The organism is Neorhizobium sp. PAMB6630, from assembly GCF_058242775.1.
The window spans coordinates 2,755,400-2,808,590 of the sequence record NZ_CM177836.1 but is presented as its reverse complement, the minus strand read 5'-3'; the positions used below and the strand labels follow the sequence as shown (position 1 = coordinate 2,808,590).

The following is a 53,191-nucleotide window of genomic DNA, read 5'->3' as shown; positions in this document are numbered from 1 at the left end:
GCGCTTGGCACCGACAATTGCGGCACGGACGGCTGCTCGATCCCGACCTATGCCGTGCCGCTCAAATGTCTTGCCCACGGCTTTGCAAAAATGCTGACCGGGGAGGGAATTTCCGCTTCGCGCGCCAATGCCTCGCGCCGGCTGATGGACGCCTGCATGGCTGAACCGTTTTATGTCGCCGGCACCAAACGCGCCTGCACGCGGCTGATGGAGGTGGCGCCTGGAAAAATTTTTGCCAAGACCGGCGCCGAGGGCGTTTTCGTGGCAGCCCTTCCGGACCAGGGCGTGGCGATTGCCGTCAAATGCGAGGACGGCACGACACGGGCCGCCGAAGCCATGATCTATGCGCTCATCGCCCGCCAGTTCGAGCCGGGCAGCGAGATCCGCGACACATTGATGGGCATGGCAAACCGTTCGATGAAGAACTGGAACGGCATTCACGTGGGGGATATCCGGGTGACGGACGCGCTGTTTGCGTGAGGGTTTTTGCGGGGGGCGGCTGTTGCGCCGTGCGGCCCCCTCATCCGGCTGCCGCCACCTTCTCCCCGAGGGGAGAAGGGATGTGCCGGACTGTTTTACTTAGAAACACGGTGCTCAAAAGGCATCACGGATGCCGTTCAGGAGGTCGAGAGCGCCGACCATCTTGATGTTTGGCAGAGGCGTAAGCCCCATCCACCTTCTCCCCCGCGGGGAGAAGGTGCCGGCAGGCGGATGAGGGGGCGACTTGCGCCGGGGACTAAAAACTCAGATCGTCTCCCCGATCCTTGCCGTCCCGGTCTGGCCGTTGTCGCGGATCCACTTCAGCGTGGTGGCGCCGGTTTTGTAGAGTTCAAAACACATCGGCGCGCCCTTGTACCAGGTGGTGAACTGCTGGCAGAGACGGTCCCCGCGGATCCACCATTTGCCCGTATCGTTGGGCTTTGCCAGCCGCCCGAGGCCGACGGCCTCGCCGGAGCCATCCACCGTGCCGGAGCGGCGATAGTTGAGCGGAAACTCGCCGCCCAGCGGGGCTGCCAGATAGATGCGCTTGCCAACGATCAGCCGCCGGATGTCATGATCGGAAAAACGCTCGCCTTCGGCACGCGCCGGCAGGGCAAGGGCAGCGAAAAATGCCAGGGCCAGCGCCAGCGCCAGGGGAAGTGCCCCGGCCATGATCCGGTCTCTGGTCATCGCGGTCGTATCGAGCGCCAGCGGGGTGGCATTTGCAGCGGCATGGTGTCGGTCGGGGATCATCCTCTCCTCCTGTGGTCCGTTCATCGTCCGGTTGAAGCCTTTACGCCGCAATGGCGTTGCCGGATCACGTTCGACACTTTGGACCTCCCCCCGCCACGTCCATGGCGCGGACATGAGCACAAAGGGCATTCGTGCGGCCGTCCGTGACACCCCCGTCAAGGCGCGCTGCGCATGCTTGATCGATGACGCCCGTGTCTGCTGCGGGTGTTCAGGGCGCCAAAGCGCTTGCCTCCACCCGCCGACCTTTTTATCATCGCCGTCCCGAAGCCTTTCCGCAGGGCTGACCTCAAGGAACCCGTCATGATCACGCTTTTCTTTTCGCCCGGCGCCTGTTCGCTGGCCACCCATATCGCCCTGATCGAAGCAGGGCTCGAGTATCGGCTGTCGCGGGTGAACCTTGCCGAGAACCAGCAGAATTCGCCGGAGTTCAAGAGGCTCAATCCCAAGGGGCGGGTGCCGGCACTTGCCGTTGCCGAGGGCACGCTCAGCGAAAACCCGGCTATCCTTCTTTATATCGCGCAGATGGCGCCGGAGACGAAGCTGGCGCCGCTCGATGATCCGTTCAAGCTGGCGCAGATGCAGGCCTTCAACAGCTTCATCGCCTCCACCGTACATGTCGCCCATGCCCATGGCCGCCGCGCCAGCCGCTGGGCCGACGAGCCGACCTCGATCGAGGACATGAAGCGCAAGGTGCCCGCCACCATGCGCGACTGTTTTCGCCTGATCGAGGATGGCATGCTGGCCGGCCCCTTCGTGCTGGGCGAAGAATTTTCCGTCGCAGACATCTACCTCTTCGTCATGGAAAGCTGGCTGAAGGGTGATGGCGTCGATATCGCCGAATTCCCGCGCGTCGCCGATCATTATGCCCGCATGTCGGCCCGCCCGGCGGTTATCAAGGCGCTGGCCGACGAAGCGGCTGCCTGATCAGGCAGGGCTTCGGGTGTGCAGCGGGCGGCGGGCCAGAAAAACCTGCCGCCGGCTGTTGCGGCTGATGGAGCGGATCGGCCAAGGGCAGGTCCGCCAGCATGCGTGCATCCATGGCGGAAAGGGCAGGGTGCAAGAGCGGGTCATGTCCGCAAAGAGCAAGGTCCGGTTGTCGCGCCCAGTCGAGCGCCTGCGTCAGCGCCCGGCGAGTGGCGCTCCAGAAAAACTTGAAGATGATCATGGGATGCCTCAAGGGTCGGTGAGACTGAAAGCCATCCTATCAGGGATATGCGTCCTTGCGTCCATTGATTGTTTCTGCAGTCGCCTATAGAAAATCTTCATGCAGAACCTCAACCGTGTTCATCTGAATGGCCTGCGGGCGCTGGAAAGCGTTGCCCGCCTCGGCTCGATGCAGGCGGCCGCCGGCGAACTTGGGGTCTCAGTCGGTGCCATCAGCCAGCAGGTGATCAAGGCCGAAGCGCAGCTTGGCCGGCAGGTCTTTGTTCGCACCTCCCGCGGGCTGGTACTTGCGCCGGGGGCCGAACCGCTGATCGCGCGGCTGCGGGATGGTTTTTCCGCCCTTTCGGAGGCTGTCGCCATCGGGCGCGAAACGGATGACACGCTGCTGACCGTGACGGTGGCGCCGGTCTTCGCCTCCCGCTTCATCCTGCCGCGGCTTGACCGGTTTGCGTCGCTTTACCCGGATATTCGCCTGCGGCTCGACGCGACGTCGAAGTTGGCCGATTTTTCCCGCGACGATGTCGATGTCGGGGTGCGCATCGGGCGGGGCGACTGGCCGGGTGTCACGGCCGATCTTCTGCTGCCGCAGATGGTGTTTCCCGTCTGCGCGCCAGCCCTCGCCAAAGGCCTGAAAGAGCCGGCAGACCTCCTGAAACTGCCGATCCTGATGGACGGGCAGGCGATGTTCTCCTGGGATCTGTGGCTTGGTGAAGCAGGCCTTGCCCATTGCCGGGTGACGCCACGCCATGTGTTCAGCGAGGCCTCGCTCTGCCTTGAAGCGGCCATTGCCGGACAGGGCGTCATGCTCGCCTGGCATCTGCTGGCGCTGGCGGCGGTGCGGCAGAACTGCCTTGTCGTGCCCTTCCGGCAGCGCGCCTCGACGGGAATGGGCCATTACCTCGTCACACGCGCCGGCGCGCGACGGCCGCACAAGGTGCGCGTCTTCGAAGGCTGGTTGCGCCAGGAACTGTCGGAGGCCATGGCCGACTGGGCCGTGATTGACGCAGAGGCCGCCGCCTTGTAAAACAGCCGCGCCAAGGGTCGGCAGTTCACCCAGGCGTCACCGCTTGCCGCAGAGTCAAGTGCTAAACCTGCCGCGATATGTTTTCCCAGAACGCATGAGGTTTATCCCCGCGTGCCGGGTCGGAAAGACGGTGACCACCGACAGTTTGATCGGCACGATATCGAGGATGAAACGATGTCGAAGACTACGCTTTCCATCACCGTGCCGGATGTTTCGGCGCTGGCGAAAACCATTCGGCGTGCGCTTGATGACGGTGAAGACCGCAAGCCCGGCCATGTGGAACTCTTGAACATTCTGGCGCGCGGCGCCGGCTTTCGCAATTTCCAGCACCTGAAAGCATCGCAAGGGGCCGAGATGCGCCTTGCCGCACCCGCGCCACAGCCTCTGGCCGAGGCCGAGCCCGTCGATCACCGCCGCATCGAGCAGGTGCTGCGGTGTTTCGATGCAGACGGCGTGCTTGTTCGCTGGCCGAGAAAGACGCAGCAGCAGAAACTGGCGCTCTGGTGGTGCTGGTCGTTGATGCCGGCCCGCCGCGAGATGCCGGAACCCGAGGTGAACGAGATTCTGAAGCGGCAAAACGGCTTTGGCGATCATGTGCTGATGCGCCGCGAAATGGTCGACTGGGGCATGATGAGCCGCTCGACCGATTGCAGGCTCTACCGGCGAACGGAGTGCCGTCCGCCGGCCGATGCCCTTGTCCTCATCCACCAGCTGCAAGTGCGGATAAGGGCAAAGGCCACGCCCCGGATCTCGAACCGGCCGGCGTTCAGACCGGCCCCGAAGCCGGCTCCGCCAGCCGCTTCTCCCACATCGACTTGAAGGCGGGGCGGGCCTGCGCCCGCTCCAGCCAGCTTTTCAGCGCCGGGCGTGTTTCAAACAAGGGCGCGTGCGCCTGCGCATAACGCACGATTTCGGCAAGGTTGATGTCGGCGACGGTAAAGCGGTCGCCGACAACAAAATCCTTGTCCGCAAGGTGTTTTTCGAGAACGGTGAACGACCGCTCAAGATTTGCCGCCGACTGGTCGATGACGGCGCGCGTCTCGTCCGTGGCCTCGGCCAGCGAAGCAAACGAGATCTTCAGCGCCGTCGCCTCGATTTCGGTTGCCGCAAACAGCGACCATTGCAGCATCGCCGCTTCTTCCACCAGATCCTTCGGCCCGAGGTCGCCGCCGTATTTGCGGGCGAGATAGAGGTTGATGGCAAGCGATTCGTGGACGATCACGCCATCATCGTCGATCGAGGGAATGGTGCCCATCGGGTTGATGGCAAGGAATGCCGGCGACTGCGTGTTGATGGGCGCATCGGGGTTTTTCGGATCGGCAAGCCGCTTGGCCTGCAGCACCGGAACATGGTCGAAGGCAAGCCCGATCTCGTCGGCAAGCCAGAGCGTGCGGGTGGCGCGTGAGCGATAGGCGCCATAGATCTTCAGCATGGAAAGGTCCTCATTGCAGTGGCCGCCAGCCGACGAGGGTCTGCGGCGAAAGCCGGGACCGGATCTCGCACGCGACGGCGGATGGGATGGTTAGAGAACCTTCTGGCCCCGGCCGCAAGACGAAAAGGGGCGCGATGCCGCCTGCCGTGCGGCAGAAAATTTTCGTGACTTCCGATGGCTGCGCGGGCGAATCACCGGTGCGGTTTACCAGTCGGTTTTCAGGTCGCGGCAGTGGCTGCGGCAGGTGCCGGGGCCACGCGTCGCAACGGCCTGTCCTGATCCGGCACGGGAACCGGCGCCCTTGTCGCGGCCTGCGGGCTCGCGGGGGTCTTTGCGCAAACACGTTAAGAGAGCGTAAGCCATGCCTCCCCATTCTTTGGCAAAACCGGGAGCCTAAGACTTATTTGGGACTTCTCATGTAAACCTTTGCCGACGTGATGGCAGGTGGTTTCGGGGACCAGAGCAGGCATGCGGATCAAGGAGAATGACCGATGAACGAACCCATGGCGCAACGGGCAGCGCAGGCCATGCCTGTCGCTCCGCTCGATCCGCTGAGCCGGTATCTTGTTCAGGTCGCCACATCCGCGGATATCGATGGTCTCGACAGTACCTCTCTTTTCCAGTCGCTTGATAACAAGACCCTGTTTGACCAGTTCCCGGAATTCTTCTGCCTGAAGGATCGCCGCAGCCGCTTTGTGTTTGCCAATGCCGCAGAGCTTAAATTTGCAGGCTTCGACAACCTGTCGACGCTGCTCGGGCGCACCGAATTCGATTTCCTCGATGACGAGGCCGCCGGAGAGCGGTTCGCCTTAGAACAGCAACTGATGTCGGACGGCGAAAACAGCGAGCGCGAGGAATTGCTGCGGCTGCCGGACGGGCGGGAATTCTGGCTGTCGACCACCCGCACCTGCCTGCGCGACAGCAACGGGGCGGTTGCCGGCCTGATGGTGATGTCACGCGATATTACCGAGGCACGCCGCCACGCAGACCTGCAGCGCGGCCATGCCAGCGTTCTGGAAATGGTGGCGCGCGGAAAACCGCTGCCATTGGTGCTCGAAACGCTCTGCCAGGTGATGGAAGGCCAGCTTGAGGGCATTTCCGCCTCGGTGCTGCTGCTCGACGAGACCGGCGAGTTTTTGCGCCATGGCGCCGCTCCCAGCCTGCCGATCGCCTATACCAAGCTGGTCGATGGTGTGGCGATCGGCCCGCGCGTCGGCTCCTGCGGCACCTGCGCCTGGCGCCGCGCCGCCGTCGTCGTCGAGGATATCGATACCGACCCGCTGTGGTCGGATTTCCGTGATCTCGCCGCCGTGTTTCGCCTGCGCTCCTGCTGGTCGAGCCCGATCATGAGCGCCGACGGGCGGTTGCTCGGCACGTTTGCGCTTTATTCCAGCGAAATCCGCGCGCCGTCGCAGCGCGAGATCGATATCACCGCCGTGGCGGTGGATCTCGGCGGCATCGCCATTGAGCGATCGCAGAACGAAGAGCGCATCCAGCACATGGCCTATCATGATCCGCTGACCGGCCTTCCCAACCGCACGCTGTTCTGGGCACAGTTCAGCCGCGCGCTGAACGATGCGGAGCGCGAAAGCCGCAAGATTACGGTTGCTTATGTCGATCTGGACAATTTCAAGGGGATCAATGACAGTTTTGGCCATGCCATGGGCGACGAGGTGCTGAAACAGCTGGCCGGGCGTGTGACCCAGCTGGTGCGGGCGGCCGATCTGGTGGTGCGGCTTGGCGGGGACGAGTTTGCCATCGTGTTCAGCAATGCCTACCAGAACGAGGCAAGTGTGCTGAGGCGCCTGCGCGAGATCCGCTCCATCCTGTCGCAGCCGGTGACGGTGGAGGCAACGGAAATCCCCATCACCTGCAGCATGGGCGTTGCCTTTTACCCGCAGGATGGCGATACGCCCGAAGGGCTGCTCGCCACCGCCGACCGCGCCATGTATGCCGCAAAGGCCATGGGTCGCGATGCCCTGCAGGTGAGCCGCCATACGGATGTCGTCTTCGGCTGAGGACGTCAGGCGTCAAGACGCCTGATGGTCAGGATGCCGCGGCCTGCGTGTCGTCGCAGTCGGCGGGCGCGGTTCCAAGCGCCGCCTGGTAGAACCCGGTGATGAAGCGCTCGAACAGGTCGCCGAAGACGGCGCGTTCGTCCGCCGACCAGTCGGCCGTGGCCGTCTCGATGATGGCATGTTTGATGGCGCGGATTTCGCCCAGCACGGCCTCGCCTGAAGGCGTCAGCAGGATCAACGAGCGGCGCCCGTCCTCCTGCGAGGCATCGCGTTTCAGGAGACCGCGTGTCACCAGTTCCGCCACCAGCCGGCTGCCGCGCGAGGGATCTATGCGCATGGCGTCGGCAATCGCGCCGACCGTCGGCTCGCCGTCGTCCTTGCTGATGCGCTGAACCACATCGAGAATATCGAGCTGCGACAGGTCGATGCCGGGGGCGGCGCGGGCAATGGCCATGCGGCCGATCACGCGCCGGCCCATCATCACCCGCATCATCGACATGCTTTGCCCGATGCGGACAAGGTCCTCGGGGGGCTCTGGTGAGGCTTTAGGGGCGTGATCCTGTGTCATGGTGTTGTCGTATAGCAGATGCCTGCTTTCATTCAAGCACATGCGGTTCACAAAAATCTGCCGTTGACAATTATATGCTAAAGGCACATGAATTTGCGAAACATCAGGATCGCCCCATGGATATGCCGCTGCACGCCCCGCAACCGCTCGTTACCGACAAGCGCCTGCGGTTGACCCTCTTCCTTTTTCTCATGACGGCCATGTTCATGGCGACGCTGGACAACCAGATCGTCTCGACGGCGCTGCCCACCATTGTCGGTGAATTCGGCGCCTTTGAGCGTTTCGGCTGGGTGGGCTCTGCCTTCCTGCTCGCCACCAGTGCGGTCATGCCCGTCTATGGCAAGCTCGGCGACCTTTTTGGCCGCAAATATGTGATGATTGCCGCCGTCACCATCTTCACCATCGGGTCTGCGCTTTGCGGTTTTGCCTGGTCGATGAACTCGCTGATTGCCGCGCGCGTATTTCAGGGGCTTGGTGGAGGTGGCATCATGGTGTCGATCTTTGCCGTCAATGCCGATCTCTTCGAGCCGCGCGAACGGGCCCGCTACCAGAGTTATTCGAGCCTCGTCATCATGGCCTCGGGCAGTGTCGGGCCGCTGATCGGCGGCACCATGAGTGATCTCTTCGGCTGGCGCTCGATCTTTCTCATCAATCTGCCGATCGGGCTTTTTGTGCTCGCCGGTCTCATCTTCCTGTTGCCCAACCGCCGGCCGGCCCGCCAGCCGAAGATCGATTACCTCGGCGCCGTGCTTCTGGCGCTTGCCAGCACCACGGTCGTCCTGCTGACCGACGGTATCTCGTTGTTCGGCTCGCTTGTCTCCTGGCAGAGCCTGACGGTGCTGGTGATCGGCGTCGCCTCGGTCATCGCCTGGATTGCCGTCGAACGCCGCGCGCCCGAACCGATCATTCCGCTGCGCCTGTTCAGGGACAGCACGTTTTCGCTCTTCCTCATCGTGTCGCTGACCACAGGCGGCGTGGCGATCGGCATGGTCAACTATTTTGCGCTGTTCCTGCAGACCACGGGCGGCCTGTCGCCGACCCATGCCGGCCTGTTCTTCATTGCCGTCACCGGCGGCATCGTCATCGGCTCGCTCTCGGCTGGCCGCCTGATTTCCAGAACCGGACGTTACAAGCCGTTCTGCGTCGCGGGTCTGGTGCTGAATGTTCTGGCGCTGGTCATCTTTTCCCAGCTGTCCGGCACGACGCCGCTCTGGGTGGTGGCCGTGGTCATGCTGTTGCAGGGGCTGGCTGTCGGTCTTGGCCAGCAGGCACCTGTCATCGGCGTACAGAATTCCGCGCCGCGCGCCGATATCGGCTCTGCGACGGGTGCCGTGACGCTGACGCGTATGGGGGGAGCCGCGATTGCGATTTCCGTTTATGGCGCCGTCATCTCCGCCTTCATGGCAGGCGTCACGGTGCCCGGCATCGAGGATGTCAGCCGGCTGACGCCGGACCAGCTTTCCGGCCTGCCGGAAGCGGCCCGCCTGGCGATTGCCACCGCCTATGGCCATGCCTTCGAGCCGATGTTCCTGACGGCGGCAGGTTTTGCAACCGTCGGCCTCATCGCCGCCATTATGCTGAAGCCGGTGCGGCTGCCGACCGCCGAGGTGAAACGCGCCTGATCACACGCCGGGTGTCTTTTCCTCGCGCAATTCCTGCCTATCTTTGAGGGCATGAAACCCGAGGCGCTTCTTCACCCCACACCGGCCGGGCTTTTTTGCCCGCCCGGCCAGTTTTATGTCGATCCGGTGCGCCCGGTGGAACGGGCGCTCGTCACCCACGGCCATTCCGACCATGCCCGCTCAGGCCACGGCCATGTGCTTGCCACGCGCCAGACGCTCGATATCATGGCGCTCCGTTACGGCGTCGATTTTGCCGGTGCCGAGCAGGCGGCAGAATTTGGCGAAGCAATCACCGTCAACGGCGTCACCGTCACCTTTCATCCGGCCGGCCACGTGCTGGGCTCGGCGCAGATCGCCATCGAAAAGGATGGCCTGCGCATCGTCGTCTCCGGTGATTACAAGCGCGGCATAGACCCAACCTGCGCGCCGTTTGCGCCTGTCGCCTGCGATGTTTTCATCACCGAGGCAACCTTCGGCCTGCCGGTGTTTCATCACCCGGACCCGAAGGCGGAAACAAAAAAGCTGCTGGCCTCGCTCCTGCAGTTTCCCGAGCGCACGCATCTGGTCGGTGCCTATGCGCTGGGCAAGGCGCAACGGGTGATCCGGCTCATTCGCGATTGCGGTTACGACCAGCCGATCTACATCCACGGCGCGCTGCAGAAACTCTGCGATTATTATGCCGGGCAGGGGATCGAGCTTGGCGAGCTTCGCCCGGCAACGCTTGAAAAGAGCAATCCCGCCGCCTTCCACGGCGCCATCGTCGTCGGCCCGCCGTCTGCTTTTCAGGATCGCTGGGCGCGGCGTTTCAACGAACCGCTGATTTCGTTTGCCTCCGGCTGGATGATGGTGCGGCAAAGGGCAAAACAGGGCGGCGTGGAACTGCCGCTGGTCATTTCCGACCATTGCGACTGGCCGGAACTGCTGGATACCATCACCGAAATCGCCCCTTCCGAAGTCTGGGTCACGCATGGGCGCGAAGAAGCGCTGGTGCGCTGGTGCGAAATGCAGGGCATCCCGGCCAAACCGCTGCATCTGGTGGGCTATGAGGACGAGGGGGATTGATGATGGTAACATCATATGAAGAAAGCCCCCTCCCAAACCCTCCCCACAAGGGGGAGGGCTTAACCCGGTCGCTCCGTCTGATGCAGGAGCAGGGCGCTTGTCACGTCCGTTCTCCCCCCTTGTGGAGCAGGGCAATTGCGTATCAAGAAAGCCCCCTCCCAAACCCTCCCCACAAGGGGGAGGGCTTAACCCGGCCGCGCCGTCTGATGCAGGAATGGGGCGGTTGCTGCGTCTTATCTCCCCCCTTTGGGGGGTCCGAAGGACGGGGCGAGACCTGTGGCTCGACCCCGGTCAGCCCGGCAGGGCAGAGAGGGTCTTATTTCAAGTATAAAAGCCCTGCCCTTGTGGGGGATATGGCCGGCAGGGCAGAAGGAAAATATTGTCCCGCGAGGGTCGCATCATGAAACCCTTCGCAACCCTCCTCGATCGCCTCGTCCTCACCCCCTCGCGCAACGGCAAGCTGACGCTGCTTTCCGATTATTTTCGCGATACGCCGGATCCCGACCGGGGTTATGGCCTGGCGGCGCTGGCGGGAACGCTTGATCTGAAGGGCGTCAAGCCGGCGCTCTTGAAGGAACTGGCGCTGGAACGGCTCGATGCGGTTCTGTTCCAGTATTCCTATGATTATGTCGGCGATCTCGCCGAAACCATCGCGCTCGTCTGGGGTGGCGGGGGCAAGGAGAGGGTGGCGGAAGGCGGGCAGCCGCGGCTTGGCGAGGTCGTCGCGCGCATGAATGCGCTGGGACGCACCGAGGTTCGCGGTGCCGTGCGCGATCTGCTCGATCACCTCGATCATTCCAGCCGTTTTGCCTTCCTGAAGCTTGCAACTGGCGGGCTTCGCATCGGCGTATCGGCGCGGCTGGCCAAGCAGGCGCTGGCGCAGATGAGCGGGCGCGACGTGACCGAGATCGAAACCCTCTGGCACGGGCTTGAGCCGCCTTATGTCTCGCTGTTTTCCTGGCTGGAAGGCAAGGCGGAGAAACCGGTGCTGGCAAGCCCCGCCATCTTCCATTCCGTCATGCTCGCAAATCCCGTGGAGGAGGGCGATCTGGAAAAGCTCGATCCTGCCGATTACGCCGCCGAGTGGAAATGGGATGGTATTCGCGTGCAGATGTCGAGCCATGGCGGGACGAAAAAGCTCTATTCCCGCTCCGGCGACGATATTTCCGGCGCCTTTCCCGATGTGATCGCGGCGATCAATTTCGAGGGCGTCGTGGATGGCGAGCTGCTGGTGGGCGGCACGGCGCGCTCCAACAGTGCCACGCGGACCTTTTCCGATCTGCAGCAACGGCTGAACCGCAAGACGGTGAATGCCCGGATGCTTGCCGATTATCCGGCCTTCGTGCGCGCCTATGACCTTCTGTTCGAGGGCGGCGACGATATCCGCGCGCAGACGTTTCTTGCCCGGCGCGAACGCCTCACCGGCCTCATCGACAAGGCCCCGCATGACCGGTTCGATCTTTCTGCGCTGGTGCCGTTCAGCGATTGGGAAACGCTGGACCGGCTGCGCATTGCCCCGCCCGATCCTGTGATCGAAGGCGTGATGATCAAGAGGAAGGACAGCGCCTATCAGGCTGGCCGCCTGAAAGGCCCGTGGTTCAAGTGGAAGCGTGATCCGTTTAATGTCGATGCGGTGATGATGTATGCCCAGCGCGGCCACGGCAAACGCTCCAGCTATTATTCCGATTTCACCTTCGGCGTCTGGGCCGACGGCGAGGAGGGCGAGCAGCTGGTGCCTGTCGGAAAAGCCTATTTTGGCTTTACCGATGCGGAACTGGAGGTGCTCGACAAGTTCGTGCGCGACAATACGGTGGAGCGGTTTGGCCCGGTGCGGGCCGTGCGCGCCGAGCCGGGCTTTGGTTTTGTGCTGGAAGTGGCGTTTGAGGGCATCAACCGCTCCACCCGCCACAAATCCGGCGTTGCCATGCGCTTTCCCCGGATTGCAAGGCTTCGCACCGACAAGCTTCCAGCCGATGCGGACCGGCTCTCCACATTGATGGCGATGGTGGATGCCCGGCCGCTTCCCATCGAGAAAGCGTGATCCGGGCAAGACTTGCGAGCGTAAATCCGGATGCTACGATCCGGGACTATTTTGCAACATGGTGATATTCATGCCGTTTTCCCGCCGCCAGATGATTTTCGGGCTTTCCGCCACGGCAGCCCTTGCGCCGTCGCTGGCCCCTTTTGCAGCCAGAGCGCAATCTGCCGCCGTGCAGCCCGTTGCCGCTCCCCTTGCCGCTCCCTCGGCTGCCGCCGCCTCAAAGCCCGTCAGCGAAGCACCGTTCCCGACGCCGGAAGTGCCGCCGCTTGAGACCACGGATTATAGCGAGGCGCGTAAACATTTCCGCACCAACCTGTTGCGCAAGGGGCCGTCGCCGGAGGCAGCGCCGCCGCTCGGCACGCCGCCGGGCGCCACGCGCGTGACCTATCCCGGCGGGCCGGATCGATCGCTGCCGCTGATTGGCTGGGTTTCGCATTACGAACCTTCGGCCGCGCCAAAACCGGCGGTTCTGTTCCTGCACGGCGGCAATGCCACCGGCGATGGCCACTGGGAGCTGATGAAGGGTTATGTCGAGGCCGGCTTTATCGTCATGCTTCCCTCGTTTCGCGGCGAAAACGGCCAGGCGGGCAATTATTCCGGTTTCTATGACGAGACCGCCGATGCGCTTTCGGCGGCCGATTATCTGGAAAACCTGCCCGGCGTCGACAAGAACCGGTTTTTCATTGCCGGCCACAGCAATGGCGGCACGCTGGCGCTTCTGGCTGCCATGACGCGCCGCTTCAAGGCGGCAGCGCCGATATCGGCCGGTGTCGATGCCTGGCGTTATTTCGGTCGTTACGAGAAGGAAATCCGCTTCGACTGGGACGATCCGCGCGAATTCATCATGCGCTCATCGGTCTGTTTTGCGCCAAGCCTCAAATGCCCGACGCTGCTTCTGCGCGGCAGCGAGGAAAGGCCGTTTGACAAGAACCATCTCCTGTTCATCGAGCGAGCGGTGGTCGGTGGTGTCTCCATCGACAAGAAGATCCTGCCGGGCACCCATAACGGCGTCGTGCCGGGCGCTGTTGCCGAAAGCATCCGCTTCTTCAAGAGCCACGGCGCCTGAGATCGCACCGGCCGCCGCGTCGCCGTGCGCAAAAAGGAGAGGGCGGGGATAATCCCGCCCGCAGCTTGCTGACAAAGCTGTTTCCTACCACGACGTCATCCTCGGTCTTGTGCTGAGGATCTGCCAATGTACAATAAAATCAATAGGTTATAGCTGTTCGGGACAAGCCCGAGCATGACGGAAGATGCACAAGGCCCTTTGTCAGCAGTCTGAGGGCGGGGAAAACCTGCCCGGTGCAGCCTTCAGACCGAGCGGGTAATGCCGCCGTCGATGCGGATGTTCTGCCCGGTGATGTAGGCTGCGCGGTCGGAGGCGAGAAGCGCGATCAGTTCGCTCACCTCGTCCACCGTGCCATAACGGCCCATCGGAATGCGCTCCTTGAATTCGCTCTTTTCCGGCAGGCTGTCGATGAAGCCCGGCAGCACGTTGTTCATGCGGATATTGTCCTGCGCATAACGGTCGGAAAACAGTTTTGTATAGGCGGCAAGGCCTGCGCGAAACACACCGGACGTCGGAAAAACCGGATCCGGCTCGAAGGCGGCAAAGGTCGAGATATTGACGATGGCGCCGGATTTCTGCGCCTGCATGATCGGCGTGACGAGGCGCGTCGGGCGCACGACATTGAGGAAATAGACCTCCATGCCGCGATGCCAGTCCTCGTCGGAGAGGTCGAGCAGGGGTGCGCGCGGGCCATGGCCGGCGCTGTTGACAAGCGCGTCGATGCGCCCGAACCGCTCCATGGTCAGATCGACCAGCCGCTTCAGGTCGTCATTGGACTGGTTGGACCCGGTCACGCCGATGCCGCCGAGTTCGGCTGCCAGCGCCTCGCCCTTGCCGGAGGAGGAGAGGATGGCGACCGTGAAGCCGTCGGCTGCGAGTTTTCGCGCCGCTCCCGCCCCCATGCCGCTGCCGCCCGCCGTGATGATGGCAACCTTGCCGCCCTTCGTGTCGCTCATGCTGTTTTCCTCCGTCTTATAAGCGAACTGTTTCACTGCCGGCGCCGGCAGGCAAGCCTGATTGCGGCGTGCTTCGGCCGGCAGGCGCTCTGCCTTGTCCAGGCGACGCACGGTTTCATGGAAAGCCTCGCGCCAGCCGCGGCGTGCATTGTTCCGGCTGATGTCATCTGCCGGAAGCTGTATTCTTATGTTCCAGACCTTGCGCACTGTCTCCCGACGCGTCGTCCTTGCGGCGATGCTTGCCGGAACCGCCAGCCTTTCCGGCTGCATTCTGGTCACCGATACCAGCCGCATGAACCCTGACGTTTTCGTGCAGGAAACCGCGCCGGTGTTTTACAATCCGTCCGCGCCGCCGGAACCGCAGCCGCAGCCCACGCAGAAACAGCAGGCCATTCCGCAAAAACGCCAGCTTTACCAGACGCAGTTCCACCAGACTTATGGGCTTCCCGTCTCCAATCCCGTCCACCGCACCTATTATGCCAGCATCCGCGATGACGGCCACACGCTGCCGGCCGTTCCGTTCTCGCGCATCGATGCGCGTTATCTGCGCCAGGAGGTGGATTACGCCACGCAGGAAGCACCGGGCACGCTGGTCGTCGATACCAAGGACCGTTTCCTTTATCTCGTCCAGCCGAACGGCCGGGCAATCCGCTACGGCGTCGGCCTCGGGCGCGAGGGCTTTGCCTGGAAGGGGCGTGGCGTCATCCAGTGGAAGGCAAAATGGCCACGCTGGACGCCGCCCGCCGACATGGTGGCGCGCCAGCCCGATCTTCGTCCGTTTGCGGCCGCCGAAGGTGGCGCCATGCCCGGCCTCAACAATCCGCTTGGCGCCCGCGCGCTTTATATCTTCAAGGATGGCAAGGATACACTTTACCGCGTCCATGGCACGCCGGATTGGCAATCGGTCGGCCGCGCCACCTCTTCCGGCTGCGTGCGCCTGCTGAACCAGGATGTCATCGATCTCTATGAACGGGTGCCGGCGGCAACCCCGATTGTGGTTATCTGATCACACCTCTGTCACGATAGAGTGCGGACAGCCACACTGGTCGTCTAACTGTGGCGGCCTATACTTCTTTCAGACATAATGCGGGAACAAGTGTCGCTGACGTTCGTTGATGCGCGTTCTTAATGTACCCGCTTTTCCAGTGAAGAAGTAAAACCGCCCTCATGACAACATCCGATCTTTTCAGCCGCCGCCGTCTGCTCAGCCTTTTGGCCGTCGGCACTGCCTCCACGCTTGCAAGCTGCGCCTCCTCCGGCGGCACCGGACCCGGCGGTCTTCGCATCACCTACCGCGATGGCGGTAACGCCTTTGCCCCGCCGTCTGCTCCGCTGCGGGGACGCTCACCGGAACTCGATGCCATGTATGGCGAAACCGTGGATGGCGGCTTCGTCATTCCCGCCATTCCCTACTGGAATATCGATCCGCGCTTCTATCGCCAGCGCGTGGTGGACCCGACGGGCGAACCGGCCGGCACCGTGGTTGTCGATACGGCCTCGCGCTTTCTCTATCTGGTGGAACCGGGCGGATCTGCCATGCGTTACGGCGTCGGCATCGGCCGCGAAGGGTTTGCCTGGGAAGGCGAGGGCGTCATCCAGTGGCGCCAGAAGTGGCCGAAATGGACCCCGCCGCAGGAAATGGTCGCCCGCCAGCCGGAACTGGTCAAATATTCCGCCGCAAACGGTGGCATGGCGCCCGGCCTGATGAACCCGCTCGGCGCCCGCGCGCTCTACATCTTCCGCAATGGCCAGGACACGCTTTACCGCCTGCACGGCAATCCCGAATGGAATTCCATCGGCAAGGCCGTGTCGTCGGGCTGCGTGCGCCTGATGAACCAGGACATTATCGACCTTTACGAACGCGTACCCAACAAGGCCCGCATCATCGTCTGGCAGTAATGTCGCCAGCGGGTACGAACACCGATCTAAAAAGGCGCCCGGGTGGCGCCTTTTTCATGCGGCGTTTTACGCGGCGCGCGTGCCGGTGCGGGTGGTTTGCGCCAGCGTGTCCTGAAGCGCGGCTTTCGCAAGCGGTACGCAATAGGCCGGCGTTGCGCGCTCGAAGCGAAAACCTTCAGACAGCGGCCCCGCACCCACCGCATCAAAGCCGAATTCCTCGTAGAGGCGCCGTGCAACGGCCTTGGCATCCACATCGTCGCCGGCAAGCGGCAGGGCGCGGCGATCTGCGGCACCAGCAGGCCGTCCGTCCGTTTCCAGATCATTCATCGTGATGGCATTAAACGCCTTGACGATGCGCGATTGCGGCAGGTGGGCTGCCAGCATCTCGCTGGTCGTCGTCTCGAAGGCGTCGAGTTCTGCAATGCGGCCGTCGCGGTCCGGGTAATAGTTGTTGGTGTCGATGACGACCTTGCCGGCGAGAGACTCTGCCGGCACGCTGCGATAGGCCGCAAAGGGAATGGCGATTACAATGATCTCGCCAAATTTTGCGGCGTCCTCGACAGTGCCCACCTCGGCGCCAACGCCATGGCGCAGGCTGAACAGGGTGTGCGGCCCGCGTGAGTTGCTGAGCATGACCTGATGGCCGGCTTTGACCGCCAACTTGCCGATGGCGCGCCCGACAAAACCTGCTCCGATGATTCCGATTTTCATATGGTCTCTCCATGGTTGGTAGAGAGAGGTTTAATTCCTGCTCATCCAGTGATAAATCTTTGAGATCGAATGACATTGACAACTGTGAGGGTGGAATTCATGGATCGGCTGACCAGCATGTCGGTTTTTGTGCGCGCCGCCGATCTCGGCTCGTTCGCAGCCGTGGCCGAAATGATGGGAATTTCCCCGCAGATGGTGGCAAAACATGTGGTGTTTCTGGAGGATCGCGTTGGCGCGGCCCTCATCCACCGCACCACGCGGCGCCAGAGCCTGACCGATGTCGGGCGCGCCTATTATGACCGCTGCAAGCTGGTGCTGGCCGAGGCGGATGCCGCCGATGCGCTGGCTGAAGACATGCGCGCGCGGCCGACGGGTGTCTTGCGGGTTAATGCGCCGATGACGTTTGGCGCCTTCAGCCTTGCCCCGTTCGTGACGCGGTATCTCGCCCGTTACCCGGACATGCAGGTGGATCTCACGCTGAACGACCGCTTTGTCGATCCGCTGGAGGAAGGGTTCGACGTGATGGTGCGCATTGGTCCTGTCGAGGAAAGCGGGCTGATCGCCCATGCTTTGTCACCCTATCGGGTGATCGCCTGCGCCTCGCCTGCCTATCTGGCGGCCCGCGGCGTTCCCAAAACACCTGCAGATCTCGAAAGCCATGACTGTCTGGCCTATGCCTATTGGTCGCCGTCCATTCCGTGCCGCTGGGTGTTTACCCGCAACGGCCGCGCCGAAGAGGTGTGCGCCACCGGGCGCATGCGCAGCAATGACTGGAAGGCGCTGCTCCATGCGGCCATCGAAGGTTTTGGGGTGACGCTTGGGCCGGAAAGCGTGCTGAGCGGCGAAATTGCCGCCGGCCGTCTCGTGCGGGTTCTCGATGATTATGAAGGGCCGGTGCGCCCGATGCATGTGCTTTATCCCTCGGGTCGGCGCCCGACGGTCAAGGTGCGCAGTTTTGTCGATGCCGTCGTGGAGGCGTTCGGCGCGGGCTGACCAACACGGTCAGCCGTTGCCGTCCACCACCAGGCAGGAGAAGGATTGCGCCGTCAGCGCCCGGCAGGCGGATTGCGCGGCGGCGCGGTTTTCAAAGCCGGAGAGGCGGGCGCGGTGCAGAAGGCCGGCGCGGCCCTGAACGCTTTCCGTATAAGGCGTGATGCCGGAGAAGCTGCGATCAAGCGCCGGAAGCGCACGCGACAGAAGCGAAATCGCTTCCGCCTGGCTGGGGGCTGCGGCCAGCTGCACGGTCCAGCCGGCATGTTCGGCCATGGCAAAGGGCAGGCCGCCGGGCGGGTTGCCGGGCCGGCCAGGGATGGCCGCCTGCGGCACAGGCCCCTCGGCATAAGCCGAAACCGGACTTGCAGGCGGCGCTGCCGGTTTTATGGCGGCGGTGCGGGCTATCGGGCTGCGCTGTCGCGCCGGGCGGTCAGCAGCCGGACGGGTGGGAACGGGCGGAAAATGGTCGGCGGTTTCGGCGTCCACGCCAAGGTTTTCGCCTGACTGGGTGCGCCCCATGGTTTCGGCATGGGCAATCTGTGCGGCCACCGGATCGAACCCTTCCGGCTCTCCTTGCGCTCTGCGGAACGGCGTCGGGACGCCCGATCTTGGCAGGCTCGGCGCACCAACGGCTGCCACCAGACCGCCACCGCGCACGGAGGCGCGCGGAATGGCATCATCCAGAAGGGCCGCCATCTGTGCGTCGCGGGCTCTTGCCGTGCGCCCGCCCATCACCACGCCGATCACCCGGCGGCCCCGGTCGTTGACGGCACTGACGATATTAAAGCCGCTGGCATTGATGAAGCCGGTCTTGATGCCATCCATGCCGTTATAGCGGTACATCAGGTTGTTGTGGCCGCGAATGGTCTTGCCGCGAAAGGTGAAGGAGCGGGTGGCAAAGATCTTGTATTCCCTGGGGTAATCGCGCATCAGCGCAAGGCCAAGCGTTGCCATGTCACGCGCCGTCGTCACCTGGCGGCTGTCGGGCAGGCCGGATCCGTTGCGGAACACCGTCCGGCTCATGCCGAGCTGTCGGGCCTTGCGGGTCATCGCCTCGCCGAATTTTTCTTCCGAACCGTACAGATGATCGCCGATGCCTTCGGCGGCATCATTGGCGGATTTGACGACCATGCCATACACCGCCTCGCGCACCGTATAGGTCTTGCCGGCGGGAACGCCGAGCTTGGTGGGGATGGTGGCAGCACCATTGCGCGACATGACGATCTGCTGGTCCCATTTGAGACGGCCATCGCGCAGCGCTTCAAACACCATGTAGAGCGTCATCATCTTGGTGAGAGACGCCGGGTGGTTCAGCGTATCGGCATTTTCCGCCGCCAGCACCTTGCCGGTTGCCGCGTCCACGACGAAATGCGCGTAACCCGCCCGTGCCGGACCGGCAAAGGCGGTAAGCGCGCTCAACATCAGGGCAAGCCCGAGGGTAAGCGATGGCATGATCGCGTAGGCGCGCACTGTAATCGACATTCCATACCCCCGCTGTGACGTCCAACCGACGCATAACGTCAGAATATGGCGAGACAGTTGATAGAATTTTATCGATTGCCGACGCGCTTAACGGAAGGTGAACCAAAGCGGGAACATGTTTCGTTCTGATGCAGAACATGGCACAAGCAGGGTCTCTGCGGCGATAGATGCCCGACCAGGGCGCGCAGGCCGGGCGCCCCGTAACGGAGCAACACCCGCCCGGCGGCCGGCCGGGCGGGTTGAGGCATAGGGTCGGAAAATCAGACGAACTGGCTGAGACCGGGCACCGAATTGACCACTTCGTCCACCGTCTCGGTGCCGGCATGTTCGCGGGCAACGGCAATGGTTTCGCGGGCAAGGGAGGTGATTTCGCCCATGCCGAGGCCGAGCGACATCAGCTGCTGGCCAAGCGCCATGACACCGCCGCCGAAGGTGGACATCAACCCGCCGAGCAGGCCGCCGCCAGAGCCTTCGCCATTGAACTGCGCCACCAGCGAGGGGGCGCCGGGGATCGCCTCGATCATGCGGGCAACGGCTGCGTCATCGGCCTCACGCTGGAGAAAACCCAGCATCATGCCCACGGCCTTTTCGGCGATTTCGGGCGCAATGCCCACCTTGTCTGCCACGCGGGTGACCAGTTCGTTCATCACACTCTCCTCGATGTTTGACGTTAACGTCAACGTAAATAAATGCGCCGCCGGATGCAAGCCGGACGTCTGCGGCTTTTATGCCGATTTTTTGGTGCTAGCATCGCCTCGCGCCCGTTGCCATTGGCCGCCGCAGGTTTTTCCAACATCGCTGCAGGAGGAAAGCTCAGTTGCGCCAGCTCTCTCCCAGCGTATCGGCCATATAGGCACCGCGTTTTCCCATCGGTTGTTCCGGGCCGGTGGTGCTGTCGCGCTGCGTCTGGTGCTCCAGTTCGGCATTGATCTCCGCGCCGAGGATGATGATGATCGAGGAAATCCACACCCAGAACAGAAAGCCGATGAGCGCGCCAAGCGTGCCATAGGTGACGTTGAAATTGGCGATATGCGAGAGGTAAAACGAGACGCCAAGCGACCCGCCAAGCCAGAACAGGGCGGCAAGCGAAGCGCCCCAGCTGATCCAGCGTTTTCTGGCCGGCTCACGGCTGGGGCCATAACGATAGAGCAGGCTGATGCCGAGCGTTGCCAGAACCAGCAGCACCGGCCAGCGGGCCAGCGACAGCAGCGTTTCGGCAAAGCCGCCCAGCGGCAGGAAGGCGATCATGGCGGGAATGACGCCGAGCCCGACCAGAAGCACGATGGCGGCAATCAGCGCCATGAAGGTGAACAAGAGCGAGACGAGGTTGAGGCGGATGAAGCTGCGCTTTTCCTCCTCGCCATAGGCAATGTTCATCGCCTCGAACATGGCCTTCACGCCGTTGTTGGTACTCCAGAGCGCAATGGCAAGACCGATCACCAGACCATAACTCAGCGAACTGCGCTCCTCGCCGGCCAGCGTCTGCAACTGCTTGAAGAAGATTTCCAGCCCGTCGGACGGCATGACCTCGCGCAGAAAACCCAACCGTTCGGTAATCGCTGCCGGATCGGCAACGAAGCCATAAAGCGACACCAGCGCCGTCATGGCAGGAAACACGGCAAGCAGAAGATAGAAGGTCACGCCGCCGGCCACCAGCATCACCCGGTCTTCGATGATGGCGTTATAGACGCGGTAGGCGACATCGAGCAGGCCCTTCCAGGGTATTGCCGAGGGGGTGTCGGCGCTTCGTCCGCGAAGATCGGCCCCGCCTGTCTGTTTCATCCTGCGCTCCCTCTCACATCCGAAGAGCGGCCACAGGGCATTGCCGCCGTAAAACGTCTCGCATTGCCGAACATGCCTGTCCCCCCTATAAAGTCCAATACGCGCTAACGCTGACGCAAGGGGGCCGGTTGCATGGTCGATCAGGGAAAACTCTTTATCGGCGCCAGCCGCAATCCCGATGATACGCTGGCAAAAGCGGAATATCTCGACCTCAAATTCGCCAACCGCCACGGATTGGTGACGGGTGCGACCGGCACCGGCAAGACGGTGACGCTGCAGGTTCTGGCGGAAGGGTTTTCAGAGGCCGGCGTGCCGGTGTTCTGCTCGGATATCAAAGGCGACCTTTCCGGCATCGCAGCCCTTGGCAAACCTGAGGATTTTCTGCTGAAACGCGCCGAAGACATCGCCTTTTCGGACTATGACAACGCCGCCTTTCCAGTGATCTTCTGGGATCTCTACGGCGAAAAAGGCCACCGCGTGCGCTCGACCGTCGTCGAGATGGGGCCGCTTCTGCTGGCGCGCCTGATGGATGCCAGCGACGCGCAGGAGGGTGTTCTCAACATCGCCTTCAAGATTGCCGACGAGGGCGGCCTGCCGCTGATGGACCTGAAGGACCTGCAGGCGCTCCTCTCCTACATGGCCGAACAGGCTTCGGAAATTTCCGCCCGCTTCGGTTTTGTCTCGAAAGCCTCCATCGGCTCGCTGCAGCGCGGGCTGCTCGTGCTGGAACAGCAGGGCGCCGACCAGTTTTTTGGCGAACCGGCGTTGCAGATCGAGGATATCATGCGCCTTGCGCCGGATGGGCGCGGCATGGTCTCGGTGCTTGCCGCCGACCGGTTGATGATGAACCCGAGGCTTTACGCCACCTTCCTGCTCTGGCTTTTGTCGGAACTGTTCGAGGAACTGCCTGAAGTGGGCGACCCGGAAAAACCGCGCCTCGTGTTTTTCTTCGACGAGGCGCATCTGTTGTTTTCCGAGGCGCCAAAAGTGCTGCTGGAGCGGGTGGAACAGGTGGTGCGGCTTATCCGCTCCAAGGGTGTCGGCGTTTATTTCATCACGCAGAACCCGCTCGATGTGCCGGAAACCGTGCTTGCCCAGCTTGGCAACCGAGTGCAGCACGCGCTGCGCGCCTATACGCCGCGCGAGCAGAAGGCGGTCAAAACCGCCGCCGACACGTTTCGCGCCAACCCGGATTTTTCCACCGCAGACGTCATCACCACGCTTGGCACCGGCGAGGCGCTGGTTTCCACTCTGGAAGCCAAGGGCGCGCCCTCCATCGTTGCCCGCACGCTTATCCGCCCGCCGTCGGCCCGCATCGGACCGCTGACGGATGCCGAGCGCGCTGCCATTCTGGCCGACAGCCCGGTCGCCGGCCTCTACGACGAAGACCTCGACCGGGAATCCGCCTTCGAGATCTTGATGGCGCGGGCGGGAAAGGCGGCAAAGGCAGATGGCTCCGTCCGCTCCGGCAGCACCACAGAAGAGAAGACGCACCCGAAAACCGACAGCGCCGCCGGCCGCTGGAAACTGCCGGGCTTCGGCACGGAGGGTGAAGAAACCGACGATACTCGCCGAGATCGAGAGCCCCCGGCCCGACGCGGCGGATACCAGCGCGAAACCGTCATCGAAGCCGCGATGAAAAGTGCCGCCCGCTCTGTGGCAAGCCAGGTGGGCCGGGCGCTGGTGCGCGGGATCTTGGGGAGTTTGAAGCGGTAAGCCAGCCTTAAAGGCGGAGGGCTGTCAGATACGCGAGATCACTCACCGTATCAAAACTAAGACGGTTGAGTTGCGGCCATTGAGGGCCGCGATGCCATGCGGGCCCACCATTCCCGCAGGTTTGCGTGCTCGCGGATGAGGTCCGCTCCCTCGGGTGCCATGAGGAAATAGTCGAACATGGGAGCGGCATACAAATCGGCGAGCGTCAGTTGCTCGCCAACGAGCCATGGGGCATCTCCCATCAATTGAGACATCGCCGTCAAGCAGTTTCGTGCTTTCGGGAGCGCCGCGACCAACTTGTCCTCGTCTGTGGGAACGCCTCTGCCGGGCTTTGATACCCGCTCCACATAAACTCCCCACACCAGGTGAGGATAGGCATAGTTGTCAGCAATGCTGATGAGCTGATTGCATCTTGCGCGCTGCAGCGGGTCCAAGGGCTGAAGGTGCGGCCCCTCGAAAGCTTCATCGATATATCGAGTGATCGCACTCGTCTCATAGAGACTGATGTCTTGATGCTCGAAGGCCGGAATGCGTCCGAACGGGTGCCTTGCCAGGTAGTCGGCTGGAGGGCCACCAGCTGCAAAAATATCGATCGGAACAAGCTGATGTTCGATGCCTTTCTCGATCAGGCACAGTCGAGCAATCCGGACGTAAACGCTGTAATCTGCTCCGAAGAGGCGCGGCGGTGTTGTCATTTGCTCACCTTCGTGTCGTTGCGAATGCCTTTGGATCCAAGGCAAGCCGCATCCATGATCGTTCATGCCAAGGCAGCTCAGACATCACCCCCGCCCCAAATTCCGCCCTTTACCGCTTGCGCACGAATTCCGTGCGCAGCACGAGGCCCTTGATGGCGTCGTGGCGGCAGTCGATTTCTTCCGGGTTGTCGGTGAGGCGGATCGACTTGATCACCGTGCCCTGCTTCAGCGTCAGGCCGGCGCCTTTGACCTTGAGGTCCTTGATGAGGGTGACGCTGTCGCCGTTCTGCAGCACGGTGCCGGCGGAATCGACCACTTCGGCTGCCTTGGCGGCCGCTGCGGCAAGTTCCGAGGCCGGACGCCATTCGCCGGTTGCTTCGTCATAGATGTAGTCGTCGTCATCGCCAGCCATAGCCGCGTGCTCCCTGATCGCTTGTTTGAAAAATCGGATAAGCGGGCTTAGGCCCCTCGACGGCAGATGTCAAAGCGGGCGTTTCTGCCGGGGAAGGAAGAGCGTTAGTCTCTTGGTGGGTCCGGGCAAGTCAAAGCAAGTCATCGGCAAAATGGGGTCAAGATCGGGGGCAAGATCTGGGTGAAGAACAGCCGCACGCTCAATCCGCCTGCTCACTCCTGCAGCCCGGTCAGCAGATGCGCGCCGGCGCCCTTTTGCGACAAGCGGTCCTCGCCATTGCGCAGGGGACACTGATCGAGCGACAGGCAGCCGCAGCCGATGCAGAGCGCCAGGTTGTCGCGCAGGCGGGTCAACTGGTCGATGCGGGCGCTCAGCGCCTCATGCCAGCTGGCCGACAGTTTTTGCCAGTCTCGGGCGGTCGGCGTGCGCCCCTCCGGCAGTGTTGAGAAGGCCTGCGAAATATCCTGCAGCGTCAGGCCGGCGGACTGGGCAACGCGGATGATGGCGATGCGCCTCAGCACATCGCGGCCATAACGTCGATGGCCGGCGGCGGTGCGGCTCGCCCGGATCAACCCTTCCGCCTCATAGAAATGCAGCGCCGAAACGGCAACGCCGCTGCGCCGCGCAATCTCGCCCACCGACATCTCCCGTGATAGCGTCATGGCGGCGTTTCCTCTCTTGACCTCAACGGCACTTGAGGTCTTACAGGCTTTGTCCGACACGTAAACTGAAAAGGATCGGACAGGGCATGCAACAGGCATCAGGTGAGGGCAGTACCGACGGATTGGCCCCAGGCGGGCCGGGCGAAGGGGAGGGTGCCGCAAGGCGTGCCGTGCCCTCGGGGGCCGGGCCTGCCAAGAAAGGGCTTGCCAAGACGACGGTGGTGAGCGAGGTCGAAGCCGAGGGGCCGGTGGCCGGTTGGCGTGCGCTTCTGGCGGCCCCTTATGGAATGCGTCTTGCGGCGCTTTCGGTGGGCATCGGCCTGCATGCCTTCAACGAAGTGGCAATCGCCCCGGTTCTGCCGCTCGCGCTGGAAGGGCTCGATGGCGTCGTTCTGCTGCCTTATGTCTATGCGGTGTTTTTCACCCTGGTGATTGCCGGCGGACTTTCCGCCTCGCCACTGCGGCGCAGGTTTGGCGCCATGCGCGGGCTCATGCTGGCGGGCGTGCTCTATTGCGTCGGCATTCTGGCGCAGGTTCTGGCGCCCAATGCCGGGCTGCTCATCCTCGGGCGGGCGCTGCAGGGACTGGCGGATGGCTGGATCGTGGCGCTCTGCTACAGCCTGATCAGCGATCTTTTTCCAAAACATCTGGTGCCAAAGGTGTTTGCCGTGGAGGCCATGGTCTGGGCGGTGGCCGCCGTGCTTGGGCCGTTTGCCGGCGGGCTGACGGTGGAATTTTTCGGCTGGCGCGCAGCCCTTGCCGTCAGCCTGCCCTGCCTTGTGCTGTTCTTTGTTGTTCTGCCACAGGCGCTGCGGCAGGAGGCGGGCGAAGCTTCGGCGGCATCTGCCACGACGCAGGCAAAGGCGTCGAGGACCGGCAGACGTTCGTTCCGGCTCTTGCCGCCAAGATTCTTTTCGGTTTCCTCCACCGTCGGGCGCGGCAGCTGGCTGCTGTTTCTGATGACGGCCGCGCAAAGCGTTTCCACCGTTTTCCTCGCCTATAGCCTGCACCATATCATCGGTCTTGCGCCGGTTCGCGTCGGGCTGGTGCTGATCACGCTGTCGCTCACCTGGAGCGTGGTCGCCATCCCCGTCGGCAGCGTGGAGAAGGAGGCAACGCGTGAAAAAATCCTGCGGGTCGGGCCGCTCTGCCAGCTCCTTGGCGTGTGCCTCGTCGGCTATGGCCTCTACATCGCCTTCCTGCCGCTGGTGCTTGCGGGCCAGATGCTGAACGGGGCAGCCTTTGCCATGGTGTTTGCCAGCACCAGCCAGGCCGTCATCGAGGATGCCGCACCCGAACACCGCATGAGGACGGCCTCGCTTCTGCCCTCGCTTGAAACGAGCGGTTATGTGATGGGCGGCAGCGTCATGGCCGGCCTCAGCAGCGGTTTTGCCATTCCCCAGCGGCTGGCCGGGTTAGGCCCGCATCCGGATGTGCTGCTGCTCTGGGGTGGCGCCGGCTGCCTGTCGCTTCTGGCGTTTCTTGCGGCGCGCGGGGTGCGGCTGAAGCCCACGCGAGCGGTGATGGACGGCTGAAGGTCTTCAAGCCGCCACCTTTTACCAAAACCATCAGGCGGCGGTGGAGACCAGCGAAAAATAGGCGCCCTGCGGATCCTGCGCGTTGACGATGACGCTGCCGCCGGGAACCGGCATCGGGCCATTGATCACCGTGCCGCCACCTTCCACGATGGCGTCAACGGCCGGCGTCATGGCGGCAACAGTGATGTAATAGCCCCAGTGGGCAACGGGCACCTGCGGCGGCCGTGTCATCATGCCGCCGATGGCGGTGCCGTGATGGGCAAAGATCAGGTATTGCCCCATCGCGCCCATATCCACGGCATGGTCCAGCGTCCAGCCGAACATCTTGCCGTAGAAGGCGAGCGCTTCCTCTCCATCATTGGCAAACAGTTCATACCAGCCGATGGTGCCGGGGGAGCCCGGTGGCGGTTCGGGCGGCGGAGCAGTGTCCATCGGTGCGAGCGTCATCAGGCACAGAACGGCGCCATGCGGATCGGCCACCACCGAAAAGCGGCCGATATCAGGAATATCCTCCGGCGGGCGCCGGATCGCGCCGCCTGCATCCGCAAATCCTTGCGTCATGCCGTCGACATCGTCCACGGCCACGTAACCCGTCCAGTTCGGCGGCACCTGGCCTTTCAATTCGTCGGGAATATCCATCAAGCCGGCCACGCGGCGGGTTTCCGCACCCGCATGCGTGTTGAAAACGTGGTAGCGCATCTCATCCGGGCCGGGCGGATCAGACATCGGCAGCGCGCCCACCGTCCAGCCGGTGACGCTGGCATAAAAGCGGGCGGCGGCCTCGGTGTCGCGGGTCATCAGCTCGCACCAGATGAATTTTCCATGGTTTTCCAAGTGCATGAGAAATCCTCTTCGGGTCACTGGCAGCAGCTGGCGGGGGGAATGAACACGGGCGCGGGCTCGTATTCGTCGTGGCGCCTGACGAAATTCATCGTTGCGCTCTCGTTGCGCCCCAGCGGCGCCTGGTCGAGCAGCATCAGCGTGCCCAACCCTTCCTCGCCGCCGCGGGCATAGCTCGAATAGGTGTGAAAGATCTCGCCGTCGCCGTTGCGGTAGAAGCTGGAACTGCCGGGCAGTTCGTCATGCGCCTTGTCGCTCGGTGTCTGCCGGTAATTGTAGGTGACGGAACCGCTCGCAAGCTGCTCCCTCGTGAACGACACGCCGAAATCGAAATTGAAGTCGCTGCCGAAGGAGGAGACCCAGGGGAAGTGCCAGCCCATGCGGCGTTTGTAGACTTCGATCTTGGCAAGCGGCGCACGCGAAACGCAGGTCAGTGTCACATCATGATGGTTCAAATGCACCAGCGTGCCATCGATGTGGTCGGCAAAGAACGAACAACCGGTGCAGCCGGCGTCCCAGTCGGGACCGAGCATGAAATGGTAGACGATCAGCTGGCTGCGGCCGTCAAACAGGTCGCCGAGCGATTTTTGGCCCGTGGGCGTATCGAACCGGTAGTCCTTGTCGATTTTGACCCAGGGCAGCGCCAGGCGCTCGCGGTTTACGGTGTCGCGAAACCGCGTCACCTCTTTTTCCCGCAGCAGAAGCGCCTTGCGCGCCTCCAGCCATTCTTCCTTCGAGACTACGGCATGCTCCATATCGCCCTCCCGGCAATGTGTGTGGCTCGTCTTGACATTTAGGTTGATATCAACATAAATCACTCATGTCAAACCCCGCCGTGATTCCTTTTTCGACAACCCTTCATGTTCGCGACACCTGCCTTTGCCTGCATGTGCAGCGCGCCGCCCGCGCGCTGGCGCGAAAATTCGATGCAGCGCTTCGCCCGCTGGGCCTGACGAACGGCCAGTTTTCGCTGATGATGTCGCTCAACCGGCCGCAGCCGGCGCCGATGGGTTCGGTCGCGACCCTTCTCGACATGGACCGCACGACGCTGACGGCGGCGCTGAAGCCGCTGCAACGGCGCGGCCTGATTGAGGTGCTCGCCGACCCCAAGGACGCCCGCAGCCGGCTTTTGACATTGACGCCGGAGGGCATTTCGCTGCTTGCCGAAGCCGTTCCGATCTGGACTGCAACGCATGGCGTGGTGGACGAAGGGCTGGGAGAGGGTGGGGCGCAGCGGCTGCGCGCCGATCTTGCAAAAATCCGGTGAGCGGCGTCAGGCAAAGCGGGCGGCGATACGCGGATCGGCGCGAAAATCGTTGAGATCAAAACCAAATCGCTGACGCGGAAAATCGCAGAGCGCCTGGACATGGCCGGCTGACAGATGCAGGCGAACGGACTGTCGCTCCACCGGTTCGCGGGCGCCAAAGCCGCGCGCATCGAGAAGAGCAAGGTTCTGGCCGCCTTTCGGATCGCGCACCGAGCGGTAGAGGATGGCGTCCAGCCCGGCGGCTCGCGCAACATCGGCCAGCGCCTGACAGGCGGCGTAGTCGGTCGGGTGCTCGAAGGTTTTTGCATCTGCCGAAAGTGGCGGCAGCGTGAGGTCGATGCCGTTTTCCGTGTCGATGCGGACGGCAAACGCCGTGTAGTCGCTGGCATTGGCCGGCAGCGGCGTTGAAGGAGATTCGGCGTAAAACAGCAGCCGGTAAAAGGCCATTTCCGCCACCGCCGTTTGAAGCGTGGCGGCGGCGTAAAACACGCCAAGTGTCCTGCCGGCGCGGCGAAAGCGCGATCCCGCTGGGTAAAGCGCGCCATAACGAAAGGGTGTCGCCAGCAGATAATCAAGCCCGCGCGCGTTCGGCGGAAAGGCCGGCTTGGTGTCCTCCAGCAGGTCTTCAAGGCGCGATTGCTCGTCCGTGGTATCGACGAGCTTCATCGTGGAAACCTGATGCTGGGCTTCCACCAGACGCCAGAAATGTCCGTGGATACCGGTCTTTTCAGAGGAGAGCGCGTCGGGCGTCCAGATAGGCGAGAGCATCGATCAGCCCTGATATGGTGAGGATCTTGTCGGCGGGCACGCCGTCGAGCGCCGTGTTGTGGTTTACCATCCAGGCCCGCGCGGTCGCCTCGTCGCCGCCGGTGACAGCATCGAGCGAGCGGAACAGGCGGATAAACAGAAGCGCCAGCTCAAAGGACTTGTCTGTCGGTTGCAACGCAAGGTCCTGCCGCTTCAGCCGCGAGATCGAGGCTTCCGACAGGCCAAGAATGGCACCGAGACGCCGGCCGTTGAGGCCAAGACGCTCTGCCGCGCGCACCGCAGCCTTGCCGACAACGGCTGAATCTGCCGGAGATGTCTGGCGAACGGGCGCCTCCGGTTCGCGTATCAGGCTGTGGTTCTGCATGGGCCACCTTCTTTCCTCAGAAAGACTATAGGGCAAAAACCCCAAAATGCAAGAAAGGGCCGCGTGGACGCGACCCTTTCCAATGTCAGCTGAAAGTTCTGATCAGGCAGCCGAGACCGGCACTTCCGTCGAGGTGCGCATGGCGTGGCTGTAGGGGCATACGATATGGGCCTTGGCGATCAGGTCTTCGGCCTGCGCCTTGTCCATGCCGGGGATGTCGACAACGAGCGACACTTCGATGCCAAAACCGGTGCCGTCTTCGCGCGGGCCGATGCCAACCGAAGCGGTGACCTTGGTGTCTTCCGGAACCTTGACCTTTTCCTTGCCGGCCACGTTCTTCAGCGCGCCGAGGAAGCAGGCGGAATAACCGGCGGCAAACAGCTGCTCGGGGTTGGTGCCGGTGGCGCCATCGCCGCCGAGTTCCTTCGGAACCGTCAGCGTCACGTCAAGCACGCCGTTTTCGGATACGGCGCGGCCGGCGCGGCCACCGGTTGCGGATGCCTTGGTCGTGTAGAGGATAGCCATGATCGTCTCCTTGGTTGGTGTCAGGGTTGCCCTGACGTCGGGTTCTATTTATTGTGTGTAATTGAATTGCGCACAATATAATTATGCGCATTGAAGTCCCGCGTCAAGCCTGCGACAATAGGAAAGTTAGGGCAGGGCGCGGCAATGTCAGGGGTAGCCGCCGATAAAGGCCGGAAAACTGCGGAAAGGCTTGAAGAAAATGAGCGATGTGAGCGAAAACAGCGAGCAGATCCGCCTGCAGCAAATGTTGTGTTTCGCCCTTTACGGCGCATCGCATGCCTTTTCGCGCGCCTACAAGCCGCTGCTGGAGCCGTTGGGGCTGACCTATCCGCAATATCTCGTCATGATCAGCCTCTGGGAAAAGGACGGCCAGCCGGTGAAGGGGCTGGGTGAGGCGCTGGATCTGGATTCCGGCACGCTGTCGCCGCTTCTGAAACGGCTGGAACAGGCCGGCCTCGTGACCCGCACCCGCGCCGAAAAGGACGAACGGCAGGTGATCATCATGCTCACCGAAAAGGGCCGCCTGCTGCAACGCGACGCCGCCGGCGTGACGGCTGCGATCGGTGAGGCCACCGGCTGCACGCGTGCCCAGGTGGATGAGCTTCGCGACAGCCTTGCGACGCTGAAGACGATGCTGGTTGAAAGCGGCAGCCGGTGAGGGAGGCGGCTTGTCCTCTCCTTTGGGGGCAGGGCAATGGCGTATGAGACAAGTCCCCTCCCAAACCCTCCCCACAAGGGTAGAGTTATTGCATTTCAGATAAGACCCTCTCTGCCCTGCCGGGCTGACCGGGGTCGAGCCACGGGTCTCGCCCCGTCCTTCGCGGACCCCCCACAAGGGGGGAGAACCGACGTGGCAAGCGCCCTCTTCCTGCATCAGACGGTGCGGCCGGGTTAAGCCCTCCCCCTTGTGGGGAGGGTTTGGGAGGGGACTTTTCTTCATCTGTGATTGTCTGCTTGGCTTGGCATGCAGAATGGGTTCCGGGGCCGGCCATGCCAGCGGTATTTACCGTGGTGTCTTGCGCCTGACAGGTGCGGGAGGTAACCGTGGCCACACTGTTTTGATGACGAACTGCCGCCGGTTGATTGATCCCAAGCGCTGCTGCGGCATTTTTTGAACATGCCAAAGGATGTTTTCCGCATGCTTCGCAATCTCTACGCCTGGACCATGGCGCTTGCCGCGCGAAAAGCCGCCGCCTGGTGGCTTGGCATCATCGCTTTTGTCGAAAGCTCTTTTTTCCTGGTGCCCGCCGATGTGCTCTTCGTGCCGATGGTGCTGGCGCGCCCCCGCCGGGCGTATTTTTACGCAACGATTGCCACCGTGGCCTCGGTGCTTGGCGGCATTCTCGGCTGGACCATCGGCCATTATGCCTTTGAGGCCATCGCCCGCCCGGTGCTGACCTTTTATGGCAAGCTCGATACGTTCGAGGGGCTGGCGCATTCGGTGGACTGGAAGACCATTCTCATTCTGCTGGTCACATCAGGCCTTGCGCATCTGCCGCCGATCAAGGTGGTGACGATCCTCTCCGGCGTTGCAAACTTCAATCTCGGCCTGTTCATCCTGTCAGCCATCGTCGCGCGCGGCGCCCGCTTTTTCGCGCTGGCCTGGCTGCTCAATACCTATGGCGAGGAGATGCGCCATTTCATCGAAAAACGCCTGTCGCTGATTTCAGGCGTGGTGGCTGCGGTGCTGATCGTCGTTTACGCCGCCTACATGTTCCTGCATTGAGATGCCTTCACGCGGTTCATCTGCCGCGTGAAGACTTTTCCAGGAAGCCATCAATCCCAGTGCGGCGGGCGAAGATGGCCGGGGTTGACGATGCGGCCATCGGGCCGTGCCAGTCCCTTGATGGCCGCCATCTCCTCGTCGGACAGCTCAAAATCGAAGATGTCGTAGTTTTCGGCAAGGCGGCTTTCCGTTGCCGTCTTGGAAAGCGCAATCACGTCCTCGTGCTGCACCGCCCAGCGCAGAACCACCTGGGCGGCCGTCTTGCCATGACGCGCGCCGATCTCCTTCAACAGCGGATCGTTCGGCACCTTGCCATCGGCCATCAGGTAATAGGCGGTCAGCGAAATGCCCTTGGCCCGCGCTGCCTCAATCAGCTTTGACTGGTCGAGATAGGGGTGGAATTCCACCTGATTGGTAGCAATTGGCGCGTCCGAAAGCTTTGCCGCTTCCTCCATCATCGCGATGTTGAAGTTGGAAATGCCGATGTTGCGGACCTTGCCGGCCTTTTTGACAGCGTTCAGGCTGTCCATCCGCTCGCCAAGCGGCACGTCGCTCTGCGGCCAGTGCAGAAGCAGAAGGTCGACATAATCGGTCTTCAGTTTCTTCAGGCTCTCATCGACGGAGGCTGAAAAATCGGCCTTGGCAAACTTGTCGACCCAGACCTTTGTGGTGAGAAAGATATCGGCGCGGGCAATGCCGGAGCCTGAAATCGCCTGTCCCACTTCCGCTTCGTTGCCATAGATCTGGGCGGTGTCGACATGGCGGAAACCAAGGTCGAGCGCCTTGGGCAGGACGCGCAGGATATCGGCACCGGGCATACGGAAGGTGCCAAAGCCGAGCGCTGGAATCTGGGCGCCATTGGCGGTGACTGAATGCATGAAATGCTCCCTTTGAGATTGTGGATCGGCGCGCATGCGCCATGAAGGGTGTCTTTTGTAGATGGGCTGGAATGGGCGCAGTTCAACCCGCCTCAGCCGGCAAGCGGCGGGTCGAGGCGGGCAAAACCTTCCTGCCGGCGATAGGGAAAATGCGGGTAAGGCGCTGTCACCGCGCTTGCGGCATCGAGTTTCGAGATCTGCTCTGCCGTCAACTGCCAGTCGATTGAGCCGAGGTTCTGGCGCAACTGTTCCTCGTTGCGGGCCCCAATGATGACGGAGGAGACGGTCGGCCGCTGCGTCAGCCAGTTGATCGCCACCTGCGGCACAGTTTTTTCCACCTCAAGCGCCACGTCCTCCAGTGCATCGATGACACGGTAGAGGTATTCGTCCTCGACGGGCGGACCGAACTGCGCCGTTTCATGCAGGCGGCTGCCTGTAGGCAGCGGCTTGGCGCGGCCGATCTTTCCGGTAAGGCGGCCCCAGGCAAGCGGGCTCCAGACCAGAGCGCCAAGCCCCTGATCATGCCCCAGCGGCATCAGGTCCCATTCGTAATCGCGCCCGGCGAGCGAATAGTAGACCTGGTGGGCCACATAACGCGTCCAGCCGTGGCGCTCGGCGGCCGCCAGCGCTTTCATGATCTGCCAGCCGGAAAAGTTGGAGACGCCGATATAGCGCAGCTTGCCCGCCTTCACCAAGAGGTCGAGCGTTGCGAGAACTTCCTCGACCGGCGTCGAGGCATCGTGTGCGTGGAGCTGAAAAATATCGATATAGTCGGTGCCGAGCCGCGTGAGCGCCGCATCGACGCTTGCGATGAGGCGGGCGCGCGAGGTACCCCAGTCATTGGGGCCGGAGCCTGTCGGCAGGCCGGCCTTGGTGGAGACCAGCACGCGGTCCCGCCGGCCCTTGATCGCCTTGCCAAGCACCTCTTCGGAGGCACCGTCGGAATAGACGTCAGCTGTATCGAACAGGGTGACGCCGGCCTCCAGGCAGATGTCGACGAGGCGGCTTGCCTCCTCCACATCCGTGCTGCCCCAGGCGCCGAACAGCGGGCCGGAACCGCCGAACGTGCCGGCGCCAAAACTCAAGACCGGCACTTTCAGGCCGGATTTGCCGAGATTGCGGTATTCCATGACAGGATCCTTCGTTGATGGAATGGTAAAGCGAGAGGTCAGGCGGCGCGGGCCGGCGTTGCTGCCTCTGTGGCACGGTCCAGCCCGCCGCTCAGAAGCGTCAGACCGCAGGCGATGGCGACCAGCACGGCGCCAACCAGCGGCGTGGCGCCAAGGCCGAGCGGCGAAGCAACCACCAGCCCGCCAATCCACGCGCCACCGGCAATGCCGAGATTGAAGGCGGCAATGTTGAGGGCGGAGGCCACGTCGACGGCGCCGGGGCGGTGTCGGCGGGCAAGCTGCACCACGTAAAGCTGCAGGCCCGGCACGCTGGCGAAGGAGAGGAAGCCAAGGGCGGAAAGCGTTACCAGCGCCGGCACGGCGTATGGAGCGGTGACGGTGAAGAGGGCGAGAACCAGCGCCTGAAGCGCAAACAGAACGGCCAGCGCCTTCACCGGATTGCGGTCGGCAATGCGCCCGCCGGCAAGGTTGCCGAATGCGATGGCAAGCCCGTAAAGCACCAGCACCAGGCTGACACTTCCCGCTGAAAATCCTGTCACCTCCTGCAGCATGACGGCGAGATAGGTGAAGGTGACGAATGTGCCGCCGTAACCGAAGGCGGTCATGGCATAAACGAGCAGCAACCGGCCGGAGCCGAGTGCACGCAGCTGTTCGACAAGGCTTGCCGGTGCCGCCTTCGACAGCTTTGACGGCAAAAGTGCCAGAATGCCGATGAAGGCGATGACGCCGAGGCCGGAGACGGCGAGAAACGCCGCGCGCCAGTCAAAATTCTGGCCAATGAGCGTACCCAGCGGAACGCCGGTGACGATGGCAACCGTCAACCCCATGAACATCAGGGCAATGGCCGAGGCGCGGCGGTTTTCCGGCACAAGGTCTGCGGCAATCGTGGCACCGACGGAAAAGAATACGCCATGGGCAAAGGCCGACAGCACACGCCCGACGAGCAGCATGCCGTAACCGGAGGCAAAGGCGGCCACGAGATTGCCGAGGATGAACAGCGCCATCAGGCCAAGCAGCAGCGGCTTTCGCGCAATACGGCCAGACAGCGCGGTCAGCACCGGCGCGCCAAAAGTGACGCCGAGCGCATAGATGGACACGATCATGCCGGCGAGCGGCAGGGTGATTTCAAGATCGGAGGCAACCGTCGGCAAAAGGCCGACGATGACGAATTCGGTGGTGCCGATCGCATAGGCGGCGATCGTCAGGGCAAAAAGTGCAAGGGGCATGGGCGTCTTCCAAAGGTGGAACAGGGTTTGGTGCAGGCGCTGGCAGAAATTGCCGGTGTCGAAGATCTGCCAAAGAGATAGACGGCCCGCTGCCTGTGAACTAGGCTGCGCTTGAGAACATCAGTTGTGAAATGGTTTCACCATGGCCCGATCCGAGATCAACCGTTCCGGCGAAATGGAAGTGTTTGTGGCGGTGGTGGAGGCGCAAGGCTTTTCCGCCGCCGCCCGGCGCCTGTCGATGACACCATCGGCGGTGAGCAAGCTCGTCACGCGGCTGGAAAAGCGGCTCGGCGCCCGCCTTGTGTCCCGCTCCACTCGCCAGTTCCGCCTGACGCCGGAGGGGCGCGATTTCTTCGATCGCGCCACCGCCATTCTTGCCAGCATTGAGGATGCGGAGCGGGCGGCAGGTGCTGCCGTCGAGGCCGTCGGGCGTATCCGGTTAAACAGCAGTTCGGTCTATTGCACCCATGTGCTCAATCGCCTGCTGCCGCAATTTCTGGCGCTTTATCCGGGGGTCACGCTGGATATTGCCCAGACCGATGCGGTGATTGATCTTCTGGCCGATCATGCGGATGTGGCCGTGCGCACCGGGCCCTTAAAGGCGTCGAGCCTTGTGGCGCGCAAGCTTGGCGAGACGCCGCTTCGGGTCGTTGCCTCCCCGGCCTATCTGGAACGATCCGGCACGCCGCGCCATCCGGCAGACCTTGTCCACCATTCGCTGCTCAGGTTTTCCTATACGCGCAGCATTCGCGAGTGGAATTTCAAAGTGGATGGCGAGGATTTTTCCATTGTTCCAGCCGGTGCCGTGCAGGTGAACGATGGCGAGGGCATGCGCCAGCTGGCGCTTGCCGGCGTCGGCATTGCCCGTATGGGTGCCTTTGCGGTGGCCGATGACATCACCGCCGGCCGCCTCGTGCCGCTGCTTGAAGATTTTGATCCCGGTCATCGCGAGGCGTTTTATGCGGTTTATGTCGGCCAGGGTGGCCCGCTGCCGTCGCGGGTGCGCGCGCTTCTTGATTTTCTGGCCGAACACGGTCGCGTCGGGCCATAAGCGGCCTCAGCCGCCGATCAGCCCGCCGGCAAGCACGGTATAGACGAGGTAGATCGCGCCGAGCGATGTGACGGCAGCAATGCTGGCGATCAGGCCATCGCGGGCCGTCAGCGACAGGCCGAAAAGCGCAATCGTCCCCATCGGGGCCGTGCTCGCAAAGGGCACCAGTTCAAGCGGCGGCACGGTGAAGCAAAGCGCGATGCAAAGCGCTGCCATGCCCTGCAGCCATGGCGGTTTCGTCAGCCATGTCAGCCGCGGCTTGAACAGCCTGTCGGTAAAGCGCGCCACCGGCCGCAGCGTGTCCATCGCCTTGCCCAGCTTTTGCGCGCCGATGGTGCGGCGTTCGGCAAATTGCGGCAACCAGAGATGTTTTCGACCTATGAGGATCTGCACGGCAAACAGCCCGATGACCACGGCAAGCACCGTGGGCAGGCCGGGAATACCGCCGATCGGGCTGATCTCGATCAGCGCCGGCACCAGAAGGAACGGCCCGAAACTGCGCTCGCCGATTTGTTCGCGCACGTCATGAATGCTGACTGTGTCCTTCTCATCGGCAAGGTTTGCGATGGCATCCAGCACGTCGGTCAGGCTTTCCGGTTCCTGTCGCGTGGATTGCTGGTTCCCCGCGTTCTGGCTTCCTGAATGCTGTCCACCCGAATGCTGTCCACCCGAATGCTGGCCTGAAACGGCTGCGGGTGTTGTCCTGTCGTCGCGCGTCCTTGCGTCCATTGGGCTCTTGTCCTTGGCAAAAATCTGCTGCGGCGCGAAAAGGGGTTTAGTCTTTTGCGTCGGCAATCGGCTTTTCGCTATGCCGTCCAAACAGCCGGCGGCCGAAACGGTTGCGCAGAAAGGCTGATGTCCGGTAACGCAGCCCGGCCGGGCGCTCGGGATCGACCAGATCGGATTCGGCCACCCACTCGTCATCGATCCCCATTTCGCGCTCCTCGATGGGGCGCAGACCCCGCCCGCCGTCTGGTGCATTGAGCGCTTCGATGGTCTTCACCAGAGATCCGCCATGTCGTTCCAGCGTTTCCTCGATGGTTTCGATGGTCTGTCCCAGATGTTCTGCCAGAAGATCGTTGCGACGGGTGAGAAGGGTCAGGCTTTCGTCACTTCCGCTCCGGGGGGCTTCCACCAGAATGTCGCATTCGGTGTCATAACCCATGGAGCGGTTGTTGAGATTGGCAGAGCCGAGCTTCAGGATGCGGTCATCGGCAATCATGATCTTGGCATGAACATAGATTTCCTTGCCGGCGTGATTGACCGGATAGAAAATGCGGAACCGGTTGTTGTGGTCGGCCTTCCTGACCAGCTTCAGCAGCCGGGCGCGGGCCGTATCCATCGTTTTTTCCTCCAGCCAGCCGCTGGCGCCCATCGGGTTGATAATGACGATTTCCGGGCCATCCGGTTCCTGCAGCCGCTTTGCCATGGCTTCTGCGATGCGGCGCGAGGCAAAATACTGGCTTTCAATATAAAGCGTGCGCCGGGCCGCCGCGATAATGGCAAGCGTGGCCGTCTCGATTTCCACCACCTGCTCATGGTCGGCATATTCCGGGGCCGTGCGGGAAATGCCGATGTCGATGCCCTCGAAATCGGCCGGCAGGTCTTTGGGCCAGAGGCCCTCGTTGATGGGAACCGGTTCCAGCATCTGGCCGGTTGCCATCTGCCAGCGCTCGCGCGCAAGATCACCCAGCGCCTTGGCGGCAGGGCCGGAAAAACAGCTTGTCGCATCATGCCATGGCGGTTCGGCGTGACCATAGGGCGACAGCCGGTTCGGATGCTCTTGCCGATGATCCCGCGTATCCCAGCGCCCGACGGTCATGTCGATGCCACCGCAGAAGGCGACGGTATCGTCGATGATCAAGAGCTTCATATGATGGGCGGCAAGGGCAGGGTGGGCGCGGTCGAGCTTCAGGTGGATACGTTTTGAAAACAGCCAGCGCAGCATGTGCAGCGGCGTTTCACCACGCGTGATCGAATGGACAAGCCCGACATCCCATTTGAGGATGCGGATCTGCAGGTCCGGATTCTTTCGCGCCAGATGCTCGAACACGCGGCCGAGCTTGTCCGGGTGCTCGCTTGTATCCTCGCCCGGCACGAGGCGAATGCGCGTATCAAAATCCCAGCCGATCAGCATGATGGAGCGGCGCGCCTGCATCATCATGTCCTTGGCATGGCGGAAAAAATCGGCGGCATCAACGATCACCGAGAACCTGTCGGCATGCGCGATGCGCCAGCAGGTTTGGTTCTCCACGACAAGGCTCTGAGCGGCAAATATTGCTTTCGCCTCTGCCGGATCGGATGTTCCCTTTGCGGGAAAGCATGTCATGATGTGTTCCGAAGCTGCTGTGAATAGACCGGCGGTTCGTGCCAAAGACGCGGATCGGGGCAGCTTTGTTCCGGGAATTCCGAGGGTGCCATCGAATTTATGCCGCATGAGGGGGCTAGGGTGGCATCAATGAGAGAGCATGAGGGCTGATGAGGATTTCCTGGTGTATTGTATGGTTGGCGGTCTTGATCGCCATCGTCCTTTGTATTCCGCTGATCGAACGGGACGTGGTGCAGAACCACTCGAATACGACGATGCCGCGGCAGGATGCGCCGCTTCTGCCGGCGCCGGCGCAGCAGCGGCCGTGAGGGCGAGCGGTCCAGGCGCCATCACTTTCGGTGATGATTTCATCTATGCCGTTGCTTGCTCTCGTACGGCATGGATAGCTGCCGGCTGCTCGTGAGCAATATTCTTTCGATCCTCTCTGCCCCTTTAAAAAATCCTTGACCTTGCCGCCGGCGCGGGACTTCATTCCGGCCAAATTCGTGCGTTCAAGGAGAATACCATGCCTGTCGATACCACCCCCCGCAGCGCCACCTTCACCTTTGTCGATGGGGATTGGGTGCCCGGCAATCCGCCGCTCATCGGCCCCACCTCGCATGCGATGTGGCTGGGTTCGACCGTGTTTGACGGCGCCCGCTGGTTCGACGGCATGTCTCCCGATCTCGACATGCATTGCGAACGCGTCAACCGCTCCGCCACCAACATGGGCATGTCGCCCGTCATGGAAGCCAAGGCCATCGAGGCGCTGGCGCTGGAAGGGGTCAAGAAATTCGACGGCAAGACGGCGATCTACATCAAGCCGATGTATTGGGCCGAACACGGTCTGCCTTATTCGGTTGTCGCACCCGATCCGGATTCGACCCGTTTTGCACTTTGCCTGTTCGAGGCACCGATGCACACGGCAAAGCCGTCTTCGCTGACCGTTTCGCCTTATCGCCGCCCGAACCCGGAAGTGGCGATGACCGGCGCCAAGACCGGTAGCCTTTATCCCAATAGCGGCCGCATGATCATCGAGGCGCGCGGCCGCGGTTTCGACAATGCGCTGGCGCGTGACATGAACGGCAATGTCGCCGAAACCGCATCCTCCAACATCTTCCTTGCCAAGGATGGCGTGGTGATGACGCCGGTTGCCAATGGCACGTTTCTGGCCGGCATCACCCGTTCGCGTATCATCAACCTGTTGCGGGGAGCCGGTGTCGAGGTGCGCGAATGCACGTTGACGGTCGAGGATTTCATGGCCGCCGACGAGATTTTCACCACCGGCAACTATTCCAAGATCGTGCCGGTCAACCGGCTGGAAAGCCAGGAATTCCAGGAAGGCCCGGTCGCCCGCAAGGCGCTGCAGCTTTATATGGACTGGGCCCGCGCGGCGGCCTGACTTTGTCTTTGCCAAGGGGGCGGGGTCTTGCGGCCTTCGCCCGTCGTCCAAACCCGGCGCGCGCAAAAAATCGCATGCGCCGGGCAAACCAAACGCGATCTGAAACGTTAGCGACAGGACACACGAGCGCGTTTAAAATTGCGCTCCGGCCCGTTGCCTCTTGTGGCGCGCGCACCTATGTTCCCGATCACCACTCAGACCGCTGTTTTGCCGAAAAGGAGTAAGATCATGGCTTTTGAACTTCCGGAACTTCCCTACGCCTACGATTCGCTTTCCCCCTACATGTCGGCGGAAACGCTCGAATATCACCACGACAAGCACCACAAGGCCTATGTCGACAACGGCAACAAGCTGGCTGCTGAAGCAGGCTTTGGCGATCTGTCGGTCGAGGAAGTCGTCAAGAAGTCGTTCGGCACCCATGCCGGCCTCTTCAACAATGCTGCCCAGCACTACAACCACATCCATTTCTGGAAGTGGATGAAGAAGGACGGCGGCGGCAACAAGCTGCCCGGCAAGCTGCAGGCTGCCATCGACAGCGATCTCGGCGGTTACGACAAGTTCAAGTCCGATTTCATCGCTGCCGGCACCACGCAGTTCGGCTCCGGCTGGGCCTGGCTTTCGGTCAAGGACGGCAAGCTCGTCATCTCCAAAACCCCGAATGGCGAAAACCCGCTGGTTCACGGCGCAGCCCCGATCCTCGGCGTCGACGTGTGGGAACATTCCTACTACATCGACTACCGCAACGCCCGTCCAAAATATCTCGAAGCCTTCGTCGACAGCCTGATCAACTGGGATTACGTGCTGGAAATGTACGAAGCCGCTTCAAAGTAAGCTGCTCGGAAAAGGTTTGAAGTTGAACGCCCGGCGGGTTTTTCGCCGGGCGTTTTTGTGTTTTGGGTGGTTGTCCGGCGGCGCGTGTGGTTTTTAGGCCGGGGGCGAGTGTCCGGCAGCTCCGGTCGCTGCCGCCTTTGGGGCTACTATGCCGAAGCGTCGGCGGTTGCCGCCCCCTCATCCGGCTGCCGCCACCTTCTCCCCGAGGGGAGAAGGGAGATTGAACCGAAGCGCTGGCCACATGTCCCTTCTCCCCGAGGGGAGAAGAGGGATGCCGCAGCGTTGTGCCGCCTCATAATTCGTCTTGCGGCGAGAGACTGGTGAAGGCGGTGCCTCCTTCTTCCTTCTCCCCCGCGGGGAGAGCGACTGTCTTTGCAGTCAAGCGTTTTGCCATGGTTTTTGGTCCCGGATGATGGCGTTGAGCATGGTGAGGAGTTTGCGCATTGTTGCGACGATGGCGACGATCTTGGGTTTGCCGGCTGCGACGAGACGGTCACGAAAGGCTTTGAGCACGGGGTTGTGCCGGCTGGCGACGAGGGCTGCCATGAACAGCACGGCCCGCACTTTGCCCCTGCCGCCGCCAATGAAGCTCTTGCCTTTCCACGTGCCCGATTGTCGGGTAAAGGGTGCCAGACCCGCAAGCGATGCGATCTGACGTCGATCGAGACTGCCCAGTTCCGGCATCTCGGCGAGCAGCGTGCGAGCGGTGGCGGCCCCCACCCCCGGCACCGATGTCAGTAGCTGCTCGCGCACCCGCCACAGCGGCGACCTGCGGATATGTTCATCGAGATCGGCGTCGAGACTTTCCAACTCGCGCTTGAGGGCTTTCAGCAACCGCGTAATGCTCTTCTGGGCCTCTTTCGCCAGAACCATGCGCGCCCGGTTTTCCTCAGCCACGATCATCTGGACGATCTGCCGCCTGCGGGCCACAAGTGCCGACAAAGCCTGGGTTTCCAAGTCTTTGAGCGGTCTCAGCTCTGGCTTGGTCGCAATCACGAAAGCGGCAATCACTGCCGCATCGATCGGATCTGTCTTGGCGCGACGGCCGATCGCATTGGCATAAGAACGCACCTGCGCCGGATTGACCACGAGGACGGCAAAGCCCGCCGAAGACAGCGCCGCCACCGCCAGCATCTCAAACCCGCCGGTTGCTTCCATGGCAACGGCATTGGCTTTGATCGATTGCAGTCGCGAGACCAGATCTTCGACGCCCGCATGCGTATTTTCCACCGCAAACGTCACACCGGATGGCGCCACGGCGATATCCAGACGATCCTTCGAAACATCGATCCCAACAACGATATCCATCTTTTCCCATCCTTGCCTAAACGGACTTTGCCTGCGCAAGCGGTCCTGGCGACTGTTCGGGTTCGATGGAACGGCGGACGAAGACCCTTGCTCTCCCACGGGCTTGGTGTCCCAAAGGTTTGTCGGTCTCCCATCCGCCACCGCATTGGGCATTACACACCCAAATGCGGCTATTGGGAAGTTACAAGGTGCCGGCAGGCGGATGAGGGGGCCACTCGCGCTGCCGTCCGCCACCCACTGCTATTCGCGCCGCCGCCGCCCGTCCACAGCCCACCCCTGTCATTCCCCTGTCACGCCATGCCGCTATTGGCAAAATCATGCCAAATCAGCCGCTCCTCCGCTTCGGCGTGATCGCCGACCCGCAATATGCCGATCTCGAGCCGAATACGGTTCTCGACCGGCATTTTCGAAACAGCCTTGGCAAGCTTGCCGAAGCGATCGCCACCTTCGAGGGGGAGGATCTGTCTTTCGTGATGACGCTCGGCGACCTCATCGACCGGGATTTTGCAAGCTTTGATGCGCCGCTCGAGATTTTTGGCCGCTCGCGCCACGAATGCCTGTTCCTGCCCGGTAACCATGATTTTCTCGTCGCACCGGAGAAGATTGGCGCGGTATTCGATCGGCTCGGCATGCCCGCACCCTATTATGCCTTTACCCGCGCTGGCATCAGTTTCCTTGTCATCGATGGCGGCGAGGAAAGCCTGTTTGCAACGGCTGGTGATCCCGCGCGGCATGCTAAGGCAAAGGCCCGGCTGGATGGACTGCGCAGCAGGGGCGCGATCAATGCCATGGAGTGGAACGGCGGCATCTCTGAGCGCCAGTTCAACTGGATCGCCAGAGAGCTGAAGGCTGCGGAAGCTTCGGGCCGGCCGGTCATCGTCATGGGGCACTTTCCGCTTTATCCAGCAGGCGATCATAATCTTTGGGATAGCGGCGCGCTTTCCGATCTGCTGTCGTCCTCGCCGCAGGTGATTGCCTATCTCTGCGGGCATTATCATGCGGGCGGCGTGGCAAGAGCCGGCTCCTGCTGGTTCGTCAATTTTCGCGGCATGGTGGATACCGAACGGCAGACCGCCTTTGCGGTGGTGGATGTTCATGCCGACCACATTGCCATTACCGGTTATGGGCGCGAGGAAAGCCGGCATCTGTCACGCGCCACCATTACCGGTGCCACCATCAACGCCGGGATGCAGGCCATCGGCCAATCGGCCGCATAGGCTGAAACACCCGGGCACGACAGGCCTTGCGCTGCCTTTTGCCGCAGCTGTTCACATCTCTGTGTGAGCAGAAAAATGTCATTTCTCTCAAATGCATACGATGTAATCATGGCGCCGACATATCAGCGTGCGGTGCCTCCATGGCCTGCGACAAGGGGAGAATGAGCATGAATTTGAAACGGGTATCCACGGCCGTCCTGGCCCTCTGTCTTGGCGCCGGCGTGGTGTTTGCCGCCGGCGAGCCGCAAACCGAGCGCAAGGCGCTGATGAAGAAGATCGGCGGTTCGATGGGTGAACTTGGCGCGATTGCCAAGGGCCAGAAGCCTTATGATGCAGCCACCGTGAAGACGGCGCTTTCCACGATCAGCGCGTCCGCCAAGGATTTCCCCAACCATTTTCCGGCCGGTTCCGAAACGGGCATGGAAACGGCGGCATCGCCGGCCATCTGGCAGAACATGGATGACTTCAAGGCGAAGTCGATGAAACTGTCATCCGATGCCGAAACGGTTCTGGCCTCCATGCCCGCCGATCAGGCAGCCGTGGGGCAGGCCATGCAGACGCTGGGCGCCGATTGCGGCACCTGTCACCAGGCCTATCGTCTGAAGCGCTAAGCGCAGCCTTTTATGATCGCCGCCCGGCATCATGTCGTGCGGCGGTTTTTTGGGCATTCGGGTTTTTAAGAACATGAACGGGGAGCGGCCATGGCATCGACATGGGCCAAAATCGCACTGGCGGGTGTCTTTGCCGTCGTGGCGGGCGGCGCGGCAGCCTATGCGCTGACGCGGCCCGCACCGCATCCGGCCGATTATTGGGCAGGGCTCGGCGCGCCTGACGTGGCCAATGGCGAACACCTGTTCTGGGCCGGCGGCTGCGTCAGTTGCCATGCGCCGAAGGATGCCAAGGGCGAGGAGCTGAAGGTGCTCTCCGGCGGTCGCGCGCTGCCAACGGCTTTCGGCACGTTCCACGTCCCCAATATCTCACCCGATCCAGAGGCTGGCATCGGCAGCTGGACGCTGGCGCAGTTTGGCGATGCGATGACGCGGGGCGTTGGCCCGAAGGGTGAACATCTTTATCCGTCCTTCCCCTACAGTTCCTATGCGCGCATGACGCGCGAGGACGTGAACGACCTCTTCGGTTACCTGAAGACGCTGCCGGCAAGCCGCAATGTTGCGCCGCCGCATGAACTCGGTTTCCCCTTCAACCAACGCGTGACGCTCGGCGGCTGGAAGCTGCTGTTTTTCAGTGCAGAACCCCGCGTCGCGCTCGACAACCCGAGCGATGCCGTCAAGCGCGGGCAATATCTGGTGGAGGGCCCCGGCCATTGCGGCGAATGCCACACCCCGCGCAACGCGCTCGGCGGCTTTGAAAGCGGGCAGTGGCTGGCAGGCGGTCCGAACCCGGAAGGCGAGGGGCGCATTCCCAACATCACCCCCGGCGGAAAGGCCATTGGCAGCTGGAGCGAGGGCGATATCGCCAATTATCTCGAAACCGGCTTCACCCCCGAATTCGACAGCGCCGGCGGCTCCATGGTGGAGGTTCAACAGAACCTGTCGCACCTGCCCAAAAGCGATCTGGAGGCGATTGCTGCCTATCTGAAGGCGGTTCCTTCGCATTGACCACGGCAATGGCCGCCACACATCCGCAAAAGCCAGGAAACCCCAGGGTTGCGACGCGTATTGACAGGCCCCCGGTGGCGGGCCACAAGAAGAGCGTGTGACGGTTCCTGCCGGATGAAAGATCCGTCGGGATGAAAAGGGAACACGATAGGGCATTGAGAGAAGTGCCTCATTCGTGGCTGCCCCCGCAACTGTGAGCGGTGAGTTCATCGACTGTTATGGCCACTGGGAAACCGGGAAGGTCTGGTTGTTGAACAGCGACCCGCGAGCCAGGAGACCTGCCGCCGCACCTGTCGTCAACGCATATGCAACGAGGGGTTTTTGCATGTCGATCCAAACATCCACCGCCGGCACTTCGGCGAAATCCACATCCATGCTGCAGGCCGTTTTTGCGGTAGCACTTGGCCTGTTCATCGTCGGCTTCGTCGGTTTTTCCCATGCGGAAGCCGTACACAACGCCGCCCACGATACGCGCCACGCCAACGCCTTTCCCTGCCACTAACGCGCGCTCCATCTGAAAAGTATCAGGTCGTTCAGCCACGTTTAAATCGGGTATCGCGCTTGCCGGACATCGTCCGGTTCATAGGCGCTTTGCCCGCACGGGAAAGGTTATCTCCATGTTCAGATCCATTGTCTTCTCCGCCGTTGTGGTGGGGATTGTGAGCGGTATTGCCGCCTCGCTGATGCAGATGGTCGGCACCACGCCGCTCATTCTGTCTGCCGAAACCTATGAAAACGCCGGTGCCGCCGGCCATGACCACGCGCAAGCGGCAGCAGCACCCGTTGCCGTGCCGCCCGCCACAGAAAACCCTGCCCCCCACGTCCATGCCGCCGGGACGGCGCCGCATGAACATGCCGATGGTCACGGTCAGGAGGCCCATGATCACGAAGGCCATGACCACGGAGACGGATGGGCGCCGGCCGATGGGCTGGAACGGCTCTCCTATACGGCAGCCGCCAATATCCTGACAGCCATCGGTTATGCGCTGGTGCTGTGCGGGCTTCTGTCTGTCGCTAGCCAGGGCGGGCTTGCCAAAACCATCGATTGGCGCACGGGCCTTTTCTTCGGCCTGGCCGGTTTTGCCTCTGTCATGCTGGCGCCAATGGTGGGGCTTCCGCCGGAACTGCCGGGTTCTCCCGCCGGCGATCTTGGCGCGCGCCAGATCTGGTGGCTGTCGACGGCCTTTGCCACCGCACTCGGTATCGCGCTGCTGGCGTTTCGTCGTGACGGGTTTTCCGCTGTCGCCGCCATTGCGCTGATTGCCGCACCGCATCTCATCGGCGCACCGCTGCCGCCAGACGGCGAGCATGCGCTTGCCCCGCTTGGGCTGGAACGCCAGTTCATCGTGGCAGCGACGCTGACGAGCCTTGTGTTCTGGGCGCTGCTCGGTTCGCTGAGCGGGCTCCTGATGAAGCGTTTCGAGGCGGCGCGGTGAGCGAAAACGATCCTGATCGCCCCGCCATCTGGCGCGATGATCTCGATGCCCTGCAGTTTGGCGTGCCGGGGCAGGGCAGTCTCTGCCTTGTCCACCGGCTCGCCTTTCGCGCACTTTTGCCTGCGGTCTTCTGGAGAAAGCCTTTCCCCGCAGGCCTGTCTTGAACTTTTCCTCAGCGAAAGCCGGCATTTCGAAGCCGCGGCCATGGCCAAGATCGCGCGCCTTCAATTGGCCCCCGGCCGCAACCTTCACCTTAACAGCCGCGATATCCGTCGCGCCATGGCGGGTGAAATTTCGGATGGGCCAGTGAAGGCCTGCCGCGTTCTGGGCGGCTGAGGCGGTCGCTTCAGCCCTGACGATGCTCGGCGGAAAACTGCGAAAGCTCCATCTGCGCCTCCGGCGTCCACAGATCGAGCGCCTTCAGGATTTCGACGGTAAAGCTGTAGGGCGCGCTGCCGGCCGCCGTTACGATCCGGCCATCGCAGACAGCCTGCGGCTGATCCCGGTAACGGGCAGCCCCCGTATAGGCCGGATAGGCCTGATGGGCGGCAAGCGCATTTCCCGTATGCTCAACGTCGTTCAGCAGGCCGGTTGCGGCAAGGGCGGATGCCGCCGCACAGATGCCGCCGACGAGTTTTCCCGCGTCGTGAAACCGATGGGCAAGCGGTGCAAAATCCGGTGCCGTCCCGTTTTCCCAGCTCATGCCGCCGGAAATGACCAGGGCATCGAAATCCTCTGCATCAAGTGCTGCATAGGCGAGATCCGGCGTGACCTTCAGGCCACCCATGGAGCGCACCGGAGCACCATCGGGCGTTGCGGTCATCACCTCGACGCCGAGATAGGTGCGCGCCGATGCCATGAGCAAAGCGCATTCCCAATCGGCAAAATCGTCCGTGAGTGCAATGGCAAGCCGTTTCATGTCGTCTCTCCCGCAGTGGATGGGCAAATGTCAGGCAAGCGCCTGCAAGAACCGCATGCCGGTAACCGGGCGGGCGGTGAAATCCATCTGCTCGTAAAAACGATGCGCGGCAAAATTGCCGGTGGCGGCCGAGACGGAGAGGTAATCGCAGCCCTGCGCACGGGCGCAATCACGGGCACGATTGACCAGATGCTGACCGATACCGTGGCCGCGATGGCCATCGCGCACGAAAAGATGGTGCAGGTCCATGCCGCGCTTGCCTTCCTGGGCGCGGTAGAGCGGCACGAGAATGGCGTATCCGATCAGTTCCGATCCGGTATCGGCCACCAGCGCCTGGATCCACGGCACGGGGCCGAATAGGTCGCGTTCCAGCGTTTCCGACGTCATGGCGGCGGCATCGCCGTGATGGGCGGCAAGAGCCGCGATCATGGCGTTCAGTTCCGGCAGGTCGCGCGGTTTTGCAGCGCGTATATTAACGACATCGGCGCGGATGATGGAAATTTCACTGTCTTCGGTCATGTGCGGCATCCCTTGAAGGTTTGATCTGGTGCCGTCAGGTGCCGTTTCATGCAACAAAGCCGCCTGACGGCGGCTTGTTGACAAAATGATCTGTCGAGCCGCCGGTTACCGGTAGGCCCAAAAATACATGGCAGCGATGGGTGCGTGTACGATCATCATGGGAAGGATCGATGCGCTGGAAAGAGGTGGATGTCAAGAGGGTGCTGACTTTGCCCGTCATCGATGATAGGCTTTGTGCCATGAGACAGGACCTGCAGCATATTGTCCCTGACGATTTTCCCGAGCTGAAGCTCCTGGCTTGGAGCCGGGATCCGCAACGTCCGCTGCCCGCTGCCGAAGCTTTTTCGCTTTACGAGAGGAACTGGCGTTTCGTGGATCGCCAGCGGCTGACCGACAGGGAGAGCGGCCTCATCCGCGAACTGGCGATTGAGTTCGGCCACGGCCGCCTGCTGATCTGATCCTCATCCTGCATCGGCGCTTGCCGGAAAGTTGCCCGTGACAGAGTTTCAACGCCCCGAGCATACGGTCATCGCGTCGCTTTTGCGAGGTTTGGACCATGACCTCCTGATGGAATGCCGGTGCTGGTTCGGTGGCGGCACGGCCATTGTGCTGACGCATGGGGAGTATCGTCGCTCTCTCGATATCGATTTCCTCTGTGCCGACCGTGACGGTTACCGGCAATTGCGCAGTTGCTTTCTCGAGGGAAAAGATGGAGCGCTGTTTCCGTCCACAGCGCGGTTTTTGCGCGAGCCGGTCGCTGATACCTACGGGATCCGCGCTCTTCTTGAGTACCAGGGGCTGGTGCTGAAGTTCGAGATTGTCCGCGAGGGGCGCATCGATCTGACCGGCAGCCGTCACGCGCATCTGTATGTTCCGACCCTGTCGTTTGATGACATGTTTACAGAAAAGCTTCTGGCCAATGCCGACCGTTGTTATGATCGGGCGGTCGCCTATCGCGATGCGATGGATCTCGGGCGCCTCATCCGCGTGCATGGGGACATTCCGCCGGTAGCGCGCGTCAAAGCCGAGGCGGCTTACGGCGCCGACATCGGGCGCAAGCTGCGCGGCATTGTCAACCATCTCGGCCAGAACCCGGGCGAGGTAGAGTATGCCGCGATGACGCTGGATATGGATCTGGCTGTTGCGCTGGATGCTATCGCTGCCTTGAGGCAACAGGTTCAACGGCACTTCGAAGAGAGTAGCTAACGCGGCCGGCCCGTGCCTTTGCAGGGTGTGACGAGTGCCGCGTCGTCGCCTCCCCTCAATGCTCGTGGTCGCACAGCCCATGATCCGAGAGCGCGCGGATGACATAACAGTCCTCGACCGTGTGGCCGGAGCAGTGGGAGACGATGCGTTCCAGTTCGTGCTCCAGCTTTTTCAGCTTGTCGATCTTTTCGCGCACGTCGGAAAGGTGGGCGAGCGCGATGCGGTCGGCGCCCTCGCAGGCGTCCTTGGGGTGGTGGCTGAGCGCAATCAGTTCGCGGATGCGCTCGATCTCGAAGCCTAAATCGCGGGCGTGGCGGATGAAGGCCAGCCGTTCCAGATCCTCGCGACCATAACGCCGCTGGTTGCCGCCGGAGCGTTCGGCCGCCGCCATCAGCCCCATCTGCTCGTAATAGCGGATGGTCGGAACTTTCACGCCGGTGCGCCGGGACAAATCACCAATCGAGAGCATTTTTCAAATTACCGCTTGAACCTCTAGTCGCTAGAGCAATTATGTACGGTGTCACCACACCAGATCAAGCAAAAAGGTGACATCATGAGTGCGTCCTGCGGGCATCATCACGGCACATTCGAGGGGCTTTCCGACGATTATCGGCGGCGCCTCTGGGCCGTGATCGTCATCAATGCGGCCATGTTCTTCGTCGAGATGACGGCCGGGCATCTGGCGCGCTCGCAGGCGCTGCAGGCCGATGCGCTGGATTTTTTTGCCGATGCCGTCACCTACGGCATATCGCTCGCCGTCATCGGGGCATCGCTGAAGGTGCGCACGCTGGCGGCGGCGGCCAAGGGGGCGAGCCTGTTTTTCATCGGCCTCTGGGTGTTCGGTTCCACCGTGTACCGGGTGTTTGCGACCGGCGTTCCGGAGGCGGAGGTGATGGGCGTCATCGGTTTCCTGGCGCTTGCCGCCAACCTGTTCAGCGTGCTGCTTCTCATCAACTACAAGGATGGCGATGCCAATGTGCGCTCCGTCTGGCTCTGCTCGCGCAATGATGCCATCGGCAATGTGGTCGTGATGCTGGCGGCAACCGGGGTCTGGGGCACGGCATCGGCCTGGCCGGATCTGGCGGTTGCAGGCGTGATGGCCGGACTGTTCCTCACATCCTCGGTGCAGATCGTGCGCCAGTCCTGGACCGAATGGAAAACAAAGGGCGCCATCGACCCGAACCTCGATCCGCATGATCACGGCAGCGATGAGACGGGCCACGCCGCCCATGCCTGCTGCGCCGATCATTCGGACCATGCCGGTCACTCTCACGATTCGGGTCATTCCGGCCATGACGGCAGGCAAGCGCACCGCCACTGACCGTTTGCCGGCCGGATACCAGCGCCTTGCCGCACGCGGCGAGGCGTTTTTTTATGCCTGTTTGCGCAGCGCTTGAATACGAGATAGGCGGCAGCCAACTTGCACCGCACAAAATTGATGATAGGGTAGGGGGGTATAGTAACAATCGAGACTGCCATGTCCCATACCATTCGTGACGGTGAAAAACTTCTGGCGCGGGTGCGCCGCCTGAAGGGCCAGATGGAGGCCGTCGAGCGGGCGCTGGAAGCGCAAAAGCCGTGCGGCGAGGTGCTGCAACTGCTCGCCTCCATTCGCGGCGCGCTGAACGGCCTGACCGGCGAGGTGATGCAGGCGCATCTGCACGACCATGTGCTCCACGCCACCGACGAGGCCGAGCGGGCAAAGGCTGCCGAGGAACTGGCTGCGGCGCTGCGCAGCTACATCCGCTGATGCGATCGTCTAACCGCTCGCGCCCGACCGGCCGAGCCGGATTGCCTGACTAGAAGATTTCCCGGAGACCCGCCATGACCGCTTCCTCTTCGCACGACCACGTATTCCTCGGCGAAAACCATGATCGCAACGCCAAAAAGGTCTGGCTGGTGATTGTGATCACCACGCTGATGATGGGGGGCGAGATCGTCGCCGGCACGCTTTATGGCTCGATGGCGCTTCTGGCCGATGGCTGGCACATGTCCACCCATGCCGGCGCCATGCTGATTGCCGCCGGGGCCTACTGGTATGCCAAGCGGGAGGCGAAAAGCGGTCGCTTCACCTTCGGCACCGGCAAGCTTGGCGATCTCGCAGGTTTTGCCAGTGCGGTGGCGCTGGCGCTGATCGCTCTCTTGATTGCCGTTGAAAGCCTCGTGCGGCTGGCAAGCCCTGTCGCCATCGAGTTCAATCAGGCGATCTTAGTGGCGGTGCTCGGACTTGTCGTCAACCTCGTCAGCGCCTGGCTGCTGAAGGACGATCATCACCACGGCCACAGCCATGGGCATCATTTTGCGCACGACGACCACGACGACCACGACGATCATGCTGCCCATGAGGGGCACCACGGGCATCACGGCCACCATGGCCATCACGGGCACCATGCCCCATCCAAAGCCGCAGACAACAACCTGCGCGCTGCCTACCTGCATGTGCTCGCGGATGCGCTGACCTCGGTTCTCGCCATCGTCGCACTTCTGGCAGGCCGCGCCTATGGCTGGATCTGGCTCGATCCGGTAATGGGGATTGTCGGCGGTCTGGTGATTGCCCGCTGGTCCTTCGGGCTGGTGCGCGATACGTCTGCGGTGCTTCTCGATGCCGTACCGGAAGAGGGCAGGCTAGCCGACAAGATTCGTGCCCGCGTGGAGGGGGCGGATGCGCAACTGACCGACCTTCACGTCTGGCAGGTGGGGCCGGGCCATCATGCGGCCATCCTTGCCATCTGCGCGCGCGATCCGCTGGAGCCTGCCGCCTACAAGCAAAGACTGCAGGATCTTGAAAGCCTGTCGCATGTCACCGTGGAGGTGATGCGGGCCGCGTGACAGCCATCCGAACATTTTTTGGGGCGGGGCGCCTGCAAGGCCGATCCCGGGAGGGGCGCAGGCGGGCTGCAGGCCGGATATGGGGGCTATGAGGTAGAGATCGACCGGAAAAGAGCCATAAAGGCCGCCTGCGCTATCGCGCCACAGGCGTGCCGGTTGCGCGATCAGAATTCCGAGTAGACGTCCTCCACCTGCTCCACAGAGGGAGCAGGAGCCTGGAGAATGCGGGAGGTATCGTGCGGTTCTGTTCCGGCACGCGCGTTTTCCACCATCCACAGCGCGTTCGACAGCGAAGAGGATAAAAGCGTGCTGCTGCCGGTCAGGGCTGAGGCGGAACGTTTGCGCGTCTCCGGCTGGCTTTGTGCGGGTTCTTCGGTCCGGCGGTCGATACCGTAGGTTCGTCCGGAATATCCATACCCGCTCAGTCCGCTGTCAATCTGCATGGCGGTCTGTCCGTGGTTGTTATCGTTAAGAATGTGTTAACTGATCAAGCTTGCGCGAGGCTTGCGACATCTCGCAAATGCGAGAAAGCGGGCATTGACAGGCAGCCGCTTCTGACGGTTGCCGGCGCCTGCTTCGCCGCGACGATGGAGTTTTAAAAAAGGTCGCGCCTCAGCCAGACGCCGCAAGGGCGCCTGCCACATCGCTTTCGGCCATCGCCAGGGCCGGCACGACAGAAAGCGTCGGGCCAGGTGCCGGCGCGCCGTCGCCATGGATGCGGCAGCAGTCGCGTCCATCGGCCTTGGCCCGGTAAAGCGCGACGTCTGCGGCCCTGACCGCCTCGTCAATCGTTGTCGCGCCTTCGGTCGAGAGGAAAATACCGGCGGAGAAGGTGAGCGCCGGGCAGTGATTGCCGGAAAGTCTTGTGTCAGCCAGTCGGGCCTTCCACTCGGCGCACCGTTCCTCCACCTTTTGGCGGCTGGTTTGCGGCATCACCACCAGAAATTCCTCGCCGCCCCAGCGGAACACGCTGTCTGAGGGATCGAGGCTTTCCTGCAGCATGGCAGCAAACACCTTCAGCACGTCGTCGCCTGTCTGATGGCCGAAGCGATCGTTGAAGGATTTGAAATGGTCGATATCGACGATGGCAATCGCCAGAACCGCATTCGGCTGCTCTGCGTCCGTGGTGGCGCTGAGTGCCGTCTCGGCACGATGCTGCATCAGCGGCGGCAGAACCTCCTGCGCGTGGCGGCGGTTGTAAAGCCCGGTCAGGTGGTCGCGGATGGCCTCTTCCCGCAACAGCGCCTGCAGGTGCAGATTGTCGGACAGTTTCAGTTCCAGATCGCGCGACAGGTCGGCGAGCCGCGTCTGGTCTGCCTTGCGCAGCGAGATATCGCGCATGACGATCATCCGCCCGCCGATGCGCCCCCAGGGCCGCAGCGAATGGCAGGAGACCTCGTAGGTGCAGCCATTCCCGCCAAGCGTCAGTTCGTGACGCTCGCCATCGTCCTCGGTCATGGTCTTCAGAAAAGCAGCGATTTCCGCCGGCTCGTGCAAGAACTTGCCGATTGGCTGCACGGGAATACCCGGCAGGCTTGCCGCTGCCGGGTTGAGTTCCAGAATGCGGCCCGCCTCATCCAGCACGATCACAGGATCGGGCAGAACGGCAAAAATCGCATCGCGGCCGATGGGTGGCAGCACAAAAAGCCGGCCGAACAGCTGCGCGCCCAGCATGAAGGCCCCGGTTCCGGCAAAGATGAACGGGGTCGGATCGTCATCGAAGATCATGAAACCATAGGCGGTGTAGGC

At 62.4% G+C, this 53,191-nt stretch carries 61 protein-coding genes and 1 riboswitch (2 of these 62 cut by a window edge); of the genes, 33 read left to right on the top strand and 28 right to left on the bottom strand.

The features are described 5' to 3' along the window. Positions 1-480: the 3' portion of an asparaginase gene (locus AC4CWF_RS13515; protein ID WP_491282164.1), read on the top strand. 528 nt of this gene lie to the left of the window's left edge; only the last 480 of its 1,008 coding nucleotides appear in the window; its start codon lies off the left edge, out of view; the stop codon is at positions 478-480. Between the two features lie 264 nt (positions 481-744). Here AC4CWF_RS13515 and AC4CWF_RS13510 read toward each other — a convergent pair whose 3' ends face one another. After that, positions 745-1,233 carry a hypothetical protein gene (locus AC4CWF_RS13510; RefSeq protein WP_491282163.1) on the bottom strand — a complete coding sequence of 163 codons (489 nt, stop codon included), beginning with the start codon at positions 1,231-1,233 and terminating at the stop codon, positions 745-747. 300 nt (positions 1,234-1,533) lie between these two features. Between AC4CWF_RS13510 and AC4CWF_RS13505 the strand changes: the two genes are divergently transcribed. Then, positions 1,534-2,157 carry a glutathione S-transferase family protein gene (locus AC4CWF_RS13505; protein WP_491282162.1) on the top strand — a complete coding sequence of 208 codons (624 nt, stop codon included), beginning with the start codon at positions 1,534-1,536 and terminating at the stop codon, positions 2,155-2,157. Here AC4CWF_RS13505 and AC4CWF_RS13500 read toward each other — a convergent pair. Then, complete coding sequence (locus AC4CWF_RS13500) at positions 2,126-2,398, bottom strand: hypothetical protein (protein ID WP_491282161.1); 273 nt, start codon at positions 2,396-2,398, stop codon at positions 2,126-2,128. The genes AC4CWF_RS13505 and AC4CWF_RS13500 overlap by 32 nt on opposite strands. A 99-nt stretch (positions 2,399-2,497) precedes the next feature. Here AC4CWF_RS13500 and AC4CWF_RS13495 point away from each other — a divergent pair, with 99 nt between their 5' ends. Then, positions 2,498-3,421, top strand: a complete 924-nt coding sequence (locus tag AC4CWF_RS13495) for a LysR substrate-binding domain-containing protein (protein WP_491282160.1) — start codon at positions 2,498-2,500, stop codon at positions 3,419-3,421. 174 nt (positions 3,422-3,595) lie between these two features. Beyond that, positions 3,596-4,240: a DUF2087 domain-containing protein gene (locus AC4CWF_RS13490; protein WP_491282159.1), complete on the top strand. Its 645-nt coding sequence runs from the start codon at positions 3,596-3,598 to the stop codon at positions 4,238-4,240. Here the strand turns inward: AC4CWF_RS13490 and AC4CWF_RS13485 are convergent. After that, complete coding sequence (locus AC4CWF_RS13485; RefSeq protein ID WP_491282158.1) at positions 4,188-4,853, bottom strand: glutathione S-transferase family protein; 666 nt, start codon at positions 4,851-4,853, stop codon at positions 4,188-4,190. The two genes, AC4CWF_RS13490 and AC4CWF_RS13485, sit on opposite strands and share 53 nt — an antisense overlap. Positions 4,854-5,344: 491 nt before the next feature. On the opposite strand from AC4CWF_RS13485, the gene AC4CWF_RS13480 reads away from it, so the two are divergent. Further along, positions 5,345-6,871 carry a diguanylate cyclase gene (locus tag AC4CWF_RS13480; RefSeq protein WP_491282157.1) on the top strand — a complete coding sequence of 509 codons (1,527 nt, stop codon included), beginning with the start codon at positions 5,345-5,347 and terminating at the stop codon, positions 6,869-6,871. Between the two features lie 28 nt (positions 6,872-6,899). On the opposite strand, the gene AC4CWF_RS13475 is transcribed toward AC4CWF_RS13480, so the two are convergent. Further along, positions 6,900-7,439 (bottom strand): MarR family winged helix-turn-helix transcriptional regulator, encoded by a 540-nt coding sequence (locus tag AC4CWF_RS13475; RefSeq protein WP_491282156.1) that lies wholly within the window; start codon positions 7,437-7,439, stop codon positions 6,900-6,902. 116 nt (positions 7,440-7,555) lie between these two features. On the opposite strand from AC4CWF_RS13475, the gene AC4CWF_RS13470 reads away from it, so the two are divergent. The 4 genes from AC4CWF_RS13470 to AC4CWF_RS13455 all read left to right on the top strand — a co-directional run bounded on the left by AC4CWF_RS13470 (position 7,556) and on the right by AC4CWF_RS13455 (position 13,230). Continuing rightward, positions 7,556-9,061, top strand: a complete 1,506-nt coding sequence (locus AC4CWF_RS13470) for an MDR family MFS transporter (RefSeq protein WP_491282155.1) — start codon at positions 7,556-7,558, stop codon at positions 9,059-9,061. Between the two features lie 51 nt (positions 9,062-9,112). Next, positions 9,113-10,123 (top strand): ligase-associated DNA damage response exonuclease, encoded by a 1,011-nt coding sequence (locus tag AC4CWF_RS13465; RefSeq protein WP_491282154.1) that lies wholly within the window; start codon positions 9,113-9,115, stop codon positions 10,121-10,123. 400 nt (positions 10,124-10,523) lie between these two features. Then, positions 10,524-12,164 (top strand): cisplatin damage response ATP-dependent DNA ligase, encoded by a 1,641-nt coding sequence (locus AC4CWF_RS13460; RefSeq protein WP_491282153.1) that lies wholly within the window; start codon positions 10,524-10,526, stop codon positions 12,162-12,164. A gap of 70 nt (positions 12,165-12,234) precedes the next feature. Continuing rightward, positions 12,235-13,230, top strand: coding sequence for an alpha/beta hydrolase family protein (locus AC4CWF_RS13455; protein WP_491282152.1), 996 nt, complete (start codon positions 12,235-12,237; stop codon positions 13,228-13,230). Between the two features lie 242 nt (positions 13,231-13,472). On the opposite strand, the gene AC4CWF_RS13450 is transcribed toward AC4CWF_RS13455, so the two are convergent. Next, entirely contained in the window at positions 13,473-14,186 is a 714-nt protein-coding gene (locus tag AC4CWF_RS13450; protein ID WP_491282151.1) for an SDR family oxidoreductase, read from the bottom strand. A 187-nt stretch (positions 14,187-14,373) separates the two neighbouring features. On the opposite strand from AC4CWF_RS13450, the gene AC4CWF_RS13445 reads away from it, so the two are divergent. Further along, positions 14,374-15,192 carry a L,D-transpeptidase gene (locus AC4CWF_RS13445; RefSeq protein ID WP_491282150.1) on the top strand — a complete coding sequence of 273 codons (819 nt, stop codon included), beginning with the start codon at positions 14,374-14,376 and terminating at the stop codon, positions 15,190-15,192. 161 nt (positions 15,193-15,353) lie between these two features. Beyond that, the gene (locus AC4CWF_RS13440; RefSeq protein ID WP_491282149.1) at positions 15,354-16,085 is read left to right on the top strand and encodes a L,D-transpeptidase; all 732 of its coding nucleotides are present in this window, start codon (positions 15,354-15,356) and stop codon (positions 16,083-16,085) included. 66 nt (positions 16,086-16,151) lie between these two features. Here AC4CWF_RS13440 and AC4CWF_RS13435 read toward each other — a convergent pair whose 3' ends face one another. Then, positions 16,152-16,796, bottom strand: a complete 645-nt coding sequence (locus tag AC4CWF_RS13435) for an NADPH-dependent F420 reductase (protein WP_491282148.1) — start codon at positions 16,794-16,796, stop codon at positions 16,152-16,154. Between the two features lie 69 nt (positions 16,797-16,865). Here AC4CWF_RS13435 and AC4CWF_RS13430 point away from each other — a divergent pair, with 69 nt between their 5' ends. Continuing rightward, on the top strand, positions 16,866-17,789 hold the full coding sequence (locus tag AC4CWF_RS13430) for a LysR family transcriptional regulator (RefSeq protein WP_491282147.1): 924 nt from the start codon (positions 16,866-16,868) through the stop codon (positions 17,787-17,789). 9 nt (positions 17,790-17,798) lie between these two features. On the opposite strand, the gene AC4CWF_RS13425 is transcribed toward AC4CWF_RS13430, so the two are convergent. The 3 genes from AC4CWF_RS13425 to AC4CWF_RS13415 form a co-directional block, all read right to left on the bottom strand. After that, positions 17,799-19,271 carry a serine hydrolase gene (locus tag AC4CWF_RS13425; protein WP_491282146.1) on the bottom strand — a complete coding sequence of 491 codons (1,473 nt, stop codon included), beginning with the start codon at positions 19,269-19,271 and terminating at the stop codon, positions 17,799-17,801. A gap of 260 nt (positions 19,272-19,531) precedes the next feature. Next, positions 19,532-19,918, bottom strand: coding sequence for a hypothetical protein (locus AC4CWF_RS13420; protein ID WP_491282145.1), 387 nt, complete (start codon positions 19,916-19,918; stop codon positions 19,532-19,534). Between the two features lie 166 nt (positions 19,919-20,084). Next, entirely contained in the window at positions 20,085-21,053 is a 969-nt protein-coding gene (locus AC4CWF_RS13415) for a YihY/virulence factor BrkB family protein (protein WP_491282144.1), read from the bottom strand. Between the two features lie 132 nt (positions 21,054-21,185). On the opposite strand from AC4CWF_RS13415, the gene AC4CWF_RS13410 reads away from it, so the two are divergent. Further along, complete coding sequence (locus tag AC4CWF_RS13410) at positions 21,186-22,769, top strand: helicase HerA-like C-terminal domain-containing protein (RefSeq protein WP_491282143.1); 1,584 nt, start codon at positions 21,186-21,188, stop codon at positions 22,767-22,769. 56 nt (positions 22,770-22,825) lie between these two features. Here the strand turns inward: AC4CWF_RS13410 and AC4CWF_RS13405 are convergent, their stop codons facing one another. The 3 genes from AC4CWF_RS13405 to soxR all read right to left on the bottom strand — a co-directional run bounded on the left by AC4CWF_RS13405 (position 22,826) and on the right by soxR (position 24,538). Then, the gene (locus AC4CWF_RS13405) at positions 22,826-23,464 is read right to left on the bottom strand and encodes a glutathione S-transferase family protein (protein WP_491282142.1); all 639 of its coding nucleotides are present in this window, start codon (positions 23,462-23,464) and stop codon (positions 22,826-22,828) included. 109 nt (positions 23,465-23,573) lie between these two features. Then, the gene (locus AC4CWF_RS13400; protein ID WP_491282141.1) at positions 23,574-23,876 is read right to left on the bottom strand and encodes an alkylphosphonate utilization protein; all 303 of its coding nucleotides are present in this window, start codon (positions 23,874-23,876) and stop codon (positions 23,574-23,576) included. A gap of 212 nt (positions 23,877-24,088) precedes the next feature. Continuing rightward, positions 24,089-24,538, bottom strand: a complete 450-nt coding sequence (soxR, locus tag AC4CWF_RS13395) for a redox-sensitive transcriptional activator SoxR (RefSeq protein ID WP_491282140.1) — start codon at positions 24,536-24,538, stop codon at positions 24,089-24,091. 86 nt (positions 24,539-24,624) lie between these two features. Between soxR and AC4CWF_RS13390 the strand changes: the two genes are divergently transcribed. Then, positions 24,625-26,073 (top strand): MFS transporter, encoded by a 1,449-nt coding sequence (locus tag AC4CWF_RS13390; RefSeq protein WP_491282139.1) that lies wholly within the window; start codon positions 24,625-24,627, stop codon positions 26,071-26,073. Between the two features lie 33 nt (positions 26,074-26,106). On the opposite strand, the gene AC4CWF_RS13385 is transcribed toward AC4CWF_RS13390, so the two are convergent. Beyond that, on the bottom strand, positions 26,107-26,916 hold the full coding sequence (locus AC4CWF_RS13385) for a VOC family protein (RefSeq protein WP_491282138.1): 810 nt from the start codon (positions 26,914-26,916) through the stop codon (positions 26,107-26,109). A 17-nt stretch (positions 26,917-26,933) separates the two neighbouring features. Beyond that, complete coding sequence (locus AC4CWF_RS13380; RefSeq protein ID WP_491282137.1) at positions 26,934-27,671, bottom strand: DUF899 domain-containing protein; 738 nt, start codon at positions 27,669-27,671, stop codon at positions 26,934-26,936. 65 nt (positions 27,672-27,736) lie between these two features. Between AC4CWF_RS13380 and AC4CWF_RS13375 the strand changes: the two genes are divergently transcribed. Continuing rightward, positions 27,737-28,183: a MarR family winged helix-turn-helix transcriptional regulator gene (locus AC4CWF_RS13375; RefSeq protein ID WP_491282136.1), complete on the top strand. Its 447-nt coding sequence runs from the start codon at positions 27,737-27,739 to the stop codon at positions 28,181-28,183. A 6-nt stretch (positions 28,184-28,189) separates the two neighbouring features. On the opposite strand, the gene AC4CWF_RS13370 is transcribed toward AC4CWF_RS13375, so the two are convergent. From AC4CWF_RS13370 to AC4CWF_RS13360, 3 genes are all read right to left on the bottom strand, one after another. Next, positions 28,190-28,951 (bottom strand): RES family NAD+ phosphorylase, encoded by a 762-nt coding sequence (locus tag AC4CWF_RS13370; protein WP_491282135.1) that lies wholly within the window; start codon positions 28,949-28,951, stop codon positions 28,190-28,192. After that, positions 28,911-29,315 (bottom strand): antitoxin Xre-like helix-turn-helix domain-containing protein, encoded by a 405-nt coding sequence (locus AC4CWF_RS13365; RefSeq protein WP_491282134.1) that lies wholly within the window; start codon positions 29,313-29,315, stop codon positions 28,911-28,913. The genes AC4CWF_RS13370 and AC4CWF_RS13365 overlap by 41 nt, the downstream gene beginning before the upstream one ends. Before the next feature lie 102 nt (positions 29,316-29,417). Beyond that, complete coding sequence (locus tag AC4CWF_RS13360; protein ID WP_491282133.1) at positions 29,418-29,840, bottom strand: organic hydroperoxide resistance protein; 423 nt, start codon at positions 29,838-29,840, stop codon at positions 29,418-29,420. Positions 29,841-30,039: 199 nt separating this feature from the next. Between AC4CWF_RS13360 and AC4CWF_RS13355 the strand changes: the two genes are divergently transcribed. Further along, the gene (locus tag AC4CWF_RS13355) at positions 30,040-30,498 is read left to right on the top strand and encodes a MarR family winged helix-turn-helix transcriptional regulator (protein WP_491282132.1); all 459 of its coding nucleotides are present in this window, start codon (positions 30,040-30,042) and stop codon (positions 30,496-30,498) included. Between the two features lie 480 nt (positions 30,499-30,978). Further along, positions 30,979-31,566, top strand: a complete 588-nt coding sequence (locus AC4CWF_RS13350; RefSeq protein ID WP_491282131.1) for a YqaA family protein — start codon at positions 30,979-30,981, stop codon at positions 31,564-31,566. A 50-nt stretch (positions 31,567-31,616) separates the two neighbouring features. Here AC4CWF_RS13350 and AC4CWF_RS13345 read toward each other — a convergent pair whose 3' ends face one another. The 3 genes from AC4CWF_RS13345 to AC4CWF_RS13335 form a co-directional block, all read right to left on the bottom strand. Further along, positions 31,617-32,444 (bottom strand): aldo/keto reductase, encoded by an 828-nt coding sequence (locus AC4CWF_RS13345; RefSeq protein WP_491282130.1) that lies wholly within the window; start codon positions 32,442-32,444, stop codon positions 31,617-31,619. A gap of 92 nt (positions 32,445-32,536) precedes the next feature. Continuing rightward, positions 32,537-33,574 carry an aldo/keto reductase gene (locus AC4CWF_RS13340; protein ID WP_491282129.1) on the bottom strand — a complete coding sequence of 346 codons (1,038 nt, stop codon included), beginning with the start codon at positions 33,572-33,574 and terminating at the stop codon, positions 32,537-32,539. 38 nt (positions 33,575-33,612) lie between these two features. Beyond that, positions 33,613-34,800 (bottom strand): MFS transporter, encoded by a 1,188-nt coding sequence (locus AC4CWF_RS13335; protein WP_491282128.1) that lies wholly within the window; start codon positions 34,798-34,800, stop codon positions 33,613-33,615. Positions 34,801-34,942: 142 nt separating this feature from the next. Here AC4CWF_RS13335 and AC4CWF_RS13330 point away from each other — a divergent pair, with 142 nt between their 5' ends. Continuing rightward, positions 34,943-35,851: a LysR family transcriptional regulator gene (locus tag AC4CWF_RS13330; protein ID WP_491282127.1), complete on the top strand. Its 909-nt coding sequence runs from the start codon at positions 34,943-34,945 to the stop codon at positions 35,849-35,851. 6 nt (positions 35,852-35,857) lie between these two features. Here the strand turns inward: AC4CWF_RS13330 and AC4CWF_RS13325 are convergent, their stop codons facing one another. Both AC4CWF_RS13325 and AC4CWF_RS13320 read right to left on the bottom strand, forming a co-directional pair. After that, the gene (locus AC4CWF_RS13325; protein WP_491282126.1) at positions 35,858-36,580 is read right to left on the bottom strand and encodes an exopolysaccharide biosynthesis protein; all 723 of its coding nucleotides are present in this window, start codon (positions 36,578-36,580) and stop codon (positions 35,858-35,860) included. A 46-nt stretch (positions 36,581-36,626) separates the two neighbouring features. Further along, positions 36,627-38,180: a phospholipase D-like domain-containing protein gene (locus tag AC4CWF_RS13320; RefSeq protein WP_491282125.1), complete on the bottom strand. Its 1,554-nt coding sequence runs from the start codon at positions 38,178-38,180 to the stop codon at positions 36,627-36,629. A gap of 185 nt (positions 38,181-38,365) precedes the next feature. Between AC4CWF_RS13320 and AC4CWF_RS13315 the strand changes: the two genes are divergently transcribed. The 3 genes from AC4CWF_RS13315 (at position 38,366) to AC4CWF_RS13305 (ending at position 40,392) form a co-directional block, all read left to right on the top strand. Further along, on the top strand, positions 38,366-38,488 hold the full coding sequence (locus AC4CWF_RS13315; RefSeq protein ID WP_491282124.1) for a hypothetical protein: 123 nt from the start codon (positions 38,366-38,368) through the stop codon (positions 38,486-38,488). Positions 38,489-38,685: 197 nt separating this feature from the next. Continuing rightward, the gene (locus AC4CWF_RS13310; protein WP_491282123.1) at positions 38,686-39,561 is read left to right on the top strand and encodes a branched-chain amino acid aminotransferase; all 876 of its coding nucleotides are present in this window, start codon (positions 38,686-38,688) and stop codon (positions 39,559-39,561) included. A gap of 228 nt (positions 39,562-39,789) precedes the next feature. Next, positions 39,790-40,392, top strand: a complete 603-nt coding sequence (locus tag AC4CWF_RS13305; protein ID WP_491282122.1) for a superoxide dismutase — start codon at positions 39,790-39,792, stop codon at positions 40,390-40,392. A 378-nt stretch (positions 40,393-40,770) separates the two neighbouring features. Here AC4CWF_RS13305 and AC4CWF_RS13300 read toward each other — a convergent pair whose 3' ends face one another. Next, a complete protein-coding gene (locus AC4CWF_RS13300; RefSeq protein WP_491282054.1) occupies positions 40,771-41,700 on the bottom strand; it encodes an IS110 family RNA-guided transposase in 930 nt (309 codons plus the stop codon). 317 nt (positions 41,701-42,017) lie between these two features. Here AC4CWF_RS13300 and AC4CWF_RS13295 point away from each other — a divergent pair, with 317 nt between their 5' ends. From AC4CWF_RS13295 to AC4CWF_RS13265, 7 genes are all read left to right on the top strand, one after another. Further along, positions 42,018-42,917, top strand: coding sequence for a metallophosphoesterase (locus tag AC4CWF_RS13295; protein WP_491282121.1), 900 nt, complete (start codon positions 42,018-42,020; stop codon positions 42,915-42,917). Between the two features lie 167 nt (positions 42,918-43,084). Then, complete coding sequence (locus AC4CWF_RS13290; protein WP_491282120.1) at positions 43,085-43,528, top strand: c-type cytochrome; 444 nt, start codon at positions 43,085-43,087, stop codon at positions 43,526-43,528. Positions 43,529-43,618: 90 nt separating this feature from the next. Further along, positions 43,619-44,533, top strand: coding sequence for a c-type cytochrome (locus AC4CWF_RS13285; protein ID WP_491282119.1), 915 nt, complete (start codon positions 43,619-43,621; stop codon positions 44,531-44,533). 84 nt (positions 44,534-44,617) lie between these two features. After that, positions 44,618-44,833: riboswitch (cobalamin riboswitch) on the top strand. Positions 44,834-44,858: 25 nt separating this feature from the next. Further along, positions 44,859-45,035: a CbtB domain-containing protein gene (locus tag AC4CWF_RS13280; protein ID WP_491282118.1), complete on the top strand. Its 177-nt coding sequence runs from the start codon at positions 44,859-44,861 to the stop codon at positions 45,033-45,035. A gap of 109 nt (positions 45,036-45,144) precedes the next feature. Continuing rightward, complete coding sequence (locus AC4CWF_RS13275; protein ID WP_491285398.1) at positions 45,145-45,969, top strand: CbtA family protein; 825 nt, start codon at positions 45,145-45,147, stop codon at positions 45,967-45,969. Next, on the top strand, positions 45,966-46,133 hold the full coding sequence (locus AC4CWF_RS13270; RefSeq protein ID WP_491282117.1) for a hypothetical protein: 168 nt from the start codon (positions 45,966-45,968) through the stop codon (positions 46,131-46,133). Before AC4CWF_RS13275 ends, AC4CWF_RS13270 begins: the two co-directional genes overlap by 4 nt. A 40-nt stretch (positions 46,134-46,173) precedes the next feature. Further along, positions 46,174-46,305 carry a hypothetical protein gene (locus AC4CWF_RS13265; RefSeq protein WP_491282116.1) on the top strand — a complete coding sequence of 44 codons (132 nt, stop codon included), beginning with the start codon at positions 46,174-46,176 and terminating at the stop codon, positions 46,303-46,305. A 10-nt stretch (positions 46,306-46,315) separates the two neighbouring features. Here the strand turns inward: AC4CWF_RS13265 and AC4CWF_RS13260 are convergent, their stop codons facing one another. Both AC4CWF_RS13260 and AC4CWF_RS13255 read right to left on the bottom strand, forming a co-directional pair. Next, the gene (locus AC4CWF_RS13260) at positions 46,316-46,888 is read right to left on the bottom strand and encodes a type 1 glutamine amidotransferase family protein (protein WP_491282115.1); all 573 of its coding nucleotides are present in this window, start codon (positions 46,886-46,888) and stop codon (positions 46,316-46,318) included. A 30-nt stretch (positions 46,889-46,918) separates the two neighbouring features. Continuing rightward, a complete protein-coding gene (locus AC4CWF_RS13255; RefSeq protein ID WP_491282114.1) occupies positions 46,919-47,491 on the bottom strand; it encodes a GNAT family N-acetyltransferase in 573 nt (190 codons plus the stop codon). Between the two features lie 155 nt (positions 47,492-47,646). Between AC4CWF_RS13255 and AC4CWF_RS13250 the strand changes: the two genes are divergently transcribed. Together AC4CWF_RS13250 and AC4CWF_RS13245 are read left to right on the top strand one after the other, a co-directional pair. Further along, complete coding sequence (locus tag AC4CWF_RS13250) at positions 47,647-47,865, top strand: hypothetical protein (RefSeq protein WP_491285397.1); 219 nt, start codon at positions 47,647-47,649, stop codon at positions 47,863-47,865. A 37-nt stretch (positions 47,866-47,902) separates the two neighbouring features. After that, a complete protein-coding gene (locus AC4CWF_RS13245; protein ID WP_491282113.1) occupies positions 47,903-48,613 on the top strand; it encodes a nucleotidyl transferase AbiEii/AbiGii toxin family protein in 711 nt (236 codons plus the stop codon). A gap of 55 nt (positions 48,614-48,668) precedes the next feature. Here the strand turns inward: AC4CWF_RS13245 and AC4CWF_RS13240 are convergent, their stop codons facing one another. Then, the gene (locus AC4CWF_RS13240) at positions 48,669-49,082 is read right to left on the bottom strand and encodes a MerR family transcriptional regulator (protein WP_491282112.1); all 414 of its coding nucleotides are present in this window, start codon (positions 49,080-49,082) and stop codon (positions 48,669-48,671) included. Positions 49,083-49,166: 84 nt separating this feature from the next. Between AC4CWF_RS13240 and AC4CWF_RS13235 the strand changes: the two genes are divergently transcribed. The 3 genes from AC4CWF_RS13235 (at position 49,167) to dmeF (ending at position 51,442) form a co-directional block, all read left to right on the top strand. Further along, complete coding sequence (locus tag AC4CWF_RS13235) at positions 49,167-49,934, top strand: cation efflux transmembrane domain-containing protein (protein ID WP_491282111.1); 768 nt, start codon at positions 49,167-49,169, stop codon at positions 49,932-49,934. A 156-nt stretch (positions 49,935-50,090) separates the two neighbouring features. Continuing rightward, entirely contained in the window at positions 50,091-50,363 is a 273-nt protein-coding gene (dmeR, locus tag AC4CWF_RS13230; RefSeq protein ID WP_491282110.1) for a Ni(II)/Co(II)-sensing transcriptional repressor DmeR, read from the top strand. A 74-nt stretch (positions 50,364-50,437) separates the two neighbouring features. Continuing rightward, complete coding sequence (gene dmeF / locus AC4CWF_RS13225; protein WP_491282109.1) at positions 50,438-51,442, top strand: CDF family Co(II)/Ni(II) efflux transporter DmeF; 1,005 nt, start codon at positions 50,438-50,440, stop codon at positions 51,440-51,442. 164 nt (positions 51,443-51,606) lie between these two features. Here the strand turns inward: dmeF and AC4CWF_RS13220 are convergent, their stop codons facing one another. Further along, positions 51,607-51,885, bottom strand: a complete 279-nt coding sequence (locus tag AC4CWF_RS13220; RefSeq protein WP_491282108.1) for a hypothetical protein — start codon at positions 51,883-51,885, stop codon at positions 51,607-51,609. Between the two features lie 169 nt (positions 51,886-52,054). Beyond that, positions 52,055-53,191, bottom strand: the 3' portion of a protein-coding gene (locus tag AC4CWF_RS13215) for a GGDEF domain-containing protein (protein WP_491282107.1). It continues 558 nt past the right edge of the window; only the last 1,137 of its 1,695 coding nucleotides appear in the window; its start codon lies beyond the right edge, outside the window; it ends in the stop codon at positions 52,055-52,057.

Bases quoted from the DNA above. Each gene is read 5' to 3' on its own strand.
- AC4CWF_RS13345 (WP_491282130.1), bottom strand. From the start codon at position 32,444: ATGCATTCAGTCACCGCCAATGGCGCCCAGATTCCAGCGCTCGGCTTT.
- AC4CWF_RS13415 (WP_491282144.1), bottom strand. From the start codon at position 21,053: ATGAAACAGACAGGCGGGGCCGATCTTCGCGGACGAAGCGCCGACACC.
- AC4CWF_RS13325 (WP_491282126.1), bottom strand. From the start codon at position 36,580: ATGGACGCAAGGACGCGCGACGACAGGACAACACCCGCAGCCGTTTCA.
- AC4CWF_RS13285 (WP_491282119.1), top strand. From the start codon at position 43,619: ATGGCATCGACATGGGCCAAAATCGCACTGGCGGGTGTCTTTGCCGTC.
- AC4CWF_RS13475 (WP_491282156.1), bottom strand. From the start codon at position 7,439: ATGACACAGGATCACGCCCCTAAAGCCTCACCAGAGCCCCCCGAGGAC.
- dmeR (WP_491282110.1), top strand. From the start codon at position 50,091: ATGTCCCATACCATTCGTGACGGTGAAAAACTTCTGGCGCGGGTGCGC.
- AC4CWF_RS13260 (WP_491282115.1), bottom strand. From the start codon at position 46,888: ATGAAACGGCTTGCCATTGCACTCACGGACGATTTTGCCGATTGGGAA.
- AC4CWF_RS13505 (WP_491282162.1), top strand. From the start codon at position 1,534: ATGATCACGCTTTTCTTTTCGCCCGGCGCCTGTTCGCTGGCCACCCAT.
- AC4CWF_RS13305 (WP_491282122.1), top strand. From the start codon at position 39,790: ATGGCTTTTGAACTTCCGGAACTTCCCTACGCCTACGATTCGCTTTCC.
- AC4CWF_RS13465 (WP_491282154.1), top strand. From the start codon at position 9,113: ATGAAACCCGAGGCGCTTCTTCACCCCACACCGGCCGGGCTTTTTTGC.
- AC4CWF_RS13495 (WP_491282160.1), top strand. From the start codon at position 2,498: ATGCAGAACCTCAACCGTGTTCATCTGAATGGCCTGCGGGCGCTGGAA.
- AC4CWF_RS13400 (WP_491282141.1), bottom strand. From the start codon at position 23,876: ATGGCTGGCGATGACGACGACTACATCTATGACGAAGCAACCGGCGAA.
- AC4CWF_RS13470 (WP_491282155.1), top strand. From the start codon at position 7,556: ATGGATATGCCGCTGCACGCCCCGCAACCGCTCGTTACCGACAAGCGC.
- AC4CWF_RS13320 (WP_491282125.1), bottom strand. From the start codon at position 38,180: ATGACATGCTTTCCCGCAAAGGGAACATCCGATCCGGCAGAGGCGAAA.
- AC4CWF_RS13280 (WP_491282118.1), top strand. From the start codon at position 44,859: ATGTCGATCCAAACATCCACCGCCGGCACTTCGGCGAAATCCACATCC.
- AC4CWF_RS13290 (WP_491282120.1), top strand. From the start codon at position 43,085: ATGAATTTGAAACGGGTATCCACGGCCGTCCTGGCCCTCTGTCTTGGC.
- AC4CWF_RS13335 (WP_491282128.1), bottom strand. From the start codon at position 34,800: ATGCCCCTTGCACTTTTTGCCCTGACGATCGCCGCCTATGCGATCGGC.
- AC4CWF_RS13380 (WP_491282137.1), bottom strand. From the start codon at position 27,671: ATGGAGCATGCCGTAGTCTCGAAGGAAGAATGGCTGGAGGCGCGCAAG.
- AC4CWF_RS13500 (WP_491282161.1), bottom strand. From the start codon at position 2,398: ATGATCATCTTCAAGTTTTTCTGGAGCGCCACTCGCCGGGCGCTGACG.
- AC4CWF_RS13355 (WP_491282132.1), top strand. From the start codon at position 30,040: ATGAGCGATGTGAGCGAAAACAGCGAGCAGATCCGCCTGCAGCAAATG.
- AC4CWF_RS13450 (WP_491282151.1), bottom strand. From the start codon at position 14,186: ATGAGCGACACGAAGGGCGGCAAGGTTGCCATCATCACGGCGGGCGGC.
- AC4CWF_RS13375 (WP_491282136.1), top strand. From the start codon at position 27,737: ATGTCAAACCCCGCCGTGATTCCTTTTTCGACAACCCTTCATGTTCGC.
- AC4CWF_RS13370 (WP_491282135.1), bottom strand. From the start codon at position 28,951: ATGCTCTCGCCTATCTGGACGCCCGACGCGCTCTCCTCTGAAAAGACC.
- AC4CWF_RS13250 (WP_491285397.1), top strand. From the start codon at position 47,647: ATGAGACAGGACCTGCAGCATATTGTCCCTGACGATTTTCCCGAGCTG.
- AC4CWF_RS13510 (WP_491282163.1), bottom strand. From the start codon at position 1,233: ATGATCCCCGACCGACACCATGCCGCTGCAAATGCCACCCCGCTGGCG.
- AC4CWF_RS13220 (WP_491282108.1), bottom strand. From the start codon at position 51,885: ATGCAGATTGACAGCGGACTGAGCGGGTATGGATATTCCGGACGAACC.
- AC4CWF_RS13445 (WP_491282150.1), top strand. From the start codon at position 14,374: ATGTTCCAGACCTTGCGCACTGTCTCCCGACGCGTCGTCCTTGCGGCG.
- AC4CWF_RS13235 (WP_491282111.1), top strand. From the start codon at position 49,167: ATGAGTGCGTCCTGCGGGCATCATCACGGCACATTCGAGGGGCTTTCC.
- AC4CWF_RS13440 (WP_491282149.1), top strand. From the start codon at position 15,354: ATGACAACATCCGATCTTTTCAGCCGCCGCCGTCTGCTCAGCCTTTTG.
- soxR (WP_491282140.1), bottom strand. From the start codon at position 24,538: ATGACGCTATCACGGGAGATGTCGGTGGGCGAGATTGCGCGGCGCAGC.
- AC4CWF_RS13490 (WP_491282159.1), top strand. From the start codon at position 3,596: ATGTCGAAGACTACGCTTTCCATCACCGTGCCGGATGTTTCGGCGCTG.
- AC4CWF_RS13295 (WP_491282121.1), top strand. From the start codon at position 42,018: ATGCCAAATCAGCCGCTCCTCCGCTTCGGCGTGATCGCCGACCCGCAA.
- AC4CWF_RS13405 (WP_491282142.1), bottom strand. From the start codon at position 23,464: ATGACAACACCGCCGCGCCTCTTCGGAGCAGATTACAGCGTTTACGTC.
- dmeF (WP_491282109.1), top strand. From the start codon at position 50,438: ATGACCGCTTCCTCTTCGCACGACCACGTATTCCTCGGCGAAAACCAT.
- AC4CWF_RS13350 (WP_491282131.1), top strand. From the start codon at position 30,979: ATGCTTCGCAATCTCTACGCCTGGACCATGGCGCTTGCCGCGCGAAAA.
- AC4CWF_RS13460 (WP_491282153.1), top strand. From the start codon at position 10,524: ATGAAACCCTTCGCAACCCTCCTCGATCGCCTCGTCCTCACCCCCTCG.
- AC4CWF_RS13485 (WP_491282158.1), bottom strand. From the start codon at position 4,853: ATGCTGAAGATCTATGGCGCCTATCGCTCACGCGCCACCCGCACGCTC.
- AC4CWF_RS13435 (WP_491282148.1), bottom strand. From the start codon at position 16,796: ATGAAAATCGGAATCATCGGAGCAGGTTTTGTCGGGCGCGCCATCGGC.
- AC4CWF_RS13385 (WP_491282138.1), bottom strand. From the start codon at position 26,916: ATGCACTTGGAAAACCATGGAAAATTCATCTGGTGCGAGCTGATGACC.
- AC4CWF_RS13420 (WP_491282145.1), bottom strand. From the start codon at position 19,918: ATGAACGAACTGGTCACCCGCGTGGCAGACAAGGTGGGCATTGCGCCC.
- AC4CWF_RS13330 (WP_491282127.1), top strand. From the start codon at position 34,943: ATGGCCCGATCCGAGATCAACCGTTCCGGCGAAATGGAAGTGTTTGTG.
- AC4CWF_RS13410 (WP_491282143.1), top strand. From the start codon at position 21,186: ATGGTCGATCAGGGAAAACTCTTTATCGGCGCCAGCCGCAATCCCGAT.
- AC4CWF_RS13425 (WP_491282146.1), bottom strand. From the start codon at position 19,271: ATGTCGATTACAGTGCGCGCCTACGCGATCATGCCATCGCTTACCCTC.
- AC4CWF_RS13240 (WP_491282112.1), bottom strand. From the start codon at position 49,082: ATGCTCTCGATTGGTGATTTGTCCCGGCGCACCGGCGTGAAAGTTCCG.
- AC4CWF_RS13265 (WP_491282116.1), top strand. From the start codon at position 46,174: ATGGCCAAGATCGCGCGCCTTCAATTGGCCCCCGGCCGCAACCTTCAC.
- AC4CWF_RS13360 (WP_491282133.1), bottom strand. From the start codon at position 29,840: ATGGCTATCCTCTACACGACCAAGGCATCCGCAACCGGTGGCCGCGCC.
- AC4CWF_RS13455 (WP_491282152.1), top strand. From the start codon at position 12,235: ATGCCGTTTTCCCGCCGCCAGATGATTTTCGGGCTTTCCGCCACGGCA.
- AC4CWF_RS13300 (WP_491282054.1), bottom strand. From the start codon at position 41,700: ATGGATATCGTTGTTGGGATCGATGTTTCGAAGGATCGTCTGGATATC.
- AC4CWF_RS13340 (WP_491282129.1), bottom strand. From the start codon at position 33,574: ATGGAATACCGCAATCTCGGCAAATCCGGCCTGAAAGTGCCGGTCTTG.
- AC4CWF_RS13480 (WP_491282157.1), top strand. From the start codon at position 5,345: ATGAACGAACCCATGGCGCAACGGGCAGCGCAGGCCATGCCTGTCGCT.
- AC4CWF_RS13365 (WP_491282134.1), bottom strand. From the start codon at position 29,315: ATGCAGAACCACAGCCTGATACGCGAACCGGAGGCGCCCGTTCGCCAG.
- AC4CWF_RS13310 (WP_491282123.1), top strand. From the start codon at position 38,686: ATGCCTGTCGATACCACCCCCCGCAGCGCCACCTTCACCTTTGTCGAT.
- AC4CWF_RS13430 (WP_491282147.1), top strand. From the start codon at position 16,866: ATGACATTGACAACTGTGAGGGTGGAATTCATGGATCGGCTGACCAGC.
- AC4CWF_RS13390 (WP_491282139.1), top strand. From the start codon at position 24,625: ATGCAACAGGCATCAGGTGAGGGCAGTACCGACGGATTGGCCCCAGGC.